Annotated in this window: 53 protein-coding genes and 1 riboswitch (2 of these 54 only partly in view); of the genes, 43 read left to right on the top strand and 10 right to left on the bottom strand. The window is 57.8% G+C overall.

Annotated elements, in window-relative coordinates; genetic code table 11:
* The 6 genes from QWJ34_RS03405 to QWJ34_RS03430 all read left to right on the top strand — a co-directional run.
* Window positions 1-550: the 3' portion of a permease prefix domain 1-containing protein gene (locus tag QWJ34_RS03405; RefSeq protein ID WP_302725631.1), read on the top strand. 425 nt of this gene lie to the left of the window's left edge; 550 of the gene's 975 nt are visible here — the last part of the coding sequence; its start codon lies beyond the left edge, outside the window; the stop codon is at window positions 548-550.
* Between the two features lie 226 nt (window positions 551-776).
* On the top strand, window positions 777-1,841 hold the full coding sequence (aroF, locus tag QWJ34_RS03410; protein ID WP_302725632.1) for a 3-deoxy-7-phosphoheptulonate synthase: 1,065 nt from the start codon (window positions 777-779) through the stop codon (window positions 1,839-1,841).
* 280 nt (window positions 1,842-2,121) lie between these two features.
* Window positions 2,122-3,546: a type I glutamate--ammonia ligase gene (glnA, locus tag QWJ34_RS03415; RefSeq protein ID WP_302725633.1), complete on the top strand. Its 1,425-nt coding sequence runs from the start codon at window positions 2,122-2,124 to the stop codon at window positions 3,544-3,546.
* A gap of 293 nt (window positions 3,547-3,839) precedes the next feature.
* Window positions 3,840-4,928 carry a 3-phosphoserine/phosphohydroxythreonine transaminase gene (gene serC / locus QWJ34_RS03420; protein WP_302725634.1) on the top strand — a complete coding sequence of 363 codons (1,089 nt, stop codon included), beginning with the start codon at window positions 3,840-3,842 and terminating at the stop codon, window positions 4,926-4,928.
* A 179-nt stretch (window positions 4,929-5,107) separates the two neighbouring features.
* Window positions 5,108-5,572: a tRNA (uridine(34)/cytosine(34)/5-carboxymethylaminomethyluridine(34)-2'-O)-methyltransferase TrmL gene (gene trmL, locus QWJ34_RS03425; RefSeq protein WP_302725635.1), complete on the top strand. Its 465-nt coding sequence runs from the start codon at window positions 5,108-5,110 to the stop codon at window positions 5,570-5,572.
* Between the two features lie 188 nt (window positions 5,573-5,760).
* Window positions 5,761-6,015 carry an AbrB/MazE/SpoVT family DNA-binding domain-containing protein gene (locus QWJ34_RS03430; RefSeq protein ID WP_302725842.1) on the top strand — a complete coding sequence of 85 codons (255 nt, stop codon included), beginning with the start codon at window positions 5,761-5,763 and terminating at the stop codon, window positions 6,013-6,015.
* A gap of 149 nt (window positions 6,016-6,164) precedes the next feature.
* Here the strand turns inward: QWJ34_RS03430 and QWJ34_RS03435 are convergent, their stop codons facing one another.
* The 3 genes from QWJ34_RS03435 to QWJ34_RS03445 form a co-directional block, all read right to left on the bottom strand.
* Complete coding sequence (locus tag QWJ34_RS03435) at window positions 6,165-7,229, bottom strand: phosphodiester glycosidase family protein (protein WP_302725636.1); 1,065 nt, start codon at window positions 7,227-7,229, stop codon at window positions 6,165-6,167.
* Window positions 7,226-7,630: a hypothetical protein gene (locus QWJ34_RS03440; RefSeq protein ID WP_302725637.1), complete on the bottom strand. Its 405-nt coding sequence runs from the start codon at window positions 7,628-7,630 to the stop codon at window positions 7,226-7,228. The genes QWJ34_RS03435 and QWJ34_RS03440 overlap by 4 nt, the downstream gene beginning before the upstream one ends.
* Before the next feature lie 154 nt (window positions 7,631-7,784).
* Window positions 7,785-8,492 carry a DUF2161 family putative PD-(D/E)XK-type phosphodiesterase gene (locus QWJ34_RS03445; RefSeq protein WP_302725638.1) on the bottom strand — a complete coding sequence of 236 codons (708 nt, stop codon included), beginning with the start codon at window positions 8,490-8,492 and terminating at the stop codon, window positions 7,785-7,787.
* 184 nt (window positions 8,493-8,676) lie between these two features.
* Here QWJ34_RS03445 and QWJ34_RS03450 point away from each other — a divergent pair, with 184 nt between their 5' ends.
* From QWJ34_RS03450 to QWJ34_RS03475, 6 genes are all read left to right on the top strand, one after another.
* Entirely contained in the window at window positions 8,677-9,693 is a 1,017-nt protein-coding gene (locus QWJ34_RS03450) for a LacI family DNA-binding transcriptional regulator (protein ID WP_302725639.1), read from the top strand.
* A gap of 324 nt (window positions 9,694-10,017) precedes the next feature.
* Entirely contained in the window at window positions 10,018-12,561 is a 2,544-nt protein-coding gene (locus QWJ34_RS03455; protein ID WP_302725640.1) for a beta-mannosidase, read from the top strand.
* Between the two features lie 650 nt (window positions 12,562-13,211).
* Window positions 13,212-13,736 (top strand): acyl-CoA thioesterase, encoded by a 525-nt coding sequence (locus tag QWJ34_RS03460; protein ID WP_302725641.1) that lies wholly within the window; start codon window positions 13,212-13,214, stop codon window positions 13,734-13,736.
* Between the two features lie 64 nt (window positions 13,737-13,800).
* The gene (locus QWJ34_RS03465) at window positions 13,801-13,971 is read left to right on the top strand and encodes a hypothetical protein (protein WP_302725642.1); all 171 of its coding nucleotides are present in this window, start codon (window positions 13,801-13,803) and stop codon (window positions 13,969-13,971) included.
* A 16-nt stretch (window positions 13,972-13,987) separates the two neighbouring features.
* Window positions 13,988-14,144, top strand: a riboswitch (FMN riboswitch).
* Window positions 14,145-14,332: 188 nt separating this feature from the next.
* Window positions 14,333-15,340 (top strand): DMT family transporter, encoded by a 1,008-nt coding sequence (locus tag QWJ34_RS03470; protein ID WP_302725643.1) that lies wholly within the window; start codon window positions 14,333-14,335, stop codon window positions 15,338-15,340.
* Window positions 15,341-15,519: 179 nt separating this feature from the next.
* A complete protein-coding gene (locus QWJ34_RS03475) occupies window positions 15,520-16,359 on the top strand; it encodes an alpha/beta hydrolase (RefSeq protein ID WP_302725644.1) in 840 nt (279 codons plus the stop codon).
* 50 nt (window positions 16,360-16,409) lie between these two features.
* Here QWJ34_RS03475 and QWJ34_RS03480 read toward each other — a convergent pair whose 3' ends face one another.
* Complete coding sequence (locus QWJ34_RS03480; protein ID WP_302725645.1) at window positions 16,410-17,984, bottom strand: phospholipase D family protein; 1,575 nt, start codon at window positions 17,982-17,984, stop codon at window positions 16,410-16,412.
* Window positions 17,985-18,182: 198 nt separating this feature from the next.
* On the opposite strand from QWJ34_RS03480, the gene QWJ34_RS03485 reads away from it, so the two are divergent.
* Entirely contained in the window at window positions 18,183-20,090 is a 1,908-nt protein-coding gene (locus tag QWJ34_RS03485; RefSeq protein ID WP_302725646.1) for a PAS domain-containing hybrid sensor histidine kinase/response regulator, read from the top strand.
* A 91-nt stretch (window positions 20,091-20,181) separates the two neighbouring features.
* Here QWJ34_RS03485 and QWJ34_RS03490 read toward each other — a convergent pair whose 3' ends face one another.
* Both QWJ34_RS03490 and QWJ34_RS03495 read right to left on the bottom strand, forming a co-directional pair.
* A complete protein-coding gene (locus tag QWJ34_RS03490) occupies window positions 20,182-21,033 on the bottom strand; it encodes a DegV family protein (protein ID WP_302725647.1) in 852 nt (283 codons plus the stop codon).
* Between the two features lie 263 nt (window positions 21,034-21,296).
* Complete coding sequence (locus tag QWJ34_RS03495; protein ID WP_302725648.1) at window positions 21,297-21,887, bottom strand: DUF4064 domain-containing protein; 591 nt, start codon at window positions 21,885-21,887, stop codon at window positions 21,297-21,299.
* Between the two features lie 307 nt (window positions 21,888-22,194).
* Here QWJ34_RS03495 and QWJ34_RS03500 point away from each other — a divergent pair, with 307 nt between their 5' ends.
* On the top strand, window positions 22,195-22,575 hold the full coding sequence (locus tag QWJ34_RS03500) for a DUF423 domain-containing protein (RefSeq protein WP_302725649.1): 381 nt from the start codon (window positions 22,195-22,197) through the stop codon (window positions 22,573-22,575).
* Window positions 22,576-22,736: 161 nt separating this feature from the next.
* Here the strand turns inward: QWJ34_RS03500 and QWJ34_RS03505 are convergent, their stop codons facing one another.
* Window positions 22,737-23,264: a hypothetical protein gene (locus QWJ34_RS03505; RefSeq protein ID WP_302725650.1), complete on the bottom strand. Its 528-nt coding sequence runs from the start codon at window positions 23,262-23,264 to the stop codon at window positions 22,737-22,739.
* A gap of 348 nt (window positions 23,265-23,612) precedes the next feature.
* Between QWJ34_RS03505 and QWJ34_RS03510 the strand changes: the two genes are divergently transcribed.
* The 6 genes from QWJ34_RS03510 to sufB all read left to right on the top strand — a co-directional run bounded on the left by QWJ34_RS03510 (window position 23,613) and on the right by sufB (window position 29,581).
* Window positions 23,613-24,077 carry a Dps family protein gene (locus QWJ34_RS03510; protein WP_302725651.1) on the top strand — a complete coding sequence of 155 codons (465 nt, stop codon included), beginning with the start codon at window positions 23,613-23,615 and terminating at the stop codon, window positions 24,075-24,077.
* Between the two features lie 333 nt (window positions 24,078-24,410).
* Window positions 24,411-25,199 carry a Fe-S cluster assembly ATPase SufC gene (gene sufC / locus QWJ34_RS03515; protein WP_302725652.1) on the top strand — a complete coding sequence of 263 codons (789 nt, stop codon included), beginning with the start codon at window positions 24,411-24,413 and terminating at the stop codon, window positions 25,197-25,199.
* A 32-nt stretch (window positions 25,200-25,231) separates the two neighbouring features.
* Complete coding sequence (gene sufD / locus QWJ34_RS03520; protein ID WP_302725653.1) at window positions 25,232-26,530, top strand: Fe-S cluster assembly protein SufD; 1,299 nt, start codon at window positions 25,232-25,234, stop codon at window positions 26,528-26,530.
* Window positions 26,530-27,750 carry a cysteine desulfurase gene (locus QWJ34_RS03525; protein WP_302725654.1) on the top strand — a complete coding sequence of 407 codons (1,221 nt, stop codon included), beginning with the start codon at window positions 26,530-26,532 and terminating at the stop codon, window positions 27,748-27,750. Before sufD ends, QWJ34_RS03525 begins: the two co-directional genes overlap by 1 nt.
* On the top strand, window positions 27,740-28,165 hold the full coding sequence (sufU, locus tag QWJ34_RS03530) for a Fe-S cluster assembly sulfur transfer protein SufU (RefSeq protein WP_302725656.1): 426 nt from the start codon (window positions 27,740-27,742) through the stop codon (window positions 28,163-28,165). The genes QWJ34_RS03525 and sufU overlap by 11 nt, the downstream gene beginning before the upstream one ends.
* Before the next feature lie 18 nt (window positions 28,166-28,183).
* Window positions 28,184-29,581 (top strand): Fe-S cluster assembly protein SufB, encoded by a 1,398-nt coding sequence (gene sufB / locus QWJ34_RS03535; RefSeq protein WP_302725657.1) that lies wholly within the window; start codon window positions 28,184-28,186, stop codon window positions 29,579-29,581.
* Between the two features lie 138 nt (window positions 29,582-29,719).
* On the opposite strand, the gene QWJ34_RS03540 is transcribed toward sufB, so the two are convergent.
* On the bottom strand, window positions 29,720-30,034 hold the full coding sequence (locus QWJ34_RS03540; protein ID WP_302725658.1) for a helix-turn-helix domain-containing protein: 315 nt from the start codon (window positions 30,032-30,034) through the stop codon (window positions 29,720-29,722).
* 270 nt (window positions 30,035-30,304) lie between these two features.
* Between QWJ34_RS03540 and QWJ34_RS03545 the strand changes: the two genes are divergently transcribed.
* The 4 genes from QWJ34_RS03545 (at window position 30,305) to QWJ34_RS03560 (ending at window position 32,645) form a co-directional block, all read left to right on the top strand.
* The gene (locus tag QWJ34_RS03545; RefSeq protein WP_302725659.1) at window positions 30,305-30,916 is read left to right on the top strand and encodes a hypothetical protein; all 612 of its coding nucleotides are present in this window, start codon (window positions 30,305-30,307) and stop codon (window positions 30,914-30,916) included.
* Window positions 30,906-31,556 (top strand): accessory gene regulator B family protein, encoded by a 651-nt coding sequence (locus tag QWJ34_RS03550; RefSeq protein ID WP_302725660.1) that lies wholly within the window; start codon window positions 30,906-30,908, stop codon window positions 31,554-31,556. Before QWJ34_RS03545 ends, QWJ34_RS03550 begins: the two co-directional genes overlap by 11 nt.
* A gap of 3 nt (window positions 31,557-31,559) precedes the next feature.
* Entirely contained in the window at window positions 31,560-31,916 is a 357-nt protein-coding gene (locus QWJ34_RS03555; RefSeq protein WP_302725661.1) for a dipeptidyl aminopeptidase, read from the top strand.
* 288 nt (window positions 31,917-32,204) lie between these two features.
* Window positions 32,205-32,645, top strand: a complete 441-nt coding sequence (locus QWJ34_RS03560; protein WP_302725662.1) for a hypothetical protein — start codon at window positions 32,205-32,207, stop codon at window positions 32,643-32,645.
* Between the two features lie 162 nt (window positions 32,646-32,807).
* Here the strand turns inward: QWJ34_RS03560 and QWJ34_RS03565 are convergent, their stop codons facing one another.
* Window positions 32,808-33,197 (bottom strand): hypothetical protein, encoded by a 390-nt coding sequence (locus tag QWJ34_RS03565; RefSeq protein WP_302725663.1) that lies wholly within the window; start codon window positions 33,195-33,197, stop codon window positions 32,808-32,810.
* Between the two features lie 410 nt (window positions 33,198-33,607).
* Here QWJ34_RS03565 and QWJ34_RS03570 point away from each other — a divergent pair, with 410 nt between their 5' ends.
* Window positions 33,608-34,177 carry a hypothetical protein gene (locus QWJ34_RS03570; RefSeq protein ID WP_302725664.1) on the top strand — a complete coding sequence of 190 codons (570 nt, stop codon included), beginning with the start codon at window positions 33,608-33,610 and terminating at the stop codon, window positions 34,175-34,177.
* 76 nt (window positions 34,178-34,253) lie between these two features.
* On the opposite strand, the gene QWJ34_RS03575 is transcribed toward QWJ34_RS03570, so the two are convergent.
* Window positions 34,254-35,309, bottom strand: coding sequence for an HD-GYP domain-containing protein (locus QWJ34_RS03575; RefSeq protein ID WP_302725665.1), 1,056 nt, complete (start codon window positions 35,307-35,309; stop codon window positions 34,254-34,256).
* 416 nt (window positions 35,310-35,725) lie between these two features.
* Here QWJ34_RS03575 and QWJ34_RS03580 point away from each other — a divergent pair, with 416 nt between their 5' ends.
* The 18 genes from QWJ34_RS03580 to QWJ34_RS03665 form a co-directional block, all read left to right on the top strand.
* Complete coding sequence (locus QWJ34_RS03580) at window positions 35,726-37,216, top strand: bifunctional metallophosphatase/5'-nucleotidase (RefSeq protein ID WP_302725666.1); 1,491 nt, start codon at window positions 35,726-35,728, stop codon at window positions 37,214-37,216.
* A gap of 64 nt (window positions 37,217-37,280) precedes the next feature.
* Entirely contained in the window at window positions 37,281-38,375 is a 1,095-nt protein-coding gene (locus QWJ34_RS03585) for an HD-GYP domain-containing protein (RefSeq protein WP_302725667.1), read from the top strand.
* 106 nt (window positions 38,376-38,481) lie between these two features.
* Window positions 38,482-39,618, top strand: a complete 1,137-nt coding sequence (gene yfkAB / locus QWJ34_RS03590; protein WP_302725668.1) for a radical SAM/CxCxxxxC motif protein YfkAB — start codon at window positions 38,482-38,484, stop codon at window positions 39,616-39,618.
* A 63-nt stretch (window positions 39,619-39,681) separates the two neighbouring features.
* A complete protein-coding gene (locus tag QWJ34_RS03595) occupies window positions 39,682-41,049 on the top strand; it encodes a hemolysin family protein (protein WP_302725669.1) in 1,368 nt (455 codons plus the stop codon).
* A gap of 38 nt (window positions 41,050-41,087) precedes the next feature.
* The gene (locus QWJ34_RS03600; protein WP_302725670.1) at window positions 41,088-41,795 is read left to right on the top strand and encodes an HAD family hydrolase; all 708 of its coding nucleotides are present in this window, start codon (window positions 41,088-41,090) and stop codon (window positions 41,793-41,795) included.
* A gap of 114 nt (window positions 41,796-41,909) precedes the next feature.
* On the top strand, window positions 41,910-42,254 hold the full coding sequence (locus QWJ34_RS03605) for a YlbF/YmcA family competence regulator (RefSeq protein WP_302725671.1): 345 nt from the start codon (window positions 41,910-41,912) through the stop codon (window positions 42,252-42,254).
* 177 nt (window positions 42,255-42,431) lie between these two features.
* Window positions 42,432-43,766 carry a DRTGG domain-containing protein gene (locus tag QWJ34_RS03610; protein WP_302725672.1) on the top strand — a complete coding sequence of 445 codons (1,335 nt, stop codon included), beginning with the start codon at window positions 42,432-42,434 and terminating at the stop codon, window positions 43,764-43,766.
* A 44-nt stretch (window positions 43,767-43,810) separates the two neighbouring features.
* Entirely contained in the window at window positions 43,811-47,491 is a 3,681-nt protein-coding gene (locus QWJ34_RS03615; RefSeq protein WP_302725673.1) for a DNA polymerase III subunit alpha, read from the top strand.
* A 221-nt stretch (window positions 47,492-47,712) separates the two neighbouring features.
* Entirely contained in the window at window positions 47,713-47,901 is a 189-nt protein-coding gene (locus tag QWJ34_RS03620) for a glutamate decarboxylase (protein WP_302725674.1), read from the top strand.
* 104 nt (window positions 47,902-48,005) lie between these two features.
* Window positions 48,006-48,899, top strand: coding sequence for an acetyl-CoA carboxylase, carboxyltransferase subunit beta (gene accD / locus QWJ34_RS03625; RefSeq protein ID WP_302725675.1), 894 nt, complete (start codon window positions 48,006-48,008; stop codon window positions 48,897-48,899).
* 3 nt (window positions 48,900-48,902) lie between these two features.
* Window positions 48,903-49,877 (top strand): acetyl-CoA carboxylase carboxyltransferase subunit alpha, encoded by a 975-nt coding sequence (locus tag QWJ34_RS03630; RefSeq protein ID WP_302725676.1) that lies wholly within the window; start codon window positions 48,903-48,905, stop codon window positions 49,875-49,877.
* Window positions 49,878-50,144: 267 nt separating this feature from the next.
* Window positions 50,145-51,563, top strand: coding sequence for a pyruvate kinase (pyk, locus tag QWJ34_RS03635; RefSeq protein WP_302725677.1), 1,419 nt, complete (start codon window positions 50,145-50,147; stop codon window positions 51,561-51,563).
* Between the two features lie 213 nt (window positions 51,564-51,776).
* Complete coding sequence (locus QWJ34_RS03640; protein WP_302725678.1) at window positions 51,777-52,361, top strand: acyl-CoA thioesterase; 585 nt, start codon at window positions 51,777-51,779, stop codon at window positions 52,359-52,361.
* Window positions 52,362-52,394: 33 nt separating this feature from the next.
* A complete protein-coding gene (locus QWJ34_RS03645) occupies window positions 52,395-52,787 on the top strand; it encodes an FxsA family protein (RefSeq protein ID WP_302725679.1) in 393 nt (130 codons plus the stop codon).
* A 658-nt stretch (window positions 52,788-53,445) separates the two neighbouring features.
* Window positions 53,446-54,558, top strand: coding sequence for a citrate synthase (citZ, locus tag QWJ34_RS03650; RefSeq protein ID WP_302725680.1), 1,113 nt, complete (start codon window positions 53,446-53,448; stop codon window positions 54,556-54,558).
* 186 nt (window positions 54,559-54,744) lie between these two features.
* Window positions 54,745-56,043 (top strand): NADP-dependent isocitrate dehydrogenase, encoded by a 1,299-nt coding sequence (gene icd / locus QWJ34_RS03655; protein ID WP_302725681.1) that lies wholly within the window; start codon window positions 54,745-54,747, stop codon window positions 56,041-56,043.
* Window positions 56,044-56,171: 128 nt separating this feature from the next.
* Entirely contained in the window at window positions 56,172-57,125 is a 954-nt protein-coding gene (gene mdh, locus QWJ34_RS03660; protein ID WP_302725682.1) for a malate dehydrogenase, read from the top strand.
* A gap of 218 nt (window positions 57,126-57,343) precedes the next feature.
* On the top strand, window positions 57,344-57,671 hold the 5' portion of the coding sequence (locus QWJ34_RS03665; protein WP_302725683.1) for a hypothetical protein. Its footprint extends 101 nt past the window's final position; 328 of the gene's 429 nt are visible here — the first part of the coding sequence; it begins with the start codon at window positions 57,344-57,346; the stop codon falls past the right edge of the window.

A 57,671-nucleotide genomic window follows, 5' to 3' on the forward strand; every position in this document is an offset into this window, starting at 1 on the left:
GTTCGTGCTTGTCGTGCCGGCGATCGGTTTGTTTATCGCGAGCGGCGGCGGCAAAGAGTCTTACGGCGTGTTAAGCGGCGATTTCGAATTGGCCGCGGGAACGCGCGGGATAATCGAATCGCACCGCGAAAGCTTCCGGCCGATCCGTTCGCGCTCGGTCGTCGCGGCGGCCTGCCTGGGCACGCTGTCGCCGGTGGCGGTGCTGATCGCGGCGATGAACGGCGAAGGGCAAACGCCTTACGGCGTATCGGTCATGCTGGCGCTGCTGTCTTTGATGCTATTCCTGTTTGTCTACTATGGAGGGATACACGAAGGGTACGAGAAGCTGCTCCAGCTCGGCGAGTTCACTCCGACGAAAAAAGAAGAAAACCGGGTGCTCGGGCGAATCGCCGCGGTCGTATGGCCGCTTGCGTTTATTGTATTCTTCGTCAGCGGCTTCGTGTACGGGCGCTGGGACGTCAACTGGGCGGTATTTCCCGTAACGGCGGTGCTGTTCGGCGCAATCGGGGGCGTATACGGCCTGCGCGCGAAAACGAAGCAAAAAGCGTGAATAAAGATGTGCGCGCCCGGCGGATGCCGGGCTGTGTTTTGAACATCGACGCGCAGGCAAATCGTTTGGTCCTTCGGGTTGACGGAGGACTCTTTTTTTGTTAGTATTGCTTTATTGATTAAAAGCATAAAAGCCTAAAAGCGTTTAAGCGCGAAAGGGAATTTAAAAAACCAAAAAGACGATCGGGAACACGGTTCCCGTTCCCATAACGAAAGGAAGAGAAAACATGATCGCTATTTTATCGAACCAGGCTCCGGAGGAGCAGCTTCAGGAAGTTATTCGCGTCATCGAGAAAGAAGGACTGACCGTTCACTTGTCCCGGGGAGCGGACCGTACGGTCGTAGGGCTGATCGGCAAAGCCGAGCCGAGACTCGCCGAGCATCTGCGCCAGATGAAAGGCGTCGAAGACGTGGTCAAGATCTCCAAATCGTACAAATTGGCCAGCCGCGATTTCCATCCGGAGAATACGGTGATTCAGATCGGCGACGTCAAGATCGGCGGCGGCGAGCTGGTGGTTATGGGCGGACCGTGCGCGGTGGAATCGCCGGAGCAGATCGACGAGATCGCGCGCCTGGTCAAAGCGGCGGGCGGGCAGGTGCTGCGCGGCGGCGCGTTCAAGCCGCGGACCGGACCGTACAGCTTCCAGGGCGTCGGCGTGGAAGGGCTGATCATGATGGCCGAAGCGGGCAAGAAGCACGGCCTGCTGACGATCACCGAAGTCATGACGCCGGAGTATGTCGATATCTGCGCGGAATACGCCGATATCCTGCAGATCGGCACGCGCAACATGCAGAACTTCGACCTGCTGCGCAAACTGGGCGGCTGCGGTCGTCCGGTCCTGCTCAAGCGCGGCTTCAGCGCGACGTACGACGAGCTGCTGAATGCGGCCGAATACATTCTGGCCGGCGGCAACCCGGACGTCATGCTGTGCGAACGCGGTATCCGTACGTTCGAATCCTACACGCGCAACACGCTCGATCTGGCGGCCATCCCCGCGCTGCAAAGCCTGAGCCATCTGCCGGTAATCTCCGATCCGAGCCACGGCACGGGCCGGCGCGAGCTGGTGGAACCGATGGCCAAAGCTTCCGTAGCCGCCGGAGCGGACGGTCTGATTATCGAAATGCATACCGATCCCGACAATTCCATGACGGGTGACGGCGTGCAGTCGCTGTTCCCCGACCAGTTCGCGGGACTGCTGCGCGATCTGGAACAGCTCTCGCCGATCGTCGGCAAATCTTTCGGCACGGCCAAGGCCGAAGCGGACGCCTTCAAAAATTGGGCGATCGTCTAATTTTTGAACGCAAACGCACATCTTGATGCCGTTTGCAAATGATGCTCCCGTTAACAAAAAGCCCGCGCCGCGCCTGGATTTCAGGCCGGCGTCGGGCTTTATTGATCATCCTCCCGAATTTGCGCGCAAGTGTGAGTATAACTCACATTATCGTAAAAAATACCTGACATGAGACTTGACTGCTAAATTGGGCCGTTTTATAATGACGACAGCGAAAAAGAGCATGAACGTTACATAGTCAACATCCGTTCAATGTTCGGAAATTTGGGAGGAAAGTGACATGTCGGTAGAAAAAGTATTGAAGCTTATTCAAGAGAACAACATCGAGTGGGTGGATTTCCGCTTCGTGGATCTGTCGGGAAAAGCTCATCACATTTCGGTCCCTGCCAGTGCGGTTGAAGAAGAAACGTTCGAGAACGGGGTAGCCTTCGACGGATCGTCGATCCCGGGCTTCCGCGGCATCGAAGAGTCGGATATGGTCATGATGCCCGATCCTGAATCGGTTTACATCGACGCTTTCACCGCGCATCCGACATTGAACATTATGTGCAACATCCATACGCCGGACGGCGAACGTTACGACCGCGACCCGCGCGGCATCGCGGAGAAAGCCGAAGCGTTTCTCCAGGCGAGCGGCGTAGGTTCCGATGCGTTCTTCGCGCCGGAGTCCGAGTTCTTTGTCTTCGACGACGTCCGCTACGAAAGCGGCATGAACAGCTCTTCGTTCTTCGTCGATTCCGAAGAAGCGGCCTGGAACACCAGCCGCAAAGAAGAAGGCGGCAACCTGGGCTTCAAAGTGGGCGTCAAAGGCGGATACGTACCGGTTGCTCCGGTCGACAGCCAGCAGGACATCCGCAGCGAAATGTGCCGTCTGCTCGAAGAAGCGGGCCTTGTGATCGAACGTCACCACCACGAAGTGGCGACGGCGGGACAAGCGGAGATCAACTTCCGGTTCGACACGCTGAAGAAAACGGCCGACAACCTGCTCAAATACAAATACATCGTGCACAACACCGCGCGCCAGTACGGCAAAACGGCTACGTTTATGCCTAAGCCGCTCTTCGGCGACAACGGCAGCGGCATGCACGTTCACCAGTCGATCTTCAAAGACGGCGAGCCTTTGTTCTACGAAAAAGGCGGCTACGCCAATCTGAGCGAGATGGCGCTGCACTACATCGGCGGCATCCTGTATCATGCTCCGGCGCTGATCGCATTGACCAACCCGAGCACCAACTCGTTCAAACGCCTGGTTCCGGGCTACGAAGCTCCGGTCAACCTGGTCTTCTCGAAAGGCAACCGTTCCGCGGCCGTCCGCATCCCGGTCGCTGCCGTGACGCCTAAAGGCTGTCGAATCGAATTCCGTACGCCGGACTCCACGGCCAACCCTTATCTCGCTTTCTCGGCGATGCTGATGGCGGGCCTCGACGGAATCAAGAAAAAAATCAACCCGGTCGAGCTGGGCTACGGTCCTGCCGACAAGAACCTGTACGATCTGCCGGACGAAGAGAAATCCCAGATCCGCAGCGTTCCGGGTTCCCTGGAAGAAGCGCTCGACTCGCTCGAAGCGGACAGCGCGTTCCTGACTGAAGGCGGAGTCTTCTCCGAAGACTTCATCGCCAACTACATCGGATTCAAACGCGCCGAAGCCAAACAGGTTTCGATCCGCGTTCATCCGCACGAATACAGCCTGTACTACGACTGCTAATCCGCCGGCCCGAACGGGTCCGACGAAGCGGCGCGTAAGCGGCCGGGCACGACGGCTTCCGCTCTGAATTCAGAGCGGAAGCCGTTTTTGCATAAAAGAAAGCGCGAAGAACATACCGTCCGCCGCATCGAAGATTGGGCCAAATCCGAACGAAGTCTTAAATTGCGGCTAAAAATGTACAGGTTCGTCCCCTACATCCGTTATCGCTTTATCGCGTCGTAGTTTTACTTGAAGTAATGTTAGATTGCTGTTATGATTAACCCTAAATTATGGCTTGAGGGGGCAGCAGATTCATGGGTAAACGGGCTTACAACTTTAATGCGGGACCGGCGGCGCTGCCGCTGGAAGTATTGGAACGCGCGCAGGCGGAATTCGTGGAGTTTCAGGGAACGGGCATGTCGATTATGGAGATGTCCCACCGCGGCGCGGTGTACGAGAGCGTGCATAACGAAGCGCAGGAGCGGCTGCTGGGTCTGCTCGGCAATCCGTCCGGCTACAAGACGCTGTTCCTGCAAGGCGGAGCCAGCACGCAGTTCGCCATGATCCCGATGAACCTGCTGCCGCAGGGACGCAAAGCGGGCTATGTCATGACCGGGAGCTGGGCGTCCAAAGCGGCGAAAGAAGCAAAGCTGATCGGGGACGTGTATACGGCGGCTTCCACGGAAAGCGACAAGTACACCCGCGTTCCGTCGCAAAGCGAACTTGAGATCCAAGGCGATACCGCTTATGTACATATCACGTCCAACGAAACGATCGAAGGCACGCAGTTCGCCGAATATCCGGATACGGGCGGCGTTCCGCTGATCGCCGATCTGTCGAGCGATATTTTCTGCCGTCCGCTGGAGATCGAGAAATTCGGGATGATCTACGCGGGCGCGCAGAAAAACCTGGGTCCGTCCGGCGTAACCGTCGTGGTGGCGCGCGAAGAACTGCTGGCCGCCGAAGCGAAAAATATCCCGGCTGTGTTCCGTTACAATACGCACCTGTCGAACAATTCGCTCTACAATACCCCGCCGTCTTTCTCGATCTACATGGTCAACCAGACGCTGCGCTGGATCGAAGAACAGGGCGGGCTTCAGGGCATCGAAGAAAAGAACCGCGCCAAAGCGCAGCTGCTGTACAAAGAGATCGACGGCAGCGGCGGCTTCTACAGCGGCGTCGCGCAGGAAAGCAGCCGTTCGATCATGAACGTGACTTTCCGGCTCGGCTCGGAAGAGCTGGACAAAGCGTTTGCCAAAGAAAGCGAGCGGCAGGGCTTTGTCGGCCTCAAAGGCCACCGCAGCGTCGGCGGCCTGCGCGCTTCGATCTACAACGCCGTGCCGCGCGAGAATGTCGAAGCGCTGGCCGACTTTATGCGCGACTTCGTCAAACGCAACGGCTGAGACTGTACGGCCGCCGACTCGCGGCCTTCCCTTAAGCCGGCGATTCGGGTACTATAAGAACAGAAGAGACGGAAAAGCCGCCCGCTTTGGGCGGCTTTTCCGCGTGTCTGCGCGGCGTCTGCGCCGGCGCGGGCGCGCGGGACGTCCGATTATTACCGAAACGGAGTGAATGAACTTTTATGGCACTGCATATCGTATTGGTCGAGCCGGAGATTCCCGCCAATACCGGCAATATTTCCAGAACGTGCGCCGCAACGGGCACTTTCCTGCATCTGGTCCGCCCGCTGGGCTTTCGCACCGACGACGCCGCGCTCAAGCGCGCCGGGCTCGATTACTGGCCGTCCGTGAAGCTGGAGTACCACGATTCGTTCGCGGAGCTGCAGGAGAAGTACGCGGACAGCCGCTTTTTCTACGCGACGACCAAGACCGACAAACGGTATACCGATATCGAGTTCCGGGACGGGGACTTTCTGGTGTTCGGCCGGGAAACGAGGGGGCTGCCGCCCGAGCTGATCGAAGCCAACGCCGATACCTGCATCCGCATGCCCATGAGCGATGCGGTCCGTTCGCTGAATCTGTCCAACTCCGCGGCGATTATTTTGTACGAAGCGCTGCGGCAGCTGGACTTTCCGGGCCTCGATTAAGCGGCGAACAGCCGGATATTGCCGGCAAACTCGATTAGACAAAGAACCGATAATTAACCAGTGCTTCTTTTTTTATCCGAAGGCAGGAAATGCTGATTGGACGTCGAATATGTAATGTTGGGTTTGCAGAATGACTTCTGCAGGTGGGGCAGAAACAGCAAACTAAAACAGAAGAGGTGTTTTCAATCATGAAACCTGCTGGAGTAGTCCGGAAAGTCGACCAATTGGGACGCATTGTCCTCCCCAAATCGCTGAGAAAAAGATATCAGATGAACGAGGGAGACCCGGTCGAAATTTTGGTCCAGGGAGATCATATTATTTTGGAGCGCTACCGCCCCAAATGTGTGTTCTGCGGTTCAATCGAGGAAGTAAGCGAGTTCAGAGATCGTTATATCTGCGGAGCATGCGTCTCCGAGATGATACATCTTCCGAAACACGGCTGAACTGCGGTGAAAACACCCCGCCATTGAGGCGTATGCACAAGCCGTCCGGTTTGTACACGCACCTTACAAAAAAGAGCCCTGATCGGGGCTCTTTTTTATGCGATTTACGGCGGTTTCGCCTGCCGGCGCATCCGGACGCAAAGCGCGGGTCAGCGGAAGAACAGGAAGCTCGTCGGAACGGGACGAAGATTGCCGTCGGAAGGATGGTTGACCACCCGTCCGTTCATCACCAGCGAAGACGAACCGCCGCCGTCGAGATTATAGGCGTTGACGACGCCGATCTTGTACAGCTGGCTCTGAATCTCTTCCAGCGTGGCGCCGGAGCCTCCGGTTTCGTTATAGCCGTCGATCACGAAGATAATCAGCTGATCGTCTTTGTAGCTCCCGATAATCGTGCGCGGAGCTCTTTTCGGCGCCGCTTTCCATTTGGCCGGGATAGCCGTTTTTCGGCCGTTTTCCAGCAGAATCGGCACAAACGAAGCGCCGAATGCCGGCTGCAGGCTGTCGAGTTCGTCCTGCCGGTCGAACTTGCCGCCGATCAGTTTGCCGGAATCGTTCAGTCCGACAAAATACAAGTCTTTGAAGCTGGACTGGAAGCCCGTCAGGTACTGTCCGTCCATCATGGTCGTGCTGAGCGGATAACGCTTGCCGTTCTGGTCCGCGAAGCCTCCGGCGTTGATGCCGGCGATCGCGCCGTAGCGCTGCGCCGCATGCAGCGTCGTCTCCGAGCTGCCGAGCTGTTCGCCGGCGAGACTCATGCGCATCGCGGACGGATCTTTGAGCTTGACCTTCATCGCGTAACCTTTGTAGGTGACGGCGTTGACGCGGAACAGCTCCAGCCGGATCTTGTCGCTGTCCACGGTTTCGATCGGCCGCCCCAGCTTGGAGCGGATGCGCGTATCGTAGATCGATTCCGGCCGCTGCGCCTGAACCGACGCTTTTTGCACAATCGTAGACATGGTCTTTGTCGTCTGATTGTACAAATTCAGCGTTTTCTTGATCGAAGTCGTCGTGGATCTGGCGCTTTTCTCGGCTGCGTCCAGGTCCTGGAGCAGCTTGCCGGACGACGAAGACAGCGTGAGCGGACTTTTGTAAGAATCGGTATCCAAATGCAGATCGATTTGCGGCGGAAACAGCATCAGACAAAGCAGAAGTCCCATTACGGGCGCGGCCAGCAGCAGGAAAAATCGATTCACCCGTTGGACTCTCGTCATTTGAGCAGATCCATTTTCTTCTGAAGCTGGCTGAGCTGCGTTTTGACTTCGTCCAGCTGCGTGTAAAGCTTGTTGCTGTTGTCCGTTTTGTCGTTCGCGTTGTCTTTGGTAAAAGTAAGCAGTTCGTTAAAAGAGTCGACCTTGCTTTGCAGCGCGGCGACCTGGTCGTTCAGTTCGGTGAACTGCTGCTCGTAATCGGCGCGCAAATCGGCCATCTGCGCCTGCGTCTGGCTTTGCAGGCTGAGCAGGGTCTGCTCCTGGAGCCGCTCGCTGTACAGGTAGGCGGCATAGACGAACAGGCCGATAAGCACTACCCAGAACAGCAGAAACCATCTGACGGGAAGCCTGTCCTTTTTCTTGCTGCGGGACGGGGAAGAGGTAGGTCCCGTTGAAGCCTTCATGCGATCACCTCGGAAAAGATTTAAAAATCGGACGCGGCGTCCGATTTTCAGCTTTCATTCTATCATGCATGGTTTTGTTTCGCAAAAACTATTCTGTAAATTTACATAAAAATTTTCAATTTGCAAAATAAGCCTGCGGGTCGGAGGGGGAACGTCAGCGTTCGGTCCAGGCTGCAACGACGGCCGCATATTCGTTCAGCGCGGCCCGGCCGCTTTCCGTCAGGCGGTAGCGCCCGCGCGATACCCGCTCGAACCAGCCGTAATGGTTGTCGCGCAGAATGCCCGCCGCTTTGCCGAGCCCGCTCGCTTCTTTGAGCATAAGCGGCGAGGCTTCGCCGAGCATCCACAGATGCCTGGCGATCTTCAAAGCGTTCTCCCGGTAGGCGGTCACGATCTTGCGCTTGTTTGCGCCTCCGATATTGTGGTCGCCGCTGCGGGCTTCGAATTCGGTCTTGAGGCGTTTGGCGCGCGCGCCGCCGGCTTTGCTTCCGGACTCCCCGGCTTCGCACAGCACCTCGACGAACGGCGGCTTGGTTTTGTAAAAAGTAACGGTGATCAGCCCGAGACCCAGCCGGCGGCACAGCAGCGCAATATCGCCGAAACGCTGGTTATGCGCGCCTTTTTTGTCACGGTTGCGTTCGACGGCCAGATAGACGCTGCCGCCCGTGCGCTGCCGGTCCGCGCCCTGGAGCAGCAGCTCGAGCGTGAACGTTTTTTTGATCTCGACGATCAGCGGCCGGACTTCGTTTTCCCGATAGCCGACCAGATCGCAGTGACGCACTTCGCTTTTTACCGCGTAGCCGCGTTGTTCGAAAAACAGCTTGAGCGGCGGATACAGTTCGGTTTCGTATTTAACGGCCATACGGCAAACTCCTCGAATGTGACGGTAATGGTAAATTCAATAACTTATCATACCCCTAATCCTCCGCTTTGGCAAAAGGACTTGTGACGCAGAAGACACCTATATATAATAGAAGGAAAAAACATGGATTTCCGGACGGAACTCCCGGGCTTGCCCGGGCTGCGGCCGGAAAGGAGGGAAAACGATGGCTTCGATTCACGACGTGGCCAAAGAAGCGGGAGTGTCCGTTGCGACCGTTTCCAAGGTAATCAACAACTATCCGGATGTGAGCGATAAAACGCGCAAGAAAGTCAGTCAAACGATCAAACAATTGAAATATCATCCGAACGTGGCCGCCAGAGGACTGGTCAAAGGACGTTCCTGGACGGTGGGCGTATTCGTAACGACTCCGTTCACCAACCCGTTCGTCGCGGAACTGCTCGAAGGCATTAAGACGGCGCTGCAAAACAGCGGCTACGATCTGGTGCATCTGTCGACCCGCTTCGACGATCCCTCCTATTCGTTTCTCGAACACTGTATGAGCCGCAATGTGGACGGAGTGCTCGTATTTGGCGTGGACCGGGACGATCCGCATCTGGAAGAGCTGCTGGAATCGGATATGCCGACGATGTTCGTCGACGCCGATATCCAGGGACGCCGCGCGGGCTATATCACCACCGAGAACCGGGCGGGAATCATGCAGGCGGTCGAACATCTGGCCGGGCTGGGACACTCGCGGATCGCGTTTATCTCCGGCGAGCTGGACAACGCGGTCGGCGTGCTGCGGCTCGAAGGGTATACGGAAGGCATGAAAGCGCACGGGCTGCGTTTGAAAGACGAGTATGTCAAAGAAAGCGATTATTCGATGGAAGGCGGCGTCCGCGCGATGACCGAACTGCTCGAATTGGAAGAACGCCCGACCGCCGTTGTCTGTACCTCGGATATGATGGCGTTCGGCGCCATCAACGTGATTCATCGGAGCGGTCTGAACGTGCCGGACGATATTTCGGTAATCGGCTTCGACAATACGTATTACGCGGAGATTTTCAGTCCGGCGCTGACGACGGTCAACCAGAATATCCGCTCCATCGGCTCGCATGCGATCGAGACGCTGATCGCCATGGTCGAGAACGCCGACTTCGAGCCCCCGGTCGTAACCGAGCCGTCGAACCTCATCGTGCGCCGCACCACGGCCAAACCGCGCAATACCGTCAAGCTGTAAACGTTCCGTTTTTGGGGATAAGACGTTATTTTGCTTGGCAAATTGTTAGCTTTTTTATGGTTCGTTTATTAAGCGATGAAAGTCTTTGAAAATCCTGACCGCTTTGCGGCAGGGTTTTTTGTGTTTTTTTGCGAAAAAAGCGCGATTGTTATGCACGCTGCCGATTAAGTTAAGCTAACAAAATAAATATTCGATAAATTGTTTTCATAACAAAATAAAATTCGCGTAAAAAGTTAGGTTGTATATTGAATTTTGGATACAGGAATGATACGGTGTGAAAGAGATGAAAAGAGCGGTTACACTTTGGTATTGGGGGAAAAGCGAGTGAGCGAAGCAAAGCGGCAGTTAAACGATTGGTCTTTTCGGGAAGCGGGGCAAAACGACTGGCTTCCGGCGCAGGTGCCGGGCTGTGTGCATAGCGATCTGTACCGAAACGGGAAGATTGCCGATCCGTATTACGGCACGAACGAGCACGACCTGCAGTGGATCGATAAGCGGGATTGGGAGTACGAGAGCGTGTTTACGGTGCCCGGCGAGCTGAGCGGCCTGGACAATATCGGGCTTGTGTTCGACGGACTCGATACGTATGCCGACGTCGAGCTGAACGGGCAGCGCATCCTGTCGGCGGACAATATGTTCCGTACGTGGAAAGTGCCGGTCAAAAACCATCTGGCGGAAGGAGACAATCGTCTGCGCATCCGCTTCCGCTCCCCGATCGAAGAAGATCTGCCGAAGCTGGAACGTCTGGGCTACGGACTGCCGGCGGCGAACGACCAATCGGAACTTGGCGGGTTGGGCGACAAACGGGTCAGCGTATTCGCGCGCAAAGCGCCTTATCACTACGGCTGGGACTGGGGCCCGCGCTTCGTGACGAGCGGAGTCTGGCGCGCCGTGCGGCTGGAAGGCTGGAGCGGGGCGCGCATCACCGATCTGTTTATCCGCCAGAACGAAGTATCGGCCGAACGCGCCAAACTGACCGCCGTGCTGACGATCGAATCGGACCGCGACTTCGAAGCCCGTCTGCGTTTGTCCGCCGATGGCGTGCGGGTCGAGCATACGGAACAAATCCGGCTCGGCGAGAACACGCTGCGGGTGGAATTCGAGATCGAATCGCCGAAGCTGTGGTGGAGCCGCGGGCTCGGCGAAGCGCATCTGTACACGTTCAAAGCGGAGCTGCTCGAAGGCGAAGACGTGAGCGCCGAATCCGAAGTGCGCACCGGTCTGCGCAGCGTCAAGCTGAAACGCGAACCGGACGGCGCGGGCGCTTCCTTCTATATCGAACTGAACGGCGTGCCGGTATTCGCGAAGGGCGCCAATCATATCCCGAACGACAACTTCAACACGGACGTAACCGCGGAGCGCTATCGCTACGAGATCGTATCGGCGGCCGAAGCGAACATGAATATGCTGCGCGTCTGGGGCGGCGGCATTTACGAAGAAGACGTGTTCTACGAGCTGTGCGACGAATACGGCATCATGGTCTGGCAGGACTTTATGTTTGCGTGCAGCATGTATCCGGGCGACGAGGATTTCCTGGAAAGCGTGCGCCGCGAAGCCGAAGACAATCTGCATCGTCTGCGCAATCATCCGAGTATCGTGCTGTGGTGCGGCAACAACGAGATCGATTCGGCATGGGCGCATTATTTGCCGGACGGCGGCTGGGGCTGGAAAAAAGACTACAACGAAGAGCAGAAGAACCGCATCTGGGCCGACTACGAAGCGATCTTCCACCGTCTGCTGCCTGCGGCGATCGCAAAATGCGCGCCGGGCGCGGAATACTGGCCGTCTTCGCCGCTCGTATCGCTGTCAAGCGACGCCAACCAGCACGCGCATCCGGGTACCTCGGAAGGCGATATCCACTACTGGGGCGTCTGGCACAATTCGGAGCCGTTCGAGAACTACAACAAATATATCGGCCGCTTCATGAGCGAATACGGCTTCCAGTCGTTCCCAGAGCATAAGTCGGTGCTCAGGTACGCGCCGGAAGAAGCGCTCAAGCTGGGTTCGGAGATTATGCTGGCGCACCAGAAGAACGGACGCGGCAATTTCCTGATTAAAGAGTATATGGACAAATACCTGCCGGAACCGAAAGATTTCGTATCGTTCCTGTATATGAGCCAGGTGCTTCAGGCCGAAGCGATGAAGTCCGCGATCGAAGCGCACCGCCGCCGCAAGCCGTACTGCATGGGCACCTTGTACTGGCAGATGAACGACAGCTGGCCGGTCGCTTCCTGGTCGGGCATCGATTACTTCGGCCGCTGGAAGGCGCTGCATTATTACGCGCGCCGCAGCTTCCGCGACCTGTCGCTGTCGATCGACGGCACGAACGGCGAAGATCTGAACTTCCATTTCCTGAACGACGGCCTGGAGCCGGTATCGGCGTCGCTGCGCATTCGGCTGCTGAGCGTTAACGGCGAGAAGCTGCACGAGCAAACGCTGCCGGTCGAAGCGCCGGCCAACTCGGCTTCGCAGGTCTATACCGTCAAAGCCGCCGAACTGCTGGGCGAACAGCTTCCGGCGCGTACGCTGCTGCTCGGCACGCTGGAACAGGGCGGCCGTATTCTCGACAGCCGCACACACTACTTCGTGCCGGGCCGCGAGATCGAACTGCCGGCGCCGAATATCGCCGTTACGCGCAGCGACGACGCAGGGCATGCGACGTTCACCCTGCAAACGGACGCGCTCGCCAAGCAGGTCTGGCTGTCCGCCGAAGCCGAAGGCGTGTTCACCGACAACTTCTTCGACCTGATCCCGGGCGAACCGGTCACCGTCGAATTCCAGGCCCGCCGGCCGGACGGCACCCTGGCTTCCGGCCCCGCCGGAGCCGTCGAAGTAAAATCGATGGCGGACTTTGTGAAGCGTGGCTGAACAGCGAAATATTTAGCATCGCGTAAAAAAGATTAAGGGATAGAAGAAATCGTACAAGAAGCAATAGAAGAAACAACAAAACAAGCCGTCAAGCCGTTGTCCCGTGGACGACGGCTTTTTCTTGTTGAGAAGAATTTAATTGAACAAAAACGGCCGAACGGAGAAGGGACTTAGTGAAGTAACTTAGTAGAAGTAAAGACTTTCGAAGAAAGTCACATCGGAAGGGTAAGCTAAAGATTTTCGAAGAAAGCGGAGTATTATTCCAAACGGAAAATAGCGCCGCAGGTACACTTATTTGCGGCGAAACGCTTCGGTTTGTTCAAATAGCGACGCAGGTGCAATTATTCGTGCGCCAAAGACCGAATCGCAGCGAAAAAGCTCGAAATAAGTGTATGAGCGTCGTTATTTTCTCGAAAACGTACGATCAAGCCTGAATAAGGCGCAATACGCAGCTATTTTAGATTCGTCGTGCCGTTTGCTTTATTTCCTCGGCAGTCCTTATGGTTCCTTAACGAATAGGGCTTTCTAAAAGCTTCGGTGCTTGTACCGCTCGACACATGAGGACTATAATGAAAAACGAGCCGCATGTATAAGTTTATACATAAGGCGCAGCACCGGAACCCTACAATCCAGACAAAGGAAGTGCCCGCATGGAATCCACCCCGATCCGGACCACGCGCAGCTACAAGATGGCCCGCGTGTTTCCCACCGACGTCAACAGCTACCAGACGCTGTTCGGCGGCAGGCTGATGGCTTACATCGACGATATCGCGTCGATCGCCGCCGCCAAGCTGTGCCGCGCCAATACGATCACCGCTTCGACGGATTCCGTCGATTTTCTGTACCCGATCTATATGACCGATTCCGTGACGCTGGAATCGTTCGTTACCTGGAGCGGCCGCAGCTCGATGGAGACATTCGTCAAAGTCGTTCGCGAAGACCTCAAGACCGGCGAGCGACGTATCGCCGCCACTGCTTTCCTGACCTTCGTGGCGATGGACGATCACGGCCGCAAAGTCGAAGTGCCGCAGGTCTATCCCGAGACCGAAGAAGAGCGCAAGCTGCACGACAGCGCGCCGGATCGGGCCGCGATGCGCAGGCAGCGCCGGGAAGCGAGCCGGGAGCTGGCCGAATTCCTGACTTCCGATTATCCGTGGGAGCCGGGAGGACGCTGAATACGGCTGTCTTTTTTAATCCCGAGTGAGTTCGTTAGTTTATTTTATTTAGCGGCTTGTAAAAATGATGAAGATCGTTTATGATGAAACCAGCCTGAAAGAAGCGGCGCTTCGTGAAGAGTTGCGAAAGCCCGTCAAAGTAAAAGCCGGATTTGCAGAAAATCGGGTCTTATACGGAGAACGTGATTTAATTCACAGCTTTGATTCGGGAAAATGTTTTAAAATGAAACTATAAAAAATACAAATGAATAAAGGATCTTCGGGGTAGGGTGAAATTCCCGACCGGCGGTAATGGCTGATTGATTCGGCCTAGCCCGCGACTCCCGCTTTTGCCGCTTAAGGCGAGAACGGGACTGATCTGGTGCGATTCCAGAGCCGACGGTACAGTCCGGATGGGAGAAGATCACGAGCGGACATGCCGGCGTAAGCCGACTGCAGGTTTATTTGCTTAGTACCTTGCAGCGGCGCCAGCCCGATGTCCGCCCGCATGACTTCGATTTGCGTTAAGTTAAGCCCCCGACCTGCCGGCCACAGCCGGTTTCGGGGGCTTTTTTGGCGCACGAGATCCCCCTTATTCAATTAAGGAGCCGAGGGAAATGAAGACAGCAGTCCGCAATACCGCAGGAACAGGCAATACAGGCAGCAGCAAATGGTCGTTCGCGTCCAAAGCCGGAAGCGGCTTTTGGCTGATTGTGCTCGGAGCGGCGCTCTGGGGCGTCGATCCGCTGTTCCGCATCATTTTGCTTCAATCGATGACTTCCTCGCAGATCGTACTGCTGGAGCACGTCGTGATCGCGCTGTTCGTCGGTCCGATCCTCTGGAAGAATCGCGGAGAACTGAAAGGACTCGGCCTGCGCCACGTCGGGGCGCTGCTGTTTATCTCGTGGGGCGGTTCCGCACTCGCCACGCTGATGTTTACGATGGCCCTGCAGTATGCGGGCGGCGCTTACAATACCGTGCTGCTGCTCCAGAAATTGCAGCCGCTGTTCGCCATCGTGCTGGCGCACTTTATGCTCAAAGAATCGCTGCCGCGCAATTTCGGCCCGCTGCTGGTCGTGGCGCTGGGCGGCACGTACCTGCTGACGTTCGGCTTTACGTTCCCGGTCGGCCATGCCGGCGAATTCATGCAGCTCGGCAGCCTGCTGGCGCTGGGCGCCGCCGCGCTGTGGGGCGGATCGACCGTCATGGGCCGCTTCATGGTCGGCAAGCTGAAGTACGAAACGGTCACTTCGCTGCGCTTTATCCTGGCGCTGCCGCTGCTGCTGGCGGTGACGGCGGGCGAAGGCTCCGCCTGGAACCTGCCGGCGGGCGGCGTGGCGCTGACCTTGGTCGGCGTCAACCTGCTGCTGCAAGCGCTGCTGCCGGGGCTGCTTAGTCTGCTGGCCTACTACAGGGGCCTCAAAACGACCAAAGCTTCCGTCGCTACACTGGCGGAACTCAGCTTCCCGATGGTCGGCGTGCTGGTCAACTGGCTGTACGGCGGCGAGCTGTTGACGGCGGCGCAGATTATCGGCTTCGTCCTGATCTGGTCGGTGCTGTTCGCCATCTCGCGTCAGCAAACGCGGGAGATCGGCCCGCGCCAGCTGGCGCACCAGGTGGCGTAAGCATAAGATCGAAGCGTTCTCCGGCATCCGTCGGGGAGCGCTTTTTTTGAGCGAGCGGCCGTCCGATTCGCGGAACGTCCGCTCCGTTTTATGCGGCGGGATCGGATATGCTATGATAAACATATGACGACCTTCTATCAATAACGGCATCCCTGCTGACAAGAAACGGAGAGAACGTAATGAATCAAGTGGAAAACTGGCCTGCACGCAGGCCGGACCGGCCGTTTGTCCGGCTGGTGCCCGATGTGCAGTTCGCCCGGTTCTCGGGCGGCAAAACGCTGAGCCTGAATCTGCTGCTGCCGGCCTCGGACCGGCCCGTGCCGCTGATCCTGTGGATCGTCGGCGGGGCGTGGGTCAGCTGCGATCCGGCCCGGCATCTGCCGCAGTTCGTGCGCTTCGCCGAACAGGGCTACGCGGTCGCCGCGATCGAATACCGCCTTGCGCACGAAGCGCGCTTCCCGGCGCAGATCGAAGATGCCAAGAGCGCGCTGCGCTTCCTGCGCGCCAATGCCGACAAGTACGGCATCGACGCAGGCCGCATCGGCGTCTGGGGCAATTCCGCCGGCGGCCAGCTGGCCGCGCTGCTCGGCGTAACGGGCGGCTCGCCCGAATTCGAAACGGCCGATCATCTGCAGGAATCGACAAGCGTGCGGGCGGTCGTCGATTTCAACGGGCCGATCGATATCGAACTGGACTTCCAGAGCGAGCAGCATCTGCCGGTCATGGCGCTGATGCTCGGCGGCACGGTGCGGATGAAGCCGGAGCTTGCGCGCAGCACCAGCCCGCTGCATTATCTCGACGGCCGGCCGCTGCCGCCGTTTCTGATCCTGCACGGCGACGCCGATACGACCGTCCCGCTGCGGCAGAGCCGCCTGCTGCACGACAAGCTGACGGAGGCGGGCGCGCAGTCGGAACTGTGCGTGCTCGAAGGAACGGGGCACTCGATGACCGAGATCCTGACCCGCGACGATGTCATGGAGAAAGTCGGCGCTTTTTTCGATCTTCATCTCAAACAATAAAACAAAGCCGGAAGCGGATTTCCCCGCTTCCGGCTTTTTGGCATTAGAAGTTAGAACGTCGTGAATCCGAGCACCATCTGAAGCTGATACGCCAGGTCTTTGAGCCAGGTCGTTTTTTCCTGGTGCGTTTCGAGATCCTGGGTGTATTCCGCGTCTTCGTTGTTCCAGATCCGCTCGAAATAAGCGTCCACGTTCCGGATCAGTTCGCTGTCCCCGGGTCCGGTGACGAACAGCTCGTTTTCCAGATTGTAATCTTTGAGATTGCGCGGCGTAAAGTTGGTCGAGCCCGCCATCACGCTGCTTTCGCCTTCCGTACGCTCGATCAGCATCATTTTGGTGTGATACTGTTCTTTGGTGGTGTTGTACCAGCGAATCTCGATATTGTCCGGGTTTTCTTTGTGCAGCTCCGCGGCGATGGGACGGTTCGGAATGCCGATCTTCTCGCGTCCGAACGCGTTTTCGTTGGGATCGAGCACCAGATTGACCGTGACGCCGCGATCGGCCGCTTCTTCGAGCGCTTTCAGCACTTTTTTATCCGCCAGGTAGAACATGCCCATCCAGATCGCATCGCCCTGCTGCGTGTTGCCGAGTTCTTCGAGCACATGATTGTACACTTTGCCTTCGGTCAGGTACTGCACGGCGTACTGCCCTTCGGAGCCGTCTTCCGCCGCTTCGTAATCCGGCAGCGTTCCGCCGCCCGAAAAGTTCAGCACGGCCTGCTCGGCTTTCAGCATATCGCCGATGATCGGCCCGCTGACTTCGAGCGCCACATTGGAGTGGTAAGCGCTGGCGTCGTGCACGTTTCCGCTGGAGATCATCGCCCCGTTTTCGGTAATAAAAGCTTTGCGGTGGTTGGCTTTGACATTCAGCAGTTTCAGGTACGAACGCAGCGTCACATCGGGACCGTCGGTCGCCATCACGTTTGGAATCCAGCCGCTGCCGGACTGCCCGAACCATTGGATAAACGTGCGCCAGACCGCGGAGTAGACCGGGGTGGAGTCGCGCAGCGGATCGACATCGGTAACGACCACGTCGATGCCCGCTTTTTTCATCCGCTCCAGCAGTTCGTTCGGCGCGGAACCGTAATTCGTATTCACTTCGTCGGTGATAAACACGATGTCGAGATCCGGGATTTCTTTTTTGCGCTCGATCAGGGTATTGGCCAGTTTGGCGCTCACTTTGGGATACTTCTGGTCTTTATGGATATAATCGTTGAACAAAAACACGTCGATTACGATAAACTGCTTCGCTTCGCCGATCATTTCGATCGCCCGGTCGAAGATTTGCCGTTCCTGGGTAAACTGTTCGTTCGGTTTCGGAATCGTCAGATCGTACAGAAAATCGACATTGTCGGTCCGGTAAACGGGACTTTCGTACGAAACGCCTTCGGGCAGCGGTTTGTTCATCTGGTACAGCAGGACCGCCAGCAGCCAGAAGACGAGCAGGATCAGCGCCCACCGTGCAGCTCCGAGCCGGGGCTTTTTGAAAGGGGAAGTTCCCGGTCCGCCGGACCCGCCTTTTCTGCCGAAACGCCGCCTGCCGCCCGTTCCTCCGCGGATTCGACGTTCGCCCGCGCGCATAATCGCGCCGCTGCGGTGCGTGCTCCAATCGTTTTCATTCATCATCGTTCATCCTTCCCGCGCCATTCGCTTTCAACCAAGCTACCATCTATTTAACAACAAGCCGGAACTTTGAAGCAGAAACACGTCCAAACGAACGAATTGCGCAAACTGGTCGTTAAGCCCTGTATTTTAGTGAAAACTTAAGATAAAATACGCTGTAGAAGATTGTACAGATCAAGAGAGAAAGAAAGGAAGTCCGCCTTGAAAAAATCATTCGATTTGTTAGGAGAGATGTTTGCGGAGAGCGAAGTGTATCGTCCGCTGTTTGTTCATCACCCCGATGCAATCTATGTGATGAACATGGCGGGAAAGTTGGTGTATGCCAATCCGGCCACCGAGCGGATCACCGGCTATACGCTGGAGGAGCTTCAAACGCTGGACGTCAAACGTATGTATCCCGCCGGCGAGCGCGAGCAAAGTCTGTCGCGTCGCGGCGCGATGGAGGCGGAAAGCCGGTTGGAGTTCAATCTGCGCATCCTGCACAAGAACGGGACGCCGCTGACGCTGTCGGTTACCTACGTGGCGATCGAGCAGGACGGACGACGGGTGGGAATCTACGGGATAGCCAAAGACGTGACCGAGCAGGAGCGCAAAAGCCGCATGCTGCGCGAACAGGAACGGCTGTACCGCTCGCTGTTCGATTACAATCCGGCCGGCATTCTTTCGTTCGATCCGCGCGGGCGCTGTTTGTCGGCCAATCCGAACGTGGAGGCGCTGACCGGCTATACGGCCCGCGAACTGGAACGCATGGATTCGCGCGCGCTGGTGCCGGAAGAAGCGGCGGAATCGCTCGCTCTGCGCTTCGAGCGCACGCTGCAGGGCGCTTCCGACAATTTCGAATCGCAGCTGCTCGCCAAAGACGGACAGCGCGTCGACGTCAACGTGACCAGCCTGCCGATCGTGGTGGACGAGCAGGTGGTCGGCATTTATATGATCGCGCTGGATATTACCGGCTGGAAAAGGCAGATGCAGCGCAGCCGGGAGCTTACCGGGCAGTACAACGCGATTTTGAACGCCGTATCCGAAGGCATCTACGAGCTGAACGCGGAAGGGCGTTCGGTGTTTATCAACTCGGCCGGGGCGCGCATGCTGGGCTACGAGACGGAAGAGTTCAACGATATGTACAACCACGAACTGATCCATCACAGCCGCTCGGACGGCAGTCCTTATCCGGTGGAGGAGTGCCCGATTCACCGGGCGATGCGCGAAGGCGTATCGTGCTCGGTGGAAGGCGAAGTGTTCTGGCGCAAAGACGGGACGAGCATTCTGGTCGAGTACCGGGTCAATCCTTTGTTTGAAAACGGCAGGCCGTGCGGAGCGGTGGTCGTGTTCAAAAATACGACCAGCCGCAGCGAAATCCTTCGGCAAAAAGAAGCGGACCTTCGCGGGGTGGCGGTGCGGACGGAGCTGCTCAGTTTGATGAGCCACGAGATCCGCACGCCGCTGAACGGCGTGCTCGGCATGACGGAGCTGATGCTGGGCACGGAACTGACCGAAGACCAGCGCGACTTTATGGAAGTGCTGATGCTCAGCGGGCGCGGGCTGCAGGCCGTTGTCGACCGGGTGCTGGATTTCAATGCGGCCGAGAGCGGAGCGGTCCGGTTCGAGAGCGAACCTTTCGATGCAGGGGCGCTGATCGCCGAAGCGGCCGAGTCGTTTGCGATCCAGGCGGAAGCGGCGGGGCTGGAGCTGCGCTGGCGGCTGGACAATCGTTTCCCGGACCGGCTGATCGGCGACGCCGGCAAGCTGCGCGGCATCCTGGTCGGACTGATCGGCAACGCGGTCAAGTTTACGCCGCGCGGCTCGGTCGAGGTGACGGCCGAATGCCTGAGCCGTCCGCCGGCGGAATCCGGCGCGGGGCAAAGCCGCTGCGTGCTGAAAGTCGAAGTCCGGGATACCGGCATCGGAATACCGTCCGACAAGATGGACATGCTGTTCCAGCCGTTTACGCAGATTCATTCGGCGCTGGACCGGAAATACGAAGGAACGGGCCTGGGGCTTGCGATCTGCAAAAGGTGGATCGAGCGAATGGGCGGCACGATCTGGGCGGAAAGCCGGGAAGGCGCGGGATCGGCATTCAGCTTTACGCTGCCGATGCTGTGCGAATGACAAGCGGGAACGCTAAGAAAGACCCTTCATCTCCACAGTGTCCGGTGGAGATGAAGGGTCTTTGCGCATGGAATCGCACTCGCGTTTGGAGCTACGGCTTCCTGGCGTACATCACGCCGACGGTGCTCGGCCCGCAGTGGGTCGAGATTACGCAGCCGGCCGAAGCGAGCAGCACTTCCGCAGCGTTTGTTTCGCGAAGGATGACTTCGCGGATGCGCAGCGCGTCCTGTTCGGCCGCGGCGTGCACGACGAAGATCGGGCCTTCGTCTAGTCGGTCTTTGTTCGCCAGGAAGTTCTGAAGCATCTTATCGATCGCTTTCTCGCGCTTGCCCCGGACTTTGTAGGCCGGCGTCATCTTGCCGTCGATGACTTTGACGACCGGACGAATGCTGAGCAGGCTGCCGATCAGGTTTTGCATGCCGGAACAGCGGCCTCCTTTATACAAATACTCGAGGGTATCGATCACGAATTCGGTGTCGAGCTCGGGCCGGATACGGTTCAGGTTATGTACGATTTCTTCGACGCCGAGCCCGGATTCGGCGAAGCGGGCCGCGCGAATCACCTGAATGCCGATCGCGGTCGACAAATTGAGCGAATCGAACACGGTGACGCTGCCGTCCGGAAAATCGTCTGCGGCGATGCGCGCGTTCTGATAGGTGGAAGACAGCTCCGAAGAAAGGCTGATATACAAAATTTGTTCTCCTCGCTCGATACACGGAGCGAACGCGCGGCTGAAATCGGCGGGCGAAGGGGCGGCCGATTTCGGCAGCTTGCCGCTTTGCGAAACTTTGTCGAACAGCTGCTGCGGCGTCAGGTCCACGCCGTCGCGGTAGGTCCGGTCTTCGAACACGACGTAAAGCGGAACGATCTCGATTCCGTATCGGACTTTCATCTCTTCGGGCAAATCGCTGGTGCTATCGGAAAAAATTCGGATTGTAGACATATTCATCTCCCTGTGGGCGATTCCGCGCGCTTTCGAAGATGCGCGGAAGCGAAATAACGAAATAAGCAAAGCTCGGACCTGCCCGGCGCAAGCCGGAAGCCGATCGGTACCAGTATACCACGATCCGCACGGATGGGGATACGCGGGGCAAAGCGAGACGAAAAACCGGCGCCCATCGGGCGCCGGCCGGGAAACATGCGGGATGCGGAAACGAAGCGGAAAAGAGCGGCGTTCCCATAACCGGCACAGCTGCCGCGGAACGTTTACAGATACGAAGAACCGTTCAGGAACGTGCCGAACAGAAGCAGTCCGCCTCCGCCGAGCAGGCAGATCGCGTTCAGAATCGTTCCGATCACGGCGAACACCTTTTTGCGATTCTTCATCGTCAGTCCGATAATGCCCAGAATCGCTCCAATCAGACTTAAGCCGGCGGAAGCGATCAAGCTCAAAGCGACCAGGAAGAACGTGACGCCGATGCCCGTGAATTCCTCGCTGTTCATAAACGAATCCACATCCGCCATCATGGCGCCGGACGATTGGGACAGCGAGTAGACGAGGCCGATCGCCGAAACAAAGAAAATAGCGACCAGGATGATCGAGATCAGCCCCAGGACGAAAGAAGCGATGCCCAGTCCCGAGTGTTTGAGCGCAGCGGCGTCTTCGCGCGGAAACTCGTCGTACGGGCTGAACGGAGGATTCACGCGCTCCTCGTAGCTGCGCGGATCCTCCGGCGACTCGCTGCGGTACGGATCGGAATCGGGCGGATAAGGCACGTTGCGGTAAGGATCTTTGCGCAGATCGGGCCCCGTTTGCTTGTCGTCTTTGCCGTCTGGCGGAGGAAAACGATTGTCCATATTCCAACTCTCCTTTCAACTATAAGCTTAGTACGTTAATACTTTTCCATATTCCGGGTTAAAAAGCAAGCGGCAATCTCCGGGCGCGCTTCGCCCTGCGCCGCGGAAGCCGGCCGCCGAAAGGAATCCTGATCACTATTACCCGCTGAGGGAAGAAAAACGAAGCCCGAACGCGAAGAATTTGAAAATCCGCCCTGGCCTTTCGCGCCGGGGCGTCCTATAATAAGGGACGATTTGCGGACGGCGCGTTTGTCGGATTCGTCGGCTCGTCCGAAACGGGATTGCACAGGAAAAGGAGAGAGATGAGATGCAGAAAAAAATCGCGATTGCCGCTTGCTTGACGGCGATGGTCGGCGTGGCGCTCGGCGCTTTCGGCAGCCATATTCTCGGCGGCCGAATCGGCGAAGACTCGCTCAAGACGTTTCAAACGGGGATTCAATACCACTTCGTTCATGCTCTGGCGATGCTGGCTGCAGCCGTGGCGATGGGGGTCTGGGGCGAATCGCGCCGGCTTGCCTGGGCGGGCTGGCTTTTCTTTGCCGGGATCGTCATGTTCTCGGGCAGTCTGTACCTGTTGAGCACGACCGGCCTGAAGATCTTCGGCCCGATCACGCCGCTCGGCGGCCTGGCGTTTATCGCGGGCTGGATTCTGCTTGCGCTCGGCATCGGTTCGGCGCGCTTGCGCTGATATCGGTCCGGTTCACGGCCGGTATAATCGAAGAAAGCTCCGCCCAAAGCCACGTTTCGCTTTGGGCGGAGCTTTCTTTCTTTATGGCGCAAGCCTGTTCAGGCTTGACGCGGTACGGCGCCGGCCGGGCAAGCGTGCCGGACAAATTCCGGCAGCGGTGCTCAGGCGCCGCTCAGTTCGTCGATCTCGTTCAGCGAGAAACTGTAAACCTGCTTCTCGTCGACATGATATACGCTCAGAATCTGGGCCGATTCGTCGAAATTGAGAATGCGGCAGGGAATGCTGAGCCGATTGCCGCCGGGCTTGTTCACGATCAGGCGCACCAGACGATTCTTGCGGATGCAGTCCCGAATATCTTCGGAAGTCAGGGAAGGCGAAGGCTGCGGCTGGGATTTGGGGATTTCCTTGGGCGCGGCTTCGGATGCGGCGACCGCTCTTGCGCGGATGCCGTTGGCCGCGGAAAGGCCCGCCTTTGACTTTTCGACATAATTTGTTTTTAGACCGGCCAGCGCCGATTCGATAATCCTGCCGACCTCGATGCCCGAATTGATGCGAAGATCGATCACATTCTTCGATCCGTTTAACATTTCCAGCAGAGACTGAAGAGCCTGCGCATTGCTTGAACCGTCGATCAAAACGTCCACGTTAAACAAAAATCCCGACTGTTCCTGCGTTTTTTTAGTATCCATAATTCCCCCGGCTGACCAAGCTCAGATTTCGAAACCCCTAACCTTACATTAATGAAGCAATGAAAAATTCGGTATCCGGCGTATTTAATGATAGCATGACCTTTGTCATAATCCTAGTCCAAAAGGAGCTGCCCGGTAAATTTATCCACCCGTTTGCGCGGGCGGCCGATTGAAACGTTTCGCCGCGAAAAACGCGGAGCCGCCGCATTAAAACTGCCGATGCGCACAGGTTTGTTTCGCCGCAAATTCGAACGGGTAAACTGTAACTAGAAGCGGCCGGGAACATCCGGAAGCCGCCCCCTTACAAGGGAAAACATTCGTTCGACAACGAAGAAAGAGGGATAAATCATGGGAAACGTAAAAAGCGATGCTCAAACGAAAACATTGGAAGAAATTCTGAATCGTCAGGTTGCAAACTTCAACGTCCTTTACGTTAAAATTCATAATTTCCACTGGTACGTCAAAGGAGAAAACTTCTTCACGCTCCACGTGAAATTCGAAGAGCTGTACGACGAAGTTACCCTGAAAATGGACGAAATCGCAGAGCGCCTGCTGACGATCAAAGGCAGCCCGGCCGCTACGATGAAAGAATATCTGGAACTGTCCAGCGTACAGGAAGCCGCCGGCGGCGAAGACGCGCGCACGATGGTGCAAACGCTGATCGAAGACTTCGCGACGGTGAACGAAGAGCTGCAGGAAGGTCTGGAGCTGGCCGAAGAAGCGCACGATCAAGCGACAAGCGATATGCTGATTGCAATCAAACAGGATCTCGAAAAGCATTCCTGGATGCTGCGTTCGTTCCTGGGCAACTAAGAATCGTTCAACGCGCCGCCGGCCTTTGCGGTCGGACGGTCGGCAAAACCCGGTCTGCAAACGACCGGGTTTTTGTTATGTGGCGAAGCCGGGGCCCCGGCAAGCGCGGAAGCGGCGGTTTTCCCTGTACGCGAATGTTTGCGAAAGCGGCAGGATCTTCCGTTCGGAATGCGGCTTAAATAAGCCTTGTCGTTGAACTGAAAAATAAATTCAGGTAAAATGAATTGAGAATCAGCGATAATCAGTTTATAATCATTATAAGATTATAATTATTATTGGTTTTGATCGAAGATATTACGGTTTCATCATTATATTTCTGGAGGGACGCTGAACATGGCAACCAAATTCGTCATCGAAGGACTCAAAGCGGAGATCGAAGGCAAAGAAATTCTGAAAGGCATCGACCTGGAAATGAAAGGCGGGGAAATCCACGCGATCATGGGGCCGAACGGCACCGGTAAAAGTACGCTGGCTTCCGCGCTGATGGGACACCCGAAATATGAAGTAACCGCGGGATCGGCGACGCTGAACGACGAAGATCTGCTGGACATGAGCGTGGACGAAAGAGCGCTGGCCGGACTGTTCCTCGCGATGCAGTATCCGAGCGAAATCGCCGGCGTAACGAATTCCGACTTCCTGCGCAGCGCGATCAACGCGCGCCGCGGCGAAGGCAACGAGATCTCGCTGATCAAGTTTATCCGTCAAATGGAGAAAAGCATGAAAGGGCTCGAAATGAACCCTGAATTCGCGCACCGCTACCTGAACGAAGGCTTCTCCGGCGGCGAAAAGAAACGGAACGAAATTCTGCAAATGATGCTGCTCGATCCGAAGATCGTCGTTCTCGACGAAGTGGACTCGGGTCTGGATATCGACGCCCTGCGCATCGTGGCGAACGGCGTGAACCAGATGAGATCCGAAGATCGCGGTTTCCTGATCATTACCCACTATCAGCGCCTGCTGAACTATATCACGCCGGACTTCGTCCACGTTATGATGCAGGGACGCATCGTCAAATCCGGCGGTCCGGAACTCGCGGCCCGTCTGGAACAGGACGGCTACGACTGGATCAAGGAAGAACTGGGCATCACGGACGAAACGGTCGGACAGGAACAAGAAGCGTAATTTAAAAAGAAGCGGAAGGAGGAACACCGATTATGACATTGCAAACCATTCTTCCGGTGCAGGCCGCGCAGATCAAGGAATGGGCCGAAGCCCGCGGCGAAGCCGCCTGGGTTACGGAACACCGGCTGCAGGCGCTCGAAGCGGCGCCGTCGCTGGAACTGCCTAAGCCGGAGAAAACCAAGCTCGATCGCTGGAACCTGAGCGCGTACGGAACGTTCAAGGCCGCCGAAGCCGTCGGACAAGGCACTCTGCCGGCTGCGGCAAAAGACCTGATCGACGAAGGCGCGCACAACCTGATCGTCCAGCTCAACTCCGGCGTCGTGCATACGGTGCTGTCCGAGGAGCTGAGCGCGCAGGGCGTGATCTTCACCGATCTGGAAACGGCGACCCGCGAGCACGAAGACCTGGTCAAGAAGCATTTCGGATCGGCGGTCAAGCCGGGCGAGCACCAGGTGTCGGCGCTGCATTACGCGGCATGGAACGGCGGCGTTTTCCTGTACGTGCCGAAAAACGTCGAGCTCGAAGCGCCTTTGCAGGCCGTTTTCCTGAGCGACGACGCTTCGGCTTCGTTCGCGCCGCATATCCTGATCGTGGCCGATACCAACAGCCGCGTCACTTACGTGGACAGCTACGTGTCCGCCGGCCTAGCCGGCGAAGTGCTGCACAACGGCGTGGTGGAAGTCATCGCGCTGGACGGAGCGAAAGTTCAATACGCAACCGTGCACCAGTTCGGCAAAGAAGTGACGGACATCTCGTTCCGCCGCGCGCTGCTGTCGAACGATTCTTCGATCGAATGGATCGTCGGCGAGATGAACGACGGCGATACGGCGACCGACACGGCGACCGTGCTGAACGGCAGCGGCACCAACTCCGACGCCAAGATCATCGCGATCGGTTCGGGTTCGCAGAAGCTGAACTATACGACGCGCGCCGTGCACTTCGGCAAATCGTCGGAAAGCGATATGTTCACCCGCGCGGTGATGCGCGAAGAAGCGCAGGCGATCATCAACGGCATTACGAAGATCGAGCACGGCGCGACCAAAGCGAACGGGCAGCAGGCGGAAAAAGTGCTGATGCTGAGCCCGGCGGCTCGCGGCGACGCCAACCCGATCCTGCTGATCGACGAAGACGACGTTATGGCCGGACACGCGGCTTCCGTCGGCAAAGTCAATCCGGAACAAATCTACTACTTGATGTCGCGCGGCATTTCCAAACCGGAAGCCGAGCGCCTGATCATTTACGGCTTCCTGGCGCCGATCATCGCGGAAATCCCGCTTGAACTGCTTCGCACTCGTCTGCAGCGCGTAGTGGAGAGAAAGCTGGGGCAGTAATGGACGCCTCGGTACGGGCGCAGTTCCCGATTCTCGATCAGGAAGTGAACGGGCATCCGCTGGTTTACCTGGACAGCGCGGCGACTTCGCAGAAGCCGCGCGCCGTTCTGGACGCGGTGCGTCATTACTATGAATGGGACAATTCGAACGTGCACCGCGGCGTGCATACGCTGGGCAGCCGGGCGACCGACGCTTACGAAGGCGCGCGCGAGAAAGTCGCGAAGTTTATCGGCGCGGCTCGTCCCGAAGAGATCGTATTCAACCGCGGCACGACGGTCGGCCTGAATCTGGTGGCGGCTTCCTACGGAAACGCCAACGTGAAAGAAGGCGACGAGATCGTCATCACGCCGATCGAGCACCACAGCAACCTCATTCCCTGGCAGCAGCTCGCCAAGCGGACGGGAGCTACGCTCAAATATATCGAACCGAACCCGGACGGTACGATCGACGTCGAAGCGGCCGGCAAAGTCATTACCGACCGCACCAAGATCGTCGCCATCGCGTACGTTTCGAACGTAATGGGCGTTGTGCACCCGGTCAAAGAAATCGGCGCGCTGGCGCACAAGCACGGCGCGATCATCGTGGTCGACGGCGCGCAGAGCACGCCGCATATGAAGATCGACGTCCAGGATCTGGACTGCGACTTCTATGCGTTCTCGGGCCACAAGATGTGCGCGCCGACCGGCATCGGCGTCCTGTACGGCAAGAAAGCGCTGCTGGAGAATATGGAGCCGGTCGAATTCGGCGGCGAAATGATCGACGACGTCGGTTTGTACGATTCCACGTGGAAAGAACTGCCATGGCGCTTCGAAGGCGGCACGCCGATTATCGCCGGAGCCGTCGGGCTCGGCGCGGCGATCGACTTCCTGACCGAACTGGGCATGGATAACGTCGCCGAGCACGAACACCGGCTGGCGATGTACGCGATGCGCCGCATAGGCGAGATCGAAGGACTGCAGGTCTTCGGTCCGCAGGAGCGCAAAGTCGGCATCGTGACGTTCAACCTGGACGAGGTGCATCCGCACGACGTGGCGACCGTGCTCGACTCGTACGGCGTCGCGATCCGCGCGGGCCATCACTGCTGCCAGCCGCTGATGCGCTGGCTGAATGTCAGCTCGACGGCGCGCGCAAGCTTTTACCTGTATAATAACGAACAAGACATCGACCGTTTGATCGACGCCTTGATCCGGACAAAGGAGTATTTTGGCGATGCAACTTGACGATCTGTACCGGCGCGTCATTATGGATCATTACAAAAATCCGCGGAACAAAGGCAAGTTCGAAGACGAAGGCTTTACGATCGACCTCAACAACCCGACCTGCGGCGACAAGATTTCGCTCCAGCTTCGGCTGGAAGACGGAATCGTCAAGAACGCCCGCTACACCGGCGACGGCTGTTCGATCAGCATGTCTTCCGCGTCGATGATGACGGATGCCGTCAAAGGCAAAACGCTGCCCGAGGCGCTTGAACTGGCCGAACGCTTCTCTTCCCTGATGAAAGGCGAAGACGTGGAGTTCGAGGAATACGAAGATATCGAAGCGCTGTCCGGCGTGAATAAATTTCCCGCGCGCATCAAATGCGCGACCCTGGCCTGGAACGCCCTGCGCAAAGGGATCGAGCGGGAAGCCCACTAACGAAAGGGAGGAATCAACATGGCTAAACAAGCACCGGTTAGCGACGAGTACCAGTACGGGTTTCGCGACGAGCACCAGTCTATTTATAAAAGCGGTAAAGGTCTGACCAAAGAGATCGTGACTTCCATTTCGAAAATGAAGAACGAGCCCGATTGGATGCTGGAATTCCGCCTCAAATCGCTGGCGCAGTTCGAGAAGATGCCGATGCCGACATGGGGCGGCGATCTGAGCGAGCTCGACTTCAACGATATCCAATACTACGTGAAGCCGTCCGAAGGACAAAGCAAAACGTGGGAAGAAGTACCGAGCGAAATCAAGGAAACGTTCGACAAGCTGGGCATCCCGGAAGCGGAACAAAAGTTCCTCGCCGGCGTCTCGGCGCAGTACGAATCCGAAGTCGTGTATCACAACATGCAAAAAGACCTGGAAGACCAGGGCGTTATCTTTATGGATACCGACACGGCGCTCAAAGAGCACCCGGAAATCTTCCGCGAGCACTTCTCGAAAGTCATCCCTCCGGCGGACAACAAGTTCGCGGCGCTGAACAGCGCGGTATGGTCCGGCGGCAGCTTTATCTATGTGCCGAAAGGCGTGAAGTGCGAAGTGCCGCTCCAGGCTTACTTCCGCATCAACTCGGAGAACATGGGCCAATTCGAACGCACGCTGATTATCGCCGACGAAGGCAGCTTCGTGCACTATGTCGAAGGCTGCACGGCGCCGGTCTACAGCACGAACTCGCTGCACAGCGCGGTCGTGGAGATCATCGTGAAGAAGGACGCGCGCGTCCGCTACACGACGATCCAGAACTGGTCGTCCAATATCTACAATCTCGTGACCAAGCGCGCGGTTGCCGAAGAGAACGCCAATATGGAATGGGTCGACGGCAATATCGGCTCCAAGCTGACGATGAAATATCCGGCCGTTATCCTCAAAGGACGCGGCGCCAAAGGTTCCGTTTTGTCGATCGCGGTAGCCGGCAAAGACCAGCACCAGCACGCGGGCGCGAAAATGATCCACCTGGCTCCGGATACGACGTCGACGATCATTTCCAAGTCGATCAGTAAACACGGCGGCAAAGTGACGTATCAGGGCCTGGCCTCGTTCGGCCGCAAAGCGACCGGCGCCAAGTCGAATATCAAGTGCGATACGCTGATTCTCGACAACCAGTCCACGTCCGATACGATCCCGTACAACGAGATCCTGAACGACGACGTGACGCTGGAGCACGAAGCGACGGTATCGAAGGTATCCGAAGACCAGCTCTTCTACCTGATGAGCCGCGGCCTCAGCGAGAACGAAGCGACGCAGATGATCGTTATGGGCTTTATCGAGCCGTTCACGAAAGAACTGCCAATGGAGTACGCGGTCGAGATGAATAGACTTATCAAATTCGAGATGGAAGGCAGTATCGGCTAAACCCGATTCCGAACGTCGCATGCGAGCTGTGCGGCGGACTTGGAGATAAAGGGCTGCGGTATTGCACACAAAAGCGTGTCCGGATTTTCCGGACACGCTTTTTTTCGGTTTGTGCAATCGAACGATTTCTTCGGCGCTTCAACTGCCGCGTTTCGATTTGACGAAGTCTTTAAACCGCTCGATTTCCTCAAGTTCTTCCCCGGTCCAGTCTTCTCCGGAAATGCGTGCAGCCGGAGTATCGAAATCTTCGCCGGTCTCCATCGCCTGCAGCTGCTCGACCGTTATGTCCAGCGCTTTGCACACTTTCAGTACATTGTCCACGGAAGCTCCGCCGATGCCCCGGGTCAGCATGGATTGAAGGGTACTCTGCACCAGGCCCGCTTCTTCGGCAAAAGAGCGTCTGCTGCCTTTGGCATCGATCATTTTTGCGACGATTTGAGTTTTCTTGTCCACTTCCACGTCTCCTTCATTTCAACCTGTGATGGGATGAGCGATTATTCGCTTGTTTTTCCAGTTTATAGTTCCCCGATGTATCTGTAAACAAAAACGAACGCAATTGCGTTCAAAAAATAATTTCAACATATCGCCAATCTCTCAGAAAATGTATGTTGCGCATGCGCATATCCTTGTATAATAAAAAAGACATCTATCTCTGCCGGGAGTGTGAGGGGAATTATTATTTACGTTTTATTAGGGATGCTGGATTTTCTGGCGCTCGCGATTTTGGCATTTTCGCTTAACCGTTTGCCTGTTTGGAATTATAAATTCGAGCTGCTGATCTCTGCGATCTTCGCCGCCGGCGTATCGTTCATTTTGCGTATGATGCTGCAAGCGGCGTGGGTCGACCTGCTGATTCAACCGGTTCTTTTATTTATCTTGATGCGCGGAGTGCTGAAGATCAAAAGTTTTTACTCCGCCGTGGCCGTAGTGAGCGGCTACGCGGCGTATTTCCTGATCCAGATCGCCGTGCTGCAAACCTTGATCGTATTCGGCCGCGGAGGCGAAATTATCGTCAATACCGCCGATGCTTCGGACGTCCAAACGATTCAACTCGTTTCGATTGCGTCCGCTTACTTTTTATCCGCATTATTCAAAATTTTCAATCTAGGCTTTTCGTATATCACCCGGCCGCCGCACGACTTCGCTTTTCGCGAGGATTACCGGTCCAACGGCAACCGCGGGCTGCTGCTCTCGGTGCTGGTCGCCGGCGTTACGCTCGCCGTGGCCGTGGTGCTGTTGTTCCATCTGCAAACGATATTTTTGCTGCCGGTTGCGGTCGCGGCCGCCGGGCTTCTTTACTTCTTCTCGTCGAGGAGGGATCAGCGTGATTATTGAAAAGTTGTCGGAACGAGTGGTCGCCGAACTCCGCCGCGCGGATCCGGATGGATCCGAAAGCTCCGAAGTTTTGGAATACGGGCTGAACTTTATGTTTAATTTCGGCTTTGCCGTGATTCTGACCGCGCTGCTGGGGCTGCTGCTTGGAAAGCCGGGCGAGGTTCTGCTGGCTCTTGCCGCTTTTTCTGTTCTGCGCTTCTGCTCGGCCGGGTTTCATATGAAATCTTTGGACGCCTGCACGCTTGTTTCGTCCGCGCTGTTCGTTCTGATTCCGTTCGCCGCGGCTTCTTTTTCTTCGGCGGGAATGAGCATACTGACCGCCGCGACGCTTATCGTCATGCTGATCTGGGCGCCGAACGTCATGGCGGAAACGAATATGCCGCCGGCGGCTTATCCGTATCTTCAAGCCGCCGCCGTTTTGCTGGTCGTGTTCGGTTTCTTTTTGCAATCCCCGGTCGTAACGCTGGCTTTCTTCGCGCAGGCGCTGCTCGTTGTTCCATGGAAGGAGGTGTTGAACTTGAAGCAAGAGACAGCTCGCAAATTGTCGAAATTCATCTCTCTTACAGCGAAAAAAGCTTCCACTGTCGAAAAAGTCATTATCGGCTCGCAGAAGCTCCCGCAACAACTGAAGAAAAAGTAAGTCATGGCAGAACTGTTCGGAGTGAAAATTACAGATGACGGCGCGGGCGAATTCGGCACCTTCACGGTCGAGGAGATTCTTTACGTCGATCTGTGGGCGCCGAAGCGCAATTATCAGGTCCCGCGCTTTCATACCGTCGACGCCACTTATACCGTACTGCTTACCCTGGATGCCTGCCGGCGCGCTTTTCCCGATCTGCTGCAGCTGGACTCCGGAAACCTGGTCAACACCCGGCAGATACAGTTTGTAACCGAGACCGCATTCGCTCTTACCGCCCATTTTCGCGGCGGCAAGACAGCGAATGTGGCGCGAAACAAACGCGCCGCCGTGGAGCATCTCATAAAGAGGGATCGCAAATAGATGCGATCCCTCTTTTTAACGGCCAAATATTATAATAGGGAATTTGCTGAATGTAAAGATAAATCGAACCTAGGCTCGATTTATTAGGAGATATCACCTTATTCGACAAAAGTGACAAATTTCGTATGTTAAGATAGGGATAGAAGGAAAACGAATAATCGCAGTATACATAAAGAAAGGCCCCATTGCTTGGCGGCAGGGCCTTTCCAATCAGCACCACCCAAAGCGGGAGGCGGATTTAGTATACCACCGCTCCGGGTGTATTCCAACAACCGGGAGGAAAAAGCGATGCACCAAATTTCCCTGAGGATGGCGCGGATTATCAATATGATGCAGCTCAAAGAAGTTGCCGAAAAGACCGGCGTGGCATACAACGAATTGGAAGCGGCCGAACAGGACAGCCGAACCTTAAAATATGAAACGGCTTTCAAACTGGTGAGTTTATACCGCCTGCCGAGCCTGTCCGTGATTTACCTCGGCAAAGAAAAAGACTTTCGCTGGGCCAATCATTCTTCCGGGCTCGATCTGCTGGAAACCTATATCGATTTTATCAAAGCCAACCGTAAGCGCGCGTCCAGCATCATGGTCTGGTTCGAACTGGTGGAAGCGGAACTGGAACCGGGCGAACAAACGCTGATCCGCCGGACCCTGGAAGACTTCGTAAACTCCGGCCGATCCGACCTTCGGGAACTGCGCCGAACCGTCGACTACATACAAGCCGTGCGCTGAATAGATCGTATGAAGCCAAAAGCGTTTAACGTGCCCAAATGCCCGGACGCAGCGGCAAACGCCTGACAAACAGCCCCGGCTCGGCGCAGAGCCGATCGGGGCTGTTTGTCTGTTTATATGCCGCGGCCCCGACCCGAAGGAGTCGAAGCGCGGGTTTCCCGCTCAGGATTGCACGGGTTCTCCCGGCAGCGTTTCGCGGATGCTGTCCATATAGTCTTCGATGTCTCGGCACATCCGGTCGGTACGTTCGACGCCGATCAGGCGCAGCAGGCCGAGCGCAGACTGAAGCCGGCCGTAGATCTGCACGGGCGAGTGGGCGGGGAGCGCTTCGTTTTCCAATACGCCCGCCGGCTGGCGGGAAACGGGGAAATAGTCGAGCCCGGAAGGGGCTGCGCCCCGGACGTAGTCGTCGACGGCGGCTTTGGCTTCTTCAAGCACGGCTTCGTTCAGGGGAGGAACCTCGACGTCGTGAGATTCGGCGGGAAGGGGATATCCGGCCGAGGCGACGGCGGGCTGAACGCGGCGAAGCCGGTCTTCGGGAAAGGGGGTCAATGAAGTTCCTCTTTTCTATAGGTAGGTAAGCCTTGTGCGGGGGCCGGAACGATCGCTTTGATTGAAGCTCTTGACGGATGACTTAAGTCTGAGGGAGGCGGCGAACGCTGCGGTATGCTGGGCTTTGAGACCTATATTAAACCCGGATTACAGAATATGGGGGAGGTTTTTTTAGGAATCGCGATATTGTTTATCGTTTTTTTGCATGCTTCTCTTTTTACGGACTCGCTCCGCCTGCCTTCCTTCTGGTATACTGGAGCAGTTGCGATTGGTTTATTTTGAGCGGCAGGCAGGAGAAAAGCCTGGGCTCAGCGAATTAGTCGGCTTACGGCGTGCACGCAAATCGGGCAGAGCGGGAATTTTCCATGGCCGGTTTGCGTGCGCGTCCTAAAGAAGGAGGAGTATAGAAAATGAGTTTCGTTTCCGTAATTGCCAAAGAGAAATTTATTACCGTCATGAGCGACAGCGCCGCAGGCGGTTCCGAAGATACGCCGCAGCCCGAAGAGCATGTGGTGAAAGTAGGGGAGAAGCAGTTCGTCGCGACGGCCGGCGGCGACCGTGAAAGCCGCGAAGTGATCACCAAGCATATCGTATCGCTGCTCGGCGAAGGCACGCCGTACGACCGCATCCTGGTGATTTTGCAGATGACGCTGGCTTCCTTTTTCGAAAACGGCAAATCCGTGCTGACCGCGTTCGGCGGCATCAACGAATCGGGCAATATCCAAGTGTGCACCTACGATCCGATCAGCCGCGCCGAACGCGATATGACGCCGCGCGGCGACGAGATCGCTTACTTTTTCCTGTCCGAAGGAGCGGGCAAGTACGGCAATCTGTACGAGCTGCTGCAAGGATACTGGAAAGAAACGGGCACCGACACGCCGAGTTCGATCATCCAGTCGCAGAAGCTGCTTAACCGTTACGTAGCTTCGAAAGACGAAGACGTCAGCAAGGAAACCGTCAAGCTCGTGCTGAAAAAATAACGCGAAAACACGTGTCCGCCTTGGCGAGCACGTGTTTTTATTTGTACGCGAGTTTTGGAAAAAGGCGGATCGGGAATCAGGTCTCGCTATCGGAGAAGACTTCCTCGATATGAAGATCGCGTTCGGCCGACAGATCGATAAACCGGTCGTTGACGCGGATAAGAGGGCGGAAAAAGTCGGTCGGATGATTCATGACGATATAACCGTGTTCTCCGTTGTTCAGCCGGATTCTTTTATTAATGAAGTAAGGGAGCATGTTGCGGATAAACGTATGGGTCGGTTCTGGCGCCAACTGGCCGAAGCTGAGCGCGTAAAGTTCTTTGAGTACGTTGATCAGTTCCTGCTTGTTCTGGTAAACGCGGTTGCTGGTCATGGCGCTGTACACATCGGCCACGGCGATGATGCGCGACCACGGGTGAATTTCGTCTTCTTTGATGCCGTGCGGGTAACCGCTGCCGTCGCCGCGTTCGTGGTGCTGGAGCGCCGCCGTCGCGGCAAGCGTGTCGCCGAGCGAGTTGCGGATGATCTCGTACCCGTTGACGGTGTGCATTTTGATAACTTCGTATTCTTCCTTGGTCAGCCGGCCGGGTTTGTTGAGAATTTCGCCCGGAATGGTGGATTTGCCGATATCGTGCAGATAACCCGCCTGGCAGATCGCCGAAGCTTCGATGTGCGGATAACCCATCCAGAGCGACAAATAATAAGACAGCATGCCGACCTGCATCGAGTGGACGTATGTATAATTGGCGTCCCGGTTGAGCAGGAGAAGCAGCGCGACCGCGTCTTTCTGGGAAGCGAGCACGTTGAACAGCGGCTGCATGATATCTTCCACCAGCCCGCTTTCGAAGCGGCCCGTCGTTATCGATTCGTGAAACAGCGATTCGAACATGAGGATCGCGTCGTCGAACGTCGATTTGATCTCGGGAAAAAGAAAAGCGGCCGAACTGGCGCTGGAATAGACGTCGTCCACGTTTGTATGAACTTCGACGTAATCGATACTGTGCTGCACCAGCCGCGCGATCTCCGCGTCGTGCAGAGCGGTGCCTTTGGCGAGAATGTGCACACCGTGCCGATTGAAGGTATCGGCGATCAGGCGATCGCCGGGTTTGAGATCGGTAACGTGAACTTTCAAAAGCGATTTCTCCTTTCCGTGATGAACGGCTGCCGGATGTGGTGAACGAATAGCGGAAGCGATGCCGCATATTTGTGGTTCGAACTTAAATATATCATAAATATGTGCAATTTGTAGGGCTTATACGCTGGGCATTTTTCCTTAAAATGGGTATAGAAGACGTCGCGCGCTCTCTAAACGGCAGGCTTGTCAAAAAGACGGAAAAACAAGCTCTCGCCGCGCGGACGGCAAACTGTGCGGGGTTCTTTCCGAGTGCCCCGCAGTCATGTTAAACTATTTGCATAGTCCGGCCGCAAAGCGCCGCGTACTTGTGCGTTTCCGGTTATGGGATTATGATGGAAGCTTGAAGCGGCCGCATTTTCGGCGCCGGTGGATTCCGGCAAGCGCAGTGCCGCGGCGGAAGGGGGACGGCCTGGATGGGCTCGAAGAGAGATCGAGATACGCTGACGATCCTGCATACCAACGACCTTCACAGCCACTTTGAGCAGATGGGCCGGATCGCCGCTTTTATTCTGGCGGAGAAAGCGCAGGGAAAGCCGGTGTGCACGCTGGATGTCGGCGATCATATGGATCGCATGGCGATCGAAACGGAAGGCAGCCTCGGGCGCGCCAACGTCGATATTTTGAACCGATCCGGATACGATGCCGTGACGATCGGCAATAATGAAGGATTGACTTTTACGCCGGCGCAGCTCGGCGAAGCGTACGCTTCGCTGCGCTGCCCGGTCATATGCGGCAACGTCCGCCTGGAGGACGGATCGCTGCCTCCCTGGCTGAAGACGTCGGCCGTCGTGGAGAGCGGCGGCTTCCGGATCGGCGTGCTGGGCTTGACCGCGCCGTTCACGGATTTCTACAAACTGCTCGGCATCGATGCAACGGACCCGTTCGCGGCGCTGCAGGAGCGGGTGAACGAGCTGAGGGAGCGGGCCGATATCGTCGTGCTGCTGTCGCATCTGGGCCTGGCTTCCGATGAAAGGATAGCGGGAATGACGCAGGGGATCGACCTGATTCTGGGCGGGCATACCCATCACCTGCTGGAGGAGCCGATTGCCATCGGCGGAACGACGGTGTGCGCAGCCGGCAAGTTCGGACGCCATATCGGCCGGATCGTCGTAGAGCGCAGCGCGGAGACGGGCGGGTGCGTTGTCGCGGAAGCGGGGCTGGTCCTGCTGGACGACGCTCCGTCCGACGACCGGACCGACCGCGCCATCGCGATGCATCACGAAGAAGCGCTGGAGCGGCTCCGGCGGGTCGCCGCCGTCTCCGATCGGGACCTGCCGATCGATTACGAGTCCGAATCGCAGCTCGGCAATCTGCTTGCCCAGTCGGTCCGGCAGTTCGCGGGCGGCGAGTTCTCGCTCGTCAATTCCGGTCAGGCGCTCGGTCCCGTGCCGGCGGGCGAGATTACGGAAGGCATGCTGCACGCGCTGTGTCCGTCGCCGATCAATCCGTGCGTCGTGACGCTGCGGGGCAGCGATATTCTGCGCAGCCTGGAACAGTCGCTGCTGCCCGAATACACCGGAAGAAAGCTGACCGGCTTCGGATTCCGCGGCGAACGGCTCGGCGGGCTGTGCGCCGACGGGCTGACGATCGTATACGATCCGGCAGGCGAAGCGTATGCGAGAATCGTCGAAGTCCGGACCTCGGAGCGAACGATCGAAGCCGACGGGGAGTACCGGGTCGGCACGCTCGACATGTTTACGTTCGGCGCGGGTTACGAATCGCTGAGCCGGGGGACGGACAAAACGTTTATACTGCCCGAGTTCCTGCGCGATCTGCTGCGCATGGAACTGGGACGCCCGGGAGCAGCGGAGCAGGCCGCGATGCCGAGATGGGTCCCGTCCGGCGCGCAAAGCGGTTTGAACGCGGGCGGAATCGAAGTTGAACGCAGGCGGAATCAAAGTTAAAAATATACGGCGCCTTTGACGTCCGGGCCCGCCCATGCGCGGTCCGGGGTTCGGACAGGCTTAAATGGAGTGGAAGTTAGTGCGATTGCTGTCGATCGGACAGGTGAAGCCCGGCACGAAGCTGGGCAAACGAATATATAATGAAGACGGACTGACGCTGCTGGCCGAAGGCGCCGAGCTGACCGGATCGATTATTCGCCGGCTGGGCGGATTGGGCATCGACATGCTGTACATCCGCGACGAGGCGACCGAGGACGTGATCGTTCCCGAGATGATCCAGAGCGAGACGCGCCGCAAGTCGATCAAGCAGATTCGCACCGTATACCGGAGCATGATGGACGACAAGATGGGCCGCATGACTTATCCTCATCTTGGCTACAGCTTTCGCAAGATGACCGAGGAAATCCTGAGCGATCTCGGCTCGCGCGAAGATGTGCTGATCATGCTCGGCGATATTCATACGACGGACCATTATCTGTACACGCACTCGTTTAACGTCTGCCTCTACACGCTGACCCTGGGCATAGCCGCCGGTTATTCCAAAGAAGATTTGTTCACGCTGGGCATGGGCTCGCTGCTGCACGATATCGGCAAAACGAGAATCTCGCAGGATGTGCTGCTGAAGCCCGGCAGACTGACCGACGACGAGTTCAAAGAAATGAAGCGCCATACCGAATTCGGTTACGCCATGCTCAAGGACGAAGCGTTCGTGCCGCTGCTGGCGGCGCACTGCGCGTTCCAGCATCACGAGCGGCTGGACGGAAGCGGTTATCCGCGCGGCATCCGGGGCAAAGAAATCCAGGATTTCGCCAAATGGATCGCCATTACCGATTCTTACGACGCCATGACGACTAACCGGGTGTACCGGCGCGGGATGCTGCCGCATCAGGCCGTCGATATTCTGTACGGAGGCTCCTGCACCCAGTACGACCAGCACAAGCTGGAGATGTTCCGGGACAAAGTCGCGCTGTATCCGGTGGGGCTCACGGTCAAGCTCAGCACGGGCGAGACGGGCGTCGTCACGAGCGTGCCGCCCAAGACGCCGAACCGTCCGGTCGTCCGCGTGATCGAAGACGCCGAAGGCGCGAGCGTTCAGCCGTACGAGATCGACCTGTCGGTCCGCCTATCGGTGATGGTGGAGCAGATCGCCGATCTGTAAACCGGATTTTTAAGCGAAAAAGACGGCGACGGCGCGATCCAAGGCGCCGCGTCCGCGGCGAAAATGAAAACAATCAAGCGATATTCCCGATACGAAGGTGGTAAACATGACAGTAATCAATAACGGCGATCCTCGGCTTCGCGAGCTGTCGCCGAGCTACGATCCGTGGGACCCGATCCGCTCGCTGCGCAAGCACGGGCGGCATCGGCTGACCAGCGTGGAAATGACGGTCACGAATCTGTGCAATATGCGCTGCGAGCACTGCGCGGTGGGCGATACGCTCGTGCTGAAAGAGCCGGATATGATCCCGCTCGATCTTATGCTGCGCCGGCTCGAAGAAGTCGAGCATCTGGAAACGATCAGCATCACGGGCGGCGAGCCTTCTTTCCGCCGCCAGACGGTGGACAACGTGATCGTTCCGCTGCTCCGCTACGCCAAAGAGCGCGGCATCCGTTCACAGATCAACTCCAATCTGACGCTCGATCTGGACCGCTACGAGAAGCTGCTTCCTTATCTGGACGTTATGCACATTTCGTTCAACTACACGGGAGCGGAGCATTTTCACCAAACGGGCTTCGCCAACAGCGGCCATCCCGTTCCGTTCGCGGCGGCCGAGAAGATGTACAACCGCATGATCGACAACGCGAAAAGCCTGAGCCGTTCCGGCATGTTTATTTCCGCCGAGACGATGATCAATTTCCGTACGCACAAGCATCTGCCGCAGATGCACGAAGCGATCCGGGAAATGGGCTGCCGGCGCCACGAAGTGCACCCGATGTATCCGTCGGCTTTCGCCGCCGATCTGCCGGTGCTGTCGCTAGGCGAGATGCGCGTCGCGATTCACGATCTGCTGGATCACCGCGACGAAGAGATGTGGATGCTGTTCGGCACCCTGCCGTTCTATGCCTGCGGCAGCAATAACGAAGAACGTCAACTGCTGCGCCGGCTGCACGGCGCGAAGAACGTCACGGTGCGCAACGATCCGGACGGACGCAGCCGCGTCAACGTCAATATGTTCACCGGCGACGTGTTCGTTACGGACTTTGCGGCGATCCCCGCTTTCGGCAACGTGCACAAAGATACGCTCGATTCGACGTTTGAAGAGTGGAGCTCCAATCATCCGCTCAACCGGACCGTCAACTGCCACTGCGACGCGGCGAGCTGCTGCGGGCCGAATCTGCTGGTGGCGGATATGTATTACAAAGGCGTGGATTTCAAACGGCGCCGGGCGATCGCGGATTAAGTTCGGAACCCTGCGGATTTGCCGGAAAGATCCCAATCGGACAATTAAGAGGAGGTTTCATTGTTGGATGGTCATATAGAAGTAGGGAGTTTGGCGATCAATTTGCTGCTGGTCCTGGTACTGGTTTTCCTCAACGGCGTATTCGTCGCCGCGGAGTTCTCGCTGGTTAAAGTACGGCATTCCCGGCTTACCCAGCTCGAAAGCGAAGGGAATCGATTGGCACCCTATGCGCTGAAGGTCGCGAGTCGACTGGACGCTTACCTGTCGGCCACCCAGCTCGGCATCACGCTTACCTCGCTCGGACTGGGCTGGCTCGGCGAGCCGGCCGTATCGGAGCTGCTGGTGGAGCCGCTGATGGTCAAAATGGGCTTTACCGACGCGGGGCTCATTACGGGCGTATCCGTCGCGATCGGATTTGCCATCATTACTTTTCTGCATATCGTGCTGGGGGAGCTGGCGCCCAAATCGCTGGCCATCCAGAAATCCGAAGGCACGTCGCTGGCGCTGGCGGGACCGCTGCTCGCGTTCTATTATGTGTTCCTGCCGGTGATCTGGCTGCTGAACCATGCGGCGAACGGCTTCCTGCGCCTGTTCGGCCTGCAGCCGGCAAGCGAGGGGGAAGCGGCGCACTCGGAAGAAGAAATCCGCATCCTGATGAACCAGAGCGCCAAGAGCGGCGCGATCGATCTGGAAGAAGTCAAGCTGATGGACAATATCTTCGACTTTTCCGATATGCTGGCCCGCGAAGTCATGCTGCCGCGTACGGACATGGACTGCCTGTACGTGAATCTGTCGCATAAAGAGAACCTGAAGATCATCACGGAAACGAAACACTCCCGCTATCCGGTGGCGATCGAGGACAAGGACCAGATTATCGGTTTCGTACATATCACCGATATCCTGCTGTGGCCGGCCGGTTCCGAGCCCAATCTGCGCAAGCTTGTCCGTCCGATCCTCAATGTGCCGGAGTCGATGGAGATCAGTCATGTGCTGCGCCTGATGCAGAAGAAGCACGCCCAGCTCACGCTGGTCGTCGACGAATACGGCGGCACCGCCGGCCTGCTGACGGCCGAAGAGATTCTGGAAGAGATTGTCGGCGATCTGTACGACGAATTTGAGAACGAGCGGCCGGAGATCGAAATGATCGGAGACATCATCTCGGTGGACGGACGCATGCTGATCGAAGACGTCAACGACCTGACCGGAGCCGAGATCGACGACGAAGAAGTGGACTCGATCGGCGGCTGGATGTTCAAGGAACTCGAAGGCAGTCCGCTGGCCGGACAGAAAGTGGAATCCGGCGGGATTGTATTCGAAGTCGGAGAAGCTGAACGACTGCGCATTACGCGCGTCAATATCCATAAGCCGCATAACGAAGCGGACGAGGAGCAGGAAGACGGGGAAGGCGGACGCCGGGATTTGGAAGACTGAGCGCCGCCGCCCGTCCGGAAGAAAGGATGAATCTGTCAATGTCAACCGAAACCAAGACCACCCCGACCAAGCTGTTCAAGCCCCAGGCGATGATCTTCGATATGGACGGTACGCTGTTCCAGACCGAAACCGCGCTGCTGCCGGCTTATCACCGCATGTTCGATATTCTGCGTGCCGAAGGACTGTACAGCGGAGATACTCCGCCGCAGGAACTGATCCTGGGCAGTCTCGGCATGCTGCTCGAAGAGATCTGGAAAGTCGTGATTCCGGACGCTTCCGAAGAAGTGCGCAGCCGGGCCAACGATCTGCTGCTTGAGCTTCAGCTCGAAGTGCTCGAAGACGGCGAAGCGCTGCTGTATCCGGACGTCAAAGAAACGCTGGAGACGCTAAAAGAACGCGGCGTGCGCCTGTTCGTCGCCAGCAACGGCCTTGAAGGCTATGTCAAAGGCGTGGCGGATGCCCTGGGCATCGCCCCCCTGTTCGAATCCCAGTACAGCGCCGGCGAATATCAAACGGCGACCAAAGTGCTGCTGGTCGAACTGCTGCTCAAGACGCACGGCGTCGAAAGCGCCTGGATGGTCGGCGACCGGTCGTCCGACGTGCAGGCCGGGCGGGGTAACGGCCTCGGCGTGATCGGCTGCGCATACGCCGATTTCGGCGCGAACCACGAGCTGGAAGACGCGGATGTGCTGATTACGAAGTTCGGTCAGCTGATCGAACTCTACGACGAAGCCGAGCGGGGCTGAGCCTTTTTGCCCCGGGTTCGAGCACGGATGCGCCGGCGGGCGAAGGGCAGCACCTGTCCGGCAGCCGGCGCGCGTCCAATAACCGCAAGCGGATAACAAAGGAGAATTTCAGTTATGACGAATATTTACGACAAAGCCAACGAACTCGCAAGCTCGCTGCAAAACAGCCAGGAAGTGCAGGATATTACCGCCGCGCTGACGCTGATCGAAGCCGACGCGGAAAGCAAGCGTATGCTCGACGACTTCCGCACGCGCCAGATGGAAGTCCAGCAGCGCATGATGAGCGGCGATATGCCGCCGCAGGAAGAAATGGAGAAGATGGAGAAGCTGTTCGAAGTGCTCAGCCTGAACCTGAATATCCGCCGCCTGTTCGACGCCGAACAGCGCCTGAGCGTGATCATCCAGGACGTCAACAAGATCATCTCCGACAGCCTGGCGAATATGTACGATCCTCGCTAAAGAAATCGGCAGCGCCTGTTTACGGCGCTGCTTTTTCTTACCGCCCCGAACTCCGGCTTCCTTAAAAGAAGCCGGAGTTTTTGGTATCTGCGCTATTTTTTCGACAGATTTCCTGCGCCGTAATTTGTGATATAATGAGTACAGCCTAATACAGATTAACGGAGAGGAGTGCAACAGTTGGAAGGGCATGAACAAACCGTAACGAAGCACGAACAACTGCTGCAGCACATCGAACGGCTCAAGGTCGGCACGAAGATTTCCGTCCGCAAGCTGGCGAAAGAAATGGCCGTCAGCGAAGGGACCGCCTACCGCGCCGTCAAAGAAGCCGAAACGCTGGGCATCGTCATTACCAAAGAACGGATCGGAACCGTCCGCGTGGAGAAGAAGCCGCGCAATATCACGGATCAGTTGACGTTCGCCGACGTGGTGGACATCGTCGAAGGGCATGTGCTCGGCGGCAACGAAGGATTGTCCATTACGCTGCACAAATACGTGATCGGGGCGATGAAAGTCGACGCGATGGCCCGCTATATCGATACCGGCAGCCTGCTGATCGTCGGCAACCGCGAGAATGCGCACTCGCTGGCGATCGAGCACGGCGCCGGCGTGCTCATTACCGGGGGCTTCGGCACCAGCCGCGAAGTCAAAAGCCTGGCCGACCGGCTCGGCCTGCCGATCATTTCTTCGCGCCACGATACGTTTACCGTCGCGTCGATGATCAACCGGGCTATTTTCGACCGGCTGATCAAAAAGAAAATCATGCTCGTCGAAGACCTGGTCGGCCTCAAGCCCAAGCCGTACTCGCTCAAAACGTCGAGCACGGCGGAAGACTTCCGCCGCGTGTCCGAGCGGACGGGCGCGACGAGCTTTCCCGTGACCGACGAATGGAATCGGGTGCTCGGCATCGTCAGCCGCAAAGATATCGAGAGCGTGGAGCCGGGGCAGACGATCGAACGGACCATGGTGCGCAGTCCCGTGACCGCCGGCATGCAGACTTCGCTGGCTTCGGCCGCGCAGATCATGACGTGGGAAGGGATCGATTTTCTGCCGGTCGTCGACCGCAACCGCAAACTGACCGGCGTGCTGACGCGGCGCGAAGTGCTGCAGGCGATGCGCGACGCGCGCGAGCAGAGCAGTCTGGGCGAGACGTTCGACCACCTGATCTGGACCGGATTTGCGGAAGAACGGGACCCGGACGGACGACTCTTTTTCCACGGATTCATTACGCCGCAGATGGCGACCGATCTCGGCACCATCTCCGAAGGCGTGATGACGTCCGTGCTGATCCAGGCGGCGCTTCGGGTCGCCAAAGATTACAGCGGCAACGATTACGTCGTCGACAATATGAGCACGTATTTTATCCGGCCGGTGCAGATCGAAGACGCGGTGACGGTACTGCCGCTCGTGCTCGAGCTCGGACGGCGCATCTGCCGGCTGGAGATCGGGATCATGCACGAAGAACAGGTCGTCGCCAAAGCGATGCTGACGCTGCATTCGATCGAGAACGGCTGAACGCGAGAAGCAAGACTTTTTAACGGAAAAGGGGGAAGGCCCGCATGAACGAATTCGTCCATCTGCACGTGCACAGCGAATACAGCCTGCTTGACGGAGCGGCGAGGATCAAGGAACTGGTGGGGCGCGCGGCCGAGCTCGGCATGAAGTCGCTCGCGCTGACCGACCACGGCGTCATGTACGGCGCCATTCCGTTCTACAAAGCGTGCCGGGCCGCCGGCATCAAGCCGATTATCGGCTTCGAGGCGTACTACACGTCGGGTTCCCGCCGCGAGCGGGCCAGCCGCAAAGACCAGCCGATCTACCATCTGCTGCTGCTGGCGAAAAGCGAGACCGGCTACAAGAACCTGATGAAGATCTGCTCGGCCGGACACCTGGAAGGCTTTCATTACAAACCGCGGATCGACCGCGAGGTGCTGGCGCAGTACAGCGAAGGCATCGTGTGCACCAGTGCGTGCATCGGCGGGGAGATTCCGCAGCATTTCCTGAACGGACGTCCCGAAGAAGCCAAGGCCGCCGCGCTGCGCTACAAAGAAATTTTCGGCGAGAATTTCTATATCGAGCTGCAGGACCACGGCATTCCGGAGCAAAAAAAGGTCAACCCCATGCTGATCGCGCTGGCGAAGGAGATCGGCGTCGAATTGATCGTCACGAACGATTCGCATTATCTGGCCGAGCCGGACGCCGAGATCCAGGATGTGCTGATCTGTATCGGCACGGGCAAAACGATGGAAGACGAAGAGCGCTTCCGCATCCCGACCCGCCAGCTGTACCTGAAAAGCGGCGAAGAAATGGCGAAGCTGTTTCCGCATCTGCCGCAGGCGCTGGCGAACACGGCGAAGATTGCGGAGCAGTGCGGCCTGGAGATCGAACTGGGCCGCTCGATCCTGCCGGAGTACCGTCCGCTGCCGGATAACGAGTCGCCGCAGGGTTATCTGATTCAATTGTGCCGCGAAGGACTGGAACGCCGGTACTCCGCGCTGCCGCAATGGAGCGACGGCGAGTACCGCCGCAAGCTGGACGAACGCCTGGAATACGAGCTGGGCGTAATCGGCACGATGGGCTTCTCCGATTATTTCCTGATCGTATGGGACTTTATCCGCTACGCGCACGAACAGGGCATCGTCACGGGACCGGGCCGGGGCTCGTCCGCGGGCAGCCTGGTCGCGTATACGCTGAATATCACGGACGTCGATCCGATCAAATACAATCTGCTGTTCGAACGCTTCCTGAATCCCGCGCGGATTACGATGCCGGATATCGATATCGACTTCAGCGACGAACGGCGGGACGAAGTGATCGCTTACGTCACGGACAAGTACGGACCGGAGCATGTGGCGCAGATCATCACGTTCGGCACGCTGGCCGCCCGCGCCGCCGTGCGCGACGTGGGCCGCGTGCTGGCGCTGCCGTACGGCGAAGTCGACAAAACGGCCAAGCTGATCCCGGCGCAGGTCGGCATGACGATCGAGCGCGCGCTGGCGCAGAATACGGCGCTGAGGGAACGGGCCGAATCTTCGCCGGACACCAAGCGGCTGATCGGCACCGCCCGCCGCGTCGAAGGCATGCCGCGCCACGCTTCGACGCACGCCGCGGGCGTGGTCATCTCGCGCGGTCCGCTGACCGATTACGTCCCGCTGCAGGAAGGGGGCGAGAAAACGGCGCTGACCCAGTATCCGATGGAAAGCCTGGAAGCGGTCGGGCTGCTCAAAATGGACTTCCTGGGGCTGCGCACGCTGTCGATCATCGAGCGATGCCAGAACTGGATCGCGGAGCGCACCGGCGCGCCGGTCGATTTCAAACAGATTCCGGACAACGAACCCGGCACGTACGAGCTGCTCGGACGGGGGGATACGCTGGGCGTGTTCCAGATGGAATCGCCGGGCATCCGCCGCGTGATGAAGGACATGAAGCCTTCGGTGATCGAAGACATCATCTCGGTCGTGGCGCTGTACCGGCCGGGCCCGATGGAATTTATCCCGAATTATATCCAGGTCAAGCACGGCAAATTGGCGGCGGATTATCCGCATGAAGATTTGCGTCCGATCCTGGAAGATACGCACGGCATTATCGTGTACCAGGAGCAGATCATGCAGATCGCGTCGACGATGGCGGGCTTCTCGCTCGGGGAAGCGGACCTGCTGCGGAGAGCCGTGTCGAAAAAGAAACGCGAAACGCTGGACGAGGAGCGCGGGCACTTCGTGCGCGGCAGCCTGGGGCAGCGTTACAAGGAAGAAGACGCCAACCGCGTGTACGACATGATCGTGCGCTTCGCCGATTACGGCTTCCCGCGCGCCCACGCCGCGGCTTACGGCGTGCTGGCGTTCCAGACCGCTTACCTCAAAGCGCATTATCCGGTCGAATTCATGGCGTCGATGCTCGCCGCCGTGACCGGCAACCACCGCAAGGTGGCGGAGTACGTCGTCGAAAGCCGCCGGATGAATATTCCGGTGCTGCCGCCCGACGTGAACAAAAGCGGCATGCTGTTTACCCCGTCGGACGAAGACGGCACGCGAAGCCTGCGCTTCGGTCTGGCCGCGATCAAGAACGTCGGCACCAACGCGATCAATAACGTGATGGAAGAGCGCGCCGAGCGGCCGTTCGACAGCCTGCTCGATTTCTGCCGGCGCGTCGATCCGAAGACGTGCAACCGGCGCGTCATCGAAGCGCTGATCCAGGCGGGCGCGTTCGATTCGCTGCCGGGGCACCGCGCGCAGCTGCTGGCGATGCTGGACGAAACGCTGGACGCGGCCGTAAAATGGCGCAAAGAGCGCGAAGACTTCCAGATCCAGATGTTCGACTTCGTGGAATCGCCGAACTGGGAGATCGAATACCCGGACGTGCGGCCGTATACCGTGACGGAACAGCTCGATCTGGAGCGCGAACTGCTCGGGCTGTACCTGTCCGGGCATCCGCTGGACGACTATGAACGTCTGCTGGACGAAAGCGGCGCGCAGAAGCTGATGGAGCTGGGCGAAGCGCCGGACGAAAGCCACGCGGTAACGGCCGGCATGGTCGTCGGGCTGAAGACGATTACGACCAAGCAGGGCAAAGCGATGGCGTTTGCCGAGATCGAGGACCAGATCGAGCGCTGCGAGCTGGTGCTCTTCCCCGAAGTCTGGAAGCGAAGCCAGGACGCCGTGCAGCAGGGCGCGCTGATTGCGCTGCGCGCCAAAGTCCAGCAGCAGGACGAAGGCTTCAAGCTGCTGGCCGATACGGTCCTGCCGCTCGGCGAAGACGCCGTGCGCAGCCTGCTCGCGCGCGGCGAAGCGCGCGGCGGCCAGGACCGGGCCCGTCCGGCGCGCTCCGCCGGCGCCGGGCAAAGCCGCTCCGCCCGCGCGGCGGCGGAGCCCGGGGCTTCCGCGGGCGCGGCATCGCCCGCGGGCACTGCCGCGGAGGGCTCCGCTCCCTCCGCGAACGGCCGCCCGGCCGCCGCGGCCGGCGCTTCCGGCGGCGGCAAAGCCGCCCAGGCCGCGCCGGAAGGACAGGACGCGCCGCAGCAGCGCGTCTTCCTCAAGATTGCGGAGGGACGCCGCAATCCGCAGCTGCTGGAGAGCCTCAAAGGCATGCTCCAGAGCCATCCCGGACCTCTGCCGACGCTGCTCTTCTACGAAGATACGCAGAAGCTGATCGCCCTCAGCGACGCTTACCGGATCCAGCCTTCGCCGGAGCTGTTCGCGCAGATGGAAGAACTGCTCGGCGGCGGAACGGTCCGCGTCAAATAAATCCCGCCGCCCGGAATCGGGAAGCTTCGGCTTCGCGGTTCCGGGCTTCTTGCGGCTTTTCCGCCGTCTTTTTTTGAACGATTCCTTTGCGTCCGTCCGCGGTCCGTACGCCGCCCCGCCGCCGATTCTGTTGCTAAAAAAAAGTGGCTTATGTTATCATTAAGCCATTATGCGGATATACGGGCTCATACGGGCAGGCGACAAGGGAGACGTGGAGGTTCATGTGGACGGTGATTTATATCGCCTCTACCGCCAGAATGGCGGATATGCTTCAGAGCAGGCTGACCGAAGAAGGGTTCCTCGTTAAGATCCGTCCCGTCAACATGTCCAAACAGCAGTTCGAGATTCTCGTTCCGTCCGGCGAGCTTGAAGAAGTTCAGGAAGTGCTGAACTCGTTGCTGCATCCCTGAAAACAAGCCGGACCCGGAAGCGGGCTCGAACGTAAGAGCAAGCACGGTCTTTAGATCAACCTTTAAGGCGAGGCCCGCCAAATAACGGCTGAAGAGGTGTAGTGGTGTTCAAGGATTTATTTCAGAAAAAAAGAAAGTACGCGACTCTTCCTTCCGACCGCAGCGCCGCAAACGGCGAAGCGGAGGCGCCGCAGCGCCCGAAGCGGGAGATTCCCGAGGGTCTGATGCATAAATGCAGCAAGTGCGGCGCGATCCAGTACAGCAAAGAACTGGAGAAGAATCTGAAAGTGTGTCCGTCGTGCGGTCACCATATGCGCCTCGGCGCGCCCGAACGAATCGCGATGACGCTGGACGAAGGCAGCTTCGTCGAGCACGACGCCGATCTGATCTCGGTCGATCCGCTGGGATTTCCGGGCTACGCCGGCAAGCTTGAAGAGCAAAAGCTGAAGTCGGGGCTGCGCGACGCGGTCGTAACCGGGGAAGGCGCGATTCTGGGCCTGCCGGTCGCCGTCGCCGTGATGAGCTTCGACTTTTTCAGCGGCAGCATGGGCTCGGTAGTCGGCGAGAAGATCACGCGGATTATCGAGCACGCGGGCAAATACGACCTCCCGCTCATTATTTTCTCCACTTCGGGCGGAGCGCGTATGCAGGAAAGTATTCTCAGCCTGATGCAGATGGCGAAAACAAGCGCGGCGCTGGGGCATTTTGCGGATAAAGGCGGACTTTATCTGTCGGTCATCACCGATCCCACAATGGGCGGGGTGTCGGCCAGCTTCGCTATGCTCGGGGATATCATTATCGCCGAGCCCGGCGCCATGTTCGGTTTCGCCGGACGGATCGTGATCGAGCAGACCATTCGCCAGAAGCTGCCGGAAGACTTCCAGACCGCGGAATTCAATATGCAGCACGGACAGCTCGATCTGGTCGTGCACCGCAAAGAAATGAAAGCGATGCTGGGCAAATTGGTCGGCATGCACAGTAAAAAGGGGGAGCTCTGACGGATGGCGGGAGAATTGGCGTTTGAGCAGCCGCTTGTCGAGCTGCGCAAAAAGATCGACGAGCTCAAGCAGTTCGGCCAGGAGAAAGGCATCGACTTCGGCGAAGAGATCGCCCGCCTGGAAGAACGGCACGCTCAGCTTCAGGAAGAAATCTACAACAACGTCTCGCCGGCGCAAAAAATGCATCTGGCCCGGCATCACCAGCGTCCGACGACGCTCGATCTGCTTCCGTACATCTTTACGGACTTCGTCGAGCTGCACGGCGACCGGATGTTCGGCGACGATATGGCGATCGTTGGAGGGCTGGCCCGCTTCGGCGAACGGCCGGTCACGGTCATCGGCCACCAGCGCGGCAAAGATACGAAGGAGAACATTGCCCGCTTCTTCGGCAGTCCCCACCCGGAAGGCTACCGCAAAGCGCAGCGCCTGATGCGGCAGGCCGAGAAGTTCGGCCGTCCGATCATCACGTTTATCGATACCAAAGGCGCTTATCCCGGCAACACGGCCGAAGAGCGCGGACAGTCCGAAGCGATTGCGCGCAGCATGCTCGATATGGCGATGCTCAAAGTGCCCGTAATCTGCATTGTGATCGGAGAAGGCGGCAGCGGCGGCGCGATCGCGCTTGGGCTGGGCAATCGCGTACTGATGCTGGAGAACGCGATTTATTCGGTCATTTCGCCGAACGGCGCGGCTTCCATTCTGTGGAAAGACGCGTCCAAAGCCGACCAGGCGGCGGAAGCGATGAAGATCACCGCGGCCGATCTGCTGGAATTCGAAGTGATCGAGGAGATCATTCCGGAGCCCAAGGGCGGCGCGCACCGCGACTACGAAGCGACGGGTCTTGCGATTCGGGACGTGCTGGAGCGCCAGCTCGGCGAAATCGGCGGTCTGAGCGCGGAGACGCTGATTTCGGAGCGCTACGAGAAATTCCGCAAAATCGGACGTTTCGCGTCGGATGCGATTTTACCGAATTCGTGAGCGGTTTTTACCTGAAAAACCTATACAAAGTCGCGATTTTAGTGTAAATTTAATTGTTGGTGAGGATTTTACAACTATCCGAAAACCGACTTCAATCGCGAATCACACAGAGGTCGGGAACCGAACGCCGGCCTCTTTTTGATGTGCGCGGGAAGCGGGGATGGCGGTAAGTTTTCCATTTGCAGAAGCACAGGCTTAACGACAGAGAAAGTCTCCACGAGAGACTCAAGTAGAGATCCGCAGAGATCAAAAAACGGAGGAACCCAAATGCGTAAAACAAAAATCGTATGTACGATCGGACCGGCGAGCGAATCGCTGGAAAACACGAAAAAGCTGATTATGGCGGGCATGAACGTCGCTCGGATGAACTTTTCCCACGGTGATTTCGAAGAGCACGGCAACCGCATTAAAAATATCCGTCAGGCCAGCCAGGAGCTCGGCAAGAGCGTCGCGCTGCTGCTGGACACCAAAGGTCCGGAGATCCGCACCGGCAAAATCGCCGTCGAGCCGCTCGATCTGGTCGAAGACGAGTATATCACGCTGACGACGGAAGAAATCGCGGGCGACAAAAACCGCCTGTCCGTATCCTACGTCGATCTGCCGAAAGACGTATCGGTCGGCTCCACGATCCTGATCGACGACGGCCTGATCGGTCTGACCGTTACCGAAGTCGAAGGCACGGAAATCAAATGCCGCATCGTCAACGGCGGACAAATCAAAAGCCGTAAAGGCGTAAACGTACCGGGCGTCAGCATCTCGCTGCCGGGCATCACGGAGAAGGACACCAACGATATCGTTTTCGGTATCGAGCAGGGCATCGACTTTATCGCCGCTTCGTTCGTGCGTAAAGCCAGCGACGTCCTGGAAATCCGCGAACTGCTCAAAAAGCACGACGCCGAATACATCCAGATCATCTCCAAGATCGAGAACCAGGAAGGCGTGGACAACCTCGACGAAATCCTGGAAGTTTCCGACGGCCTGATGGTTGCCCGCGGCGACCTTGGCGTCGAAATCCCGGCCGAAGAAGTGCCGCTGGTGCAAAAGCAAATGATCGAGAAGTGCAACCGCGCCGGCAAACCGGTTATCACGGCTACGCAGATGCTCGACTCCATGCAGCGCAATCCGCGCCCGACGCGCGCCGAAGCGAGCGACGTGGCGAACGCGATCCTCGACGGCACGGACGCGATCATGCTGTCCGGCGAAACCGCCGCCGGTAAATATCCGATGGAATCGGTGCAAACGATGGCCCGCATCGCCGAAAAAGCGGAATCCGCGATGGCCAACCGCGATATCCTGAAGAAACAAAGCGAAGCGCAGCAGAAATCCGTAACCGAGTCGATCAGCCAATCGGTTGCCCACGCGGCATGGAACCTGGACGTTAAAGCCATCGTGACTTCGACGCAGTCCGGCGTAACCGCCCGCATGATCTCCAAGTATCGTCCGGTCGCTCCGATTATCGCCGTTACGACGCACGATCAAACGCTGCGCCGCCTGGCTCTCGCCTGGGGCGTAACGCCGGTCAAAGGCGAAGTGGCCGAATCGACGGACGAACTGTTCGAAAGCGCGCTGCAGGGCGCGAAGCACTCCGGTCTGGTCAAAAAAGGCGACCTGGTGGTCATCACCGCCGGCGTACCGCTGGGCCGCTCCGGTTCGACAAACCTGATCAAAGTGGATCAAATTCACTAAGAAGCGTTTGCCCGCAAAGCGCAGCAGTAGAGCATCGAAAGCCGCCGGTTTCCGGCGGCTTTTTTTGTATGAACTTTGCCGCTTCGGACTCCGGTTTCAAAATGTGAGCAGGTTGGAAATCCCGCATGCGTTTCGGTTACAATAAACAGACAGACACGAGGTCCGGAAGCCGTAAACAAAACGGCCGTTCCGGCCGATAAGGAGTGGAAAGACATGGACGATTCGTTGAATGTACCTTCATTGGATACCGATTCGCATCATCGGGATCCCGCAGGCGCAAATCCGGCCGGACCGGATTCCGCCGAAGCCGGCGGCTGGCACCGCACCGCTTTGAAAGTGCGCTATCAGGAGACCGACAAAATGGCGGTGGTGTATCACGCCAATTATTTGAACTGGTTCGAGATCGGCCGGACCGAGATGATCCGGTCGATCGGACTGTCGTACCGCGAGATCGAGGAGCGGGGGATTTATCTGCCGGTGCTCGAAGCCCGGTCCCGGTTTATCGTCCCGGCCCGCTACGACGACCGGATCTGGATTTATACGCGGATCGGCGCTTTCTCGCCGCTGCGTCTGGAATACGAGTATGAAATCCGCCGCTGCGAACCGGAAGAGGCGTGGAGCATGGACGCCGCGCCGTTTGCCGAAAACGCCGGACGCCCGGGAACGCTGCTGACCACGGGCGCGACCGAACACGTCTGGCTCAGTCTCGACTGGAAGCCGGTCCGGCTGAACAAGATCGCTCCCGATTTGTATCGGCGGATCGCGCGGCTGGCGGGCGAAGCGCAGAACTCTGATTAAGAGCTGACAAGGTACCAGAAGGGGGAGAAGTAGATGAGAAACAAAGGCACGATCCTGTTTATCCTGGCCGTGATCCTCGAAGCCGCGGCTTTCGTCTGGCTGATCGATTATTTCGGTTTCTTCAAAACGCTGGTCCTGACCCTGGCGACTACCGTGATCGGCATCGCCATGGTGCAGTTCGAAGGCCGCAAAGCGATGAACGATCTCAAAAAATTGAGCGAAAACGGAGAACCTCCCGGCCGCAAACTGGTCGACGGCGTCTGCATCATGGCCGGCGGCGCCCTGCTGGTCGCCCCGGGAGTCCTGACCGACCTGATCGGCATCACGCTGGTATTCCCTTTGACCCGCCCTCTCTACCACCGCGCCGCCATGCGCTGGATCGAGAAACGGATGAAGAACGGGAATATCACCATTTTCCGCCGCTGACGGATGACTCGCCTTCGAATTTGTTTTTGCCGCTGTTTTTCCTTTTCGCCTCCAGCGAAAAGCAGCCGCTTTTTGCGGCCGGTCGCGGCCGCCGGGAAAGGGGATAAGAAAAAGCATTAAGGAAATAAGGGGGAACTTCGCGGAGGAGACCTGGCGTCCGCCTTTGAAATTGGAAAGTGACCGCATTCGTCTAATCCCGACTTTCCAATTTCAACAAGCGGCCGGAGCGAAGTTTCCCCCGTTTTTCCGACCTGCTTTTTCCGGTTTGGAATTTTGAGAAGGTAGTGACCGTCCGCTCCCCGCGGACGGTTTTTGCGTTTTCTCTTTTTTTGTTTACCCGACAAGAAACTTGCAAACGCTTGCTCACTCCTGTAACATATATCACTGTAAGGGGTTACAAGCAGAGCTTATCGCCCTCATAAAACAATTTGATGCCGAACTTGGGCACAAATTGTTCAAAAAATTGTAAAAATCCGGTATGATGACAAGTGTGCATGCCGACACGGCTTGCGGGTTTCGGCGGGTTTGCGAAATCGCGTTTTCAACCGTTTTCCTTATGCCGAAAATGGTTACAAAATCTGTGGTCCCCTGCATACTTTCGCCTGTAGAGATCGATTCCCGTTCCAAAGTTCGTTCCATTCAAAAGGAGAGATGTAAGATGACAGCGACTAAAGGTTTGGAAGGCATTGTAGCCGCAACTTCCTCGATCAGCTCGATCGTGGACGGCGTGCTTACATACCGGGGATACAACATCGACGATCTGGCCGCCAACGCCTCGTTCGACGAAGTGGCTTACCTGCTGTGGCACGGCGCCCTGCCGAACGAAGAGCAGCTGGAGAGCCTGCGGTCCAATCTGCAGAAATACGCGGCGATTCCGCCCGAACTGCTGGAACAGATGAAGCTGTATCCGAAAGACATGAACATGATGGCCGCCCTGCGGACCGCGGTGTCGGCTCTTGCGCTGTACGACGCGGACGCCGACGGCATGAGCGCCGAATCGAACCAGACCAAAGCGGAGCGCCTGCAGGCGCAGCTGCCGACGATCGTCGCGGCCCTGTCCCGCATTTCCGAAGGCGAAGAGCCGATCGCGCCGAAAGACGGTCTCGGGCTGACCGAGAACTTCCTGTACATGATGAGCGGGAAGCAGCCGGAACAGACGGCGATCGAAGCGCTAGACAAAGCGCTGGTGCTGCATGCCGACCACGAGCTGAACGCTTCGACGTTCGCGGCCCGAGTCACGGTGGCAACGCTTTCGGATATTTACTCCGGCGTCACATCGGCGATCGGCGCGCTCAAAGGCCCTCTGCACGGCGGCGCGAACGAAGCGGTTATGCGCATGCTGGAAGAGATCGGTTCGCCGGGCAACGTCCAATCCTACATCGAGGGCAAACTCGAGAACAAGGAGAAGATCATGGGCTTCGGACACCGGGTGTACAAGAACGGCGACCCGCGCGCCAAGCACCTGATGGAGATGTCCCGCCGCTTGGGCGAGATGAACGGCGATTCTTCGCTGTACGAGATGTCCGTGCAAATCGAAGATCTGATCGTATCCAAAAAAGGGCTGAAGCCGAACGTGGACTTCTATTCGGCGTCGGTGTATACCATGCTGAATATTCCGCGCAAGCTGTTCACGCCGATCTTTGCGATCAGCCGGGTATCGGGGTGGAGCGCGCATATTCTCGAACAGTACGAGAATAACCGCATTATCCGTCCGCGCGCCGAATACGTCGGGGAACTCGACCTCACTTACGTGCCGATCGCGCAGCGCTAAACGGGAGCAAGCGAGGGGCCGCCCGGGACGCGATCCCGCACGGCGGCCTTTTTTTGCGGCGATTGGGTTCACGTTTTGTTCAAAAATCGTTCGTCTTGGGCTACAATAGGAAATGAAGCGGCGGTTCCGCCGGAAAGCGGACCGTTTACGCAGACTCACCCACACTTCGAAGGAGGAATTCCATTCATGGCTAAACTGGAAAAATTCGACGCACCGACCGAGGGAGAAAAGATTCAGATCGAAGAAGGCGGTACGCTGGCCGTTCCGAACAACCCGGTGATTCCGTTTATCGAAGGCGACGGCACGGGCCGCGACATTTGGAAAGCTTCCAAACGCGTTCTGGACGCGGCGGTCGAAAAAGCTTACGGCGGCGAGAAAAAAATCGCCTGGTACGAAGTGTTTGCGGGAGAAAAAGCGTTCAATACATACGGAGAGTGGCTGCCGGCCGATACGCTGACCGCAATCCGTGAATATATCGTCGCAATCAAAGGACCGCTGACTACGCCGATCGGCGGCGGCATCCGCTCCCTGAACGTGGCGCTGCGCCAGGAACTCGACTTGTACGTCTGCCTGCGCCCGGTCCGCTATTTCGACGGCGTGCCTTCGCCGGTGAAGCGTCCGGAACTGGTCGATATGGTTATTTTCCGCGAGAACACGGAAGATATCTATGCCGGCATCGAGTATCAGGAAGGCAGCGAAGAAGTCAAGAAAGTGCTGGAATTCCTGCAAAAAGAAATGGGCGTCAACAAAATCCGTTTCCCGGAAACGTCCGGTATCGGTATCAAGCCGGTGTCCGAAGAAGGCTCCAAGCGTCTTGTTCGCGCCGCGGTTCAGTACGCGATCGACCACGGCCGCAAGAGCGTGACGCTGGTGCACAAAGGCAACATCATGAAGTTCACGGAAGGCGCGTTCAAGAACTGGGGCTACGAAGTAGCCGAAGCGGAGTTCGGCGACAAGGTCTTCACGTGGGCGCAGTACGACGAAATCAAAGAAAAAGACGGCACGGACGCAGCCAACGCGGCGCAGAAAGCGGCTGAAGACGCAGGCAAGATCGTTGTCAAAGACGCGATCGCCGATATCGCGCTGCAGCAGGTTCTGACTCGTCCGACCGACTTCGACGTGATCGCGACGCTGAACCTGAACGGCGACTACCTGTCCGACGCCCTGGCGGCTCAAGTCGGCGGCATCGGCATCGCGCCGGGCGCCAACATCAACTACGTGACCGGCCACGCGATCTTCGAAGCGACGCACGGAACGGCTCCGAAATATGCCGACAAAGACGTCGTGAACCCGGGTTCGGTTATCCTGTCCGGCGTTATGATGCTCGAACACCTGGGCTGGCAGGAAGCGTCCGACCTGATCTATAAAGGTCTGGAAACGTCGATCAACAACAAAACGGTCACTTACGACTTTGCCCGCCTGATGGAAGGCGCCAAAGAAGTGAAGTGCTCGGAATTCGCAGACGAAGTCATCCGCAACATGTAAGCATGTAACGGACCGGACGGACGGAAGCGGGGCGGCCCACAGCCGCTCCGGACTTCCGTCCGCTTTTTTTGCGGCATTCCTTGAACCGATATTCGCCAAACCATCCACCAACGACGGGAGGCACCATCATGACTATCGCACGCAAAAAAATCACGATCGTCGGCGCGGGTTTCACCGGCGCGACCGCCGCGCTGATGATCGCGCAGAAGGAACTCGGAGACATTGTGCTGCTCGATATTCCCCAGCTTGAGAACCCGACCAAAGGCAAAGCGCTCGATATGCTGGAAGCTTCGCCCGTACAGGGCTTCGACGCGCGCATCCGCGGAACGTCGGATTACGAGGACGCGCGGGACTCCGATCTGGTTATTATCACCGCCGGTATCGCGCGCAAGCCCGGCATGAGCCGCGACGACCTGGTCAATACCAACGCGGGCATCGTCAAATCGGTGTGCGAACAAATCAAACGAGTCGCGCCCGAAACAACGGTGCTGATCCTGAGCAATCCGGTCGACGCGATGACGTATGCGGCTTACAAAGCGCTCGGTTTTCCGAAAAATCGAGTGATCGGGCAGTCGGGCGTGCTGGATACGGCGCGCTACTGCACGTTTATCGCCGAAGAGCTGAACGTATCGGTCGAAGATGTGCGCGGCTTCGTGCTCGGCGGGCACGGCGACGATATGGTGCCGCTGGTCCGCTACTCCAGCGTGGGCGGCATCCCGATCCAATCGTTGATCGCGCCGGAGCGAATCGAAGAGATCGTGCAGCGCACCCGGGTCGGCGGAGGCGAGATCGTCAATCTGCTCGGCAGCGGCAGCGCGTATTATGCGCCGGCCGCTTCGCTGGCGCAGATGGCGGAAGCGATTCTCAAAGACAAGAAGCGGGTGCTGCCGGTGATTGCGCTGCTGGAAGGCGAATACGGCTATCGCGATCTGTTTCTCGGCGTTCCGGCCGTGCTGGGCGGAGGCGGAATCGAACGGGTATTCGAGCTTGAGCTGACGCCGGAGGAACAGGCCGAGCTCGACAAGTCGGCCGATTCCGTGCGCAGCGTGATTGCGGTGGTGGCGGGCGGCGGCGGAGCCTAGACTCCCCGGCGCTTGTCGCCCGTCCGGCATTCGCTTGCATGATGCCGGCGTCCGTGTGGAAGCGCCCGTTTTGCCGCATGTCGGCAGGCGGGCGCTTTTGACGTTTATCGGGCGTATTCGGCTGCGCTCCAAGTGACTTCGACCGCTGACAGCCGCTTTTGAATAAGGTAGAATAAATCGGGCTGCACGGATGTACATAGTCAAAAGGAGAGTGTAACATGGAACGATTTGTATTGTTTTTGCATGTGTTGGGAGCGGTTGCGATGGGGTTCTATCTGCTCGCGCCGCTGATCGTGGCACAGTTCGGCCGATTGGAAGGCGAAGCGAAATCGGGCGCGCTGTCGGTGATGCGTTCGCTGAACGCGTATGCGCAGTACGGGCTGGTGCTTGAACTGATTACGGGAATCTATCTGTTCCTGCAGGACGATTATTCGGTACTGTGGCTGGTGCTGACGATCGTATTGTTCGTGCTGATCGGCGCTTTCGGCGGGATGATGGCGGGACCGCTGCGCCGGGCGCTGGACGGAATCCGCGAGCGCCGGGATA

It is taken from the genome of Saccharibacillus sp. CPCC 101409 (genome assembly GCF_030518235.1).
GTDB lineage: Bacteria > Bacillota > Bacilli > Paenibacillales > Paenibacillaceae > Saccharibacillus.

What these genes read in the sequence shown, in the direction of transcription:
- aroF (WP_302725632.1), top strand. Translation starts at nt 777, where the DNA reads ATGATCGCTATTTTATCGAACCAGGCTCCGGAGGAGCAGCTTCAGGAA.
- glnA (WP_302725633.1), top strand. Translation starts at nt 2,122, where the DNA reads ATGTCGGTAGAAAAAGTATTGAAGCTTATTCAAGAGAACAACATCGAG.
- serC (WP_302725634.1), top strand. Translation starts at nt 3,840, where the DNA reads ATGGGTAAACGGGCTTACAACTTTAATGCGGGACCGGCGGCGCTGCCG.
- trmL (WP_302725635.1), top strand. Translation starts at nt 5,108, where the DNA reads ATGGCACTGCATATCGTATTGGTCGAGCCGGAGATTCCCGCCAATACC.
- QWJ34_RS03430 (WP_302725842.1), top strand. Translation starts at nt 5,761, where the DNA reads ATGAAACCTGCTGGAGTAGTCCGGAAAGTCGACCAATTGGGACGCATT.
- QWJ34_RS03435 (WP_302725636.1), bottom strand. Translation starts at nt 7,229, where the DNA reads ATGACGAGAGTCCAACGGGTGAATCGATTTTTCCTGCTGCTGGCCGCG.
- QWJ34_RS03440 (WP_302725637.1), bottom strand. Translation starts at nt 7,630, where the DNA reads ATGAAGGCTTCAACGGGACCTACCTCTTCCCCGTCCCGCAGCAAGAAA.
- QWJ34_RS03445 (WP_302725638.1), bottom strand. Translation starts at nt 8,492, where the DNA reads ATGGCCGTTAAATACGAAACCGAACTGTATCCGCCGCTCAAGCTGTTT.
- QWJ34_RS03450 (WP_302725639.1), top strand. Translation starts at nt 8,677, where the DNA reads ATGGCTTCGATTCACGACGTGGCCAAAGAAGCGGGAGTGTCCGTTGCG.
- QWJ34_RS03460 (WP_302725641.1), top strand. Translation starts at nt 13,212, where the DNA reads ATGGAATCCACCCCGATCCGGACCACGCGCAGCTACAAGATGGCCCGC.
- QWJ34_RS03465 (WP_302725642.1), top strand. Translation starts at nt 13,801, where the DNA reads ATGATGAAGATCGTTTATGATGAAACCAGCCTGAAAGAAGCGGCGCTT.
- QWJ34_RS03470 (WP_302725643.1), top strand. Translation starts at nt 14,333, where the DNA reads ATGAAGACAGCAGTCCGCAATACCGCAGGAACAGGCAATACAGGCAGC.
- QWJ34_RS03475 (WP_302725644.1), top strand. Translation starts at nt 15,520, where the DNA reads ATGAATCAAGTGGAAAACTGGCCTGCACGCAGGCCGGACCGGCCGTTT.
- QWJ34_RS03480 (WP_302725645.1), bottom strand. Translation starts at nt 17,984, where the DNA reads ATGATGAATGAAAACGATTGGAGCACGCACCGCAGCGGCGCGATTATG.
- QWJ34_RS03490 (WP_302725647.1), bottom strand. Translation starts at nt 21,033, where the DNA reads ATGTCTACAATCCGAATTTTTTCCGATAGCACCAGCGATTTGCCCGAA.
- QWJ34_RS03495 (WP_302725648.1), bottom strand. Translation starts at nt 21,887, where the DNA reads ATGGACAATCGTTTTCCTCCGCCAGACGGCAAAGACGACAAGCAAACG.
- QWJ34_RS03500 (WP_302725649.1), top strand. Translation starts at nt 22,195, where the DNA reads ATGCAGAAAAAAATCGCGATTGCCGCTTGCTTGACGGCGATGGTCGGC.
- QWJ34_RS03505 (WP_302725650.1), bottom strand. Translation starts at nt 23,264, where the DNA reads ATGGATACTAAAAAAACGCAGGAACAGTCGGGATTTTTGTTTAACGTG.
- QWJ34_RS03510 (WP_302725651.1), top strand. Translation starts at nt 23,613, where the DNA reads ATGGGAAACGTAAAAAGCGATGCTCAAACGAAAACATTGGAAGAAATT.
- sufC (WP_302725652.1), top strand. Translation starts at nt 24,411, where the DNA reads ATGGCAACCAAATTCGTCATCGAAGGACTCAAAGCGGAGATCGAAGGC.
- sufD (WP_302725653.1), top strand. Translation starts at nt 25,232, where the DNA reads ATGACATTGCAAACCATTCTTCCGGTGCAGGCCGCGCAGATCAAGGAA.
- QWJ34_RS03525 (WP_302725654.1), top strand. Translation starts at nt 26,530, where the DNA reads ATGGACGCCTCGGTACGGGCGCAGTTCCCGATTCTCGATCAGGAAGTG.
- sufU (WP_302725656.1), top strand. Translation starts at nt 27,740, where the DNA reads ATGCAACTTGACGATCTGTACCGGCGCGTCATTATGGATCATTACAAA.
- sufB (WP_302725657.1), top strand. Translation starts at nt 28,184, where the DNA reads ATGGCTAAACAAGCACCGGTTAGCGACGAGTACCAGTACGGGTTTCGC.
- QWJ34_RS03555 (WP_302725661.1), top strand. Translation starts at nt 31,560, where the DNA reads ATGGCAGAACTGTTCGGAGTGAAAATTACAGATGACGGCGCGGGCGAA.
- QWJ34_RS03560 (WP_302725662.1), top strand. Translation starts at nt 32,205, where the DNA reads ATGCACCAAATTTCCCTGAGGATGGCGCGGATTATCAATATGATGCAG.
- QWJ34_RS03570 (WP_302725664.1), top strand. Translation starts at nt 33,608, where the DNA reads ATGAGTTTCGTTTCCGTAATTGCCAAAGAGAAATTTATTACCGTCATG.
- QWJ34_RS03580 (WP_302725666.1), top strand. Translation starts at nt 35,726, where the DNA reads ATGGGCTCGAAGAGAGATCGAGATACGCTGACGATCCTGCATACCAAC.
- QWJ34_RS03585 (WP_302725667.1), top strand. Translation starts at nt 37,281, where the DNA reads ATGGAGTGGAAGTTAGTGCGATTGCTGTCGATCGGACAGGTGAAGCCC.
- yfkAB (WP_302725668.1), top strand. Translation starts at nt 38,482, where the DNA reads ATGACAGTAATCAATAACGGCGATCCTCGGCTTCGCGAGCTGTCGCCG.
- QWJ34_RS03600 (WP_302725670.1), top strand. Translation starts at nt 41,088, where the DNA reads ATGTCAACCGAAACCAAGACCACCCCGACCAAGCTGTTCAAGCCCCAG.
- QWJ34_RS03605 (WP_302725671.1), top strand. Translation starts at nt 41,910, where the DNA reads ATGACGAATATTTACGACAAAGCCAACGAACTCGCAAGCTCGCTGCAA.
- QWJ34_RS03615 (WP_302725673.1), top strand. Translation starts at nt 43,811, where the DNA reads ATGAACGAATTCGTCCATCTGCACGTGCACAGCGAATACAGCCTGCTT.
- QWJ34_RS03620 (WP_302725674.1), top strand. Translation starts at nt 47,713, where the DNA reads ATGTGGACGGTGATTTATATCGCCTCTACCGCCAGAATGGCGGATATG.
- QWJ34_RS03630 (WP_302725676.1), top strand. Translation starts at nt 48,903, where the DNA reads ATGGCGGGAGAATTGGCGTTTGAGCAGCCGCTTGTCGAGCTGCGCAAA.
- pyk (WP_302725677.1), top strand. Translation starts at nt 50,145, where the DNA reads ATGCGTAAAACAAAAATCGTATGTACGATCGGACCGGCGAGCGAATCG.
- QWJ34_RS03640 (WP_302725678.1), top strand. Translation starts at nt 51,777, where the DNA reads ATGGACGATTCGTTGAATGTACCTTCATTGGATACCGATTCGCATCAT.
- QWJ34_RS03645 (WP_302725679.1), top strand. Translation starts at nt 52,395, where the DNA reads ATGAGAAACAAAGGCACGATCCTGTTTATCCTGGCCGTGATCCTCGAA.
- citZ (WP_302725680.1), top strand. Translation starts at nt 53,446, where the DNA reads ATGACAGCGACTAAAGGTTTGGAAGGCATTGTAGCCGCAACTTCCTCG.
- icd (WP_302725681.1), top strand. Translation starts at nt 54,745, where the DNA reads ATGGCTAAACTGGAAAAATTCGACGCACCGACCGAGGGAGAAAAGATT.
- mdh (WP_302725682.1), top strand. Translation starts at nt 56,172, where the DNA reads ATGACTATCGCACGCAAAAAAATCACGATCGTCGGCGCGGGTTTCACC.